This is a genomic window from Halomonas sp. AOP22-C1-8 (assembly GCF_052378905.1).
GTDB classification, from domain to species: Bacteria; Pseudomonadota; Gammaproteobacteria; order Pseudomonadales; family Halomonadaceae; genus Vreelandella; species Vreelandella citrativorans.
Genome location: NZ_JBQSYD010000025.1, coordinates 1 through 56,912, shown reverse-complemented (window position 1 = coordinate 56,912; position 56,912 = coordinate 1). Strand labels below are relative to the sequence as shown.

The window sequence follows — 56,912 nt, the reverse complement described above, 5'->3', positions numbered from 1 at the left end:
GCAAGCACTGCGTGGCCGTTGCGCTAGCGTTCCGCGCAGAGCAAGCCAAGCAAGCACAACGGGTAGAAGGCGACACTTCAGATCGCATTCACGCTTACGTTGAGTCGTTAGACAAACCCTCGCTGGTCGAGGCTCTGTTATCGCTTATTGAAAATGACCCTGTGCTGTACCAACAGTGGTCGTTGAAGGCGGATGCAGCACTTGGCGTGCTGGATCATAAAGCGCTGAAAAAACGCATCACCGCTGCGTTTCCCATCAATCGTGGGTTGTTCCGCTATTCTCAAGTGAGCCACTATTTCAGTAAGGCAGAAGCCGTTATTGAACAGTTGGCCGAACAAGTGCCGCAACTCCCCTCAGTAAAAAGCCTGGCACTGGTGGACTACGCACTCGCGCGCATGGATAAAGCGCTGGAAACCATTGATGACTCCGGCGGCTTCCGTTTCCACTGCGAACACCTCTTGCACACCTTGCATATTAAGACCGTAAAGCGGCTCGATTGGCCTGCCGACAAACTAGCAGACTACCTCTATGAAAAATCATTTGGCGGGGAAGAGGATCGCTACCCACCCATTCCTGATGCCTATTTGGATGTGCTGAACCAAGCGAGCCAAAATGCCTATCATGAGCGCCTGCAACAAGCCTTGGATGAACTGCCGAACCAAACAGCCACCATGGAATGGGATGATCGCTACCGATTGACTCGCCTGCGCGAGCCGTTACTCAAACGTGCGCAAGCCGCCGGTGACCTGCCCGCAATACTGGCGCTGTATCAGAAAACCATCAGCGATGAGAAGGACTGCCTAGAGGCTGCTGAGCTGTGTATAGCGTATGAAGCTTGGGACCAAGTGGCAGCGTGGCTAACGTATGCTGCTGAGTGCGAGGCAAAAAACAACCATCGCTGGCAGCTTGAACGCAACCGGCTTGAGATACGCCTAAAGCTGCATCGCGGCGAAGCAGACGCGGCGGCAGAGCAACAGTGGGGGATCTATCAGCATACCCAGCAGTTGGAAGATTACCGGCAGCTAGTAACGCTAATAGAAGCACATCAGCTAGCCACCGATTATCGCCAACAGGCCTGTGACTGGTTATTAAAATGCATCACCCAACCGTCGGAGAAGATGCCTTTCTACCAAGTACAACGGGCAAAAGACAGCTTATTGGAAATTTACTTGCACGAGGGTCGTTTGGACGATGCCCAAGCATTGTGCGCTGAGCATAAAGTATCAGCGCATTTGCTGTACCAATTAGCCAAAGCCCTGCCCTCTCCCGATGCCCAGATACCGCTCTACCTGCGGCTGGTACGGCTATATGTAGAACAAACCAATAAGCAGGGCTATCGCCAAGGCATCGCATTACTGAAAGAGCTGAAAAAGAGCCTGCAAACGCCAGCTCAATACAGCGCTTTCGCGCACATGCTGACACAGCTACATAGCGAATTTAAAGCCAAACGGAACTTTATTAAGTGGTTGAATGAAGCCTTTCCAGACATCCTCAAATAAGAGGTAGCCGTCAGCCAACTCAACCAGCGCGCCAAACAGACCCTTGAGCGAATAATATGGCTACAAGGTGTATCATGCTGTTTATTATTAATAAAAGGTAATAACAATGGCAGACCAACCCAAGCAGCTCTACTACAGCAATCCGGATAACATCACGGGGGCACGTGTTTCGCGCGATATGATGGTGATATTATGCAGTGCGTTGGGGGAAGCGCTTGACGATCCAGATACGCGTCATTTCATTCGCAATACACGTATTCCCAATGAGCGGGAACTCTACGGTACCTTTATCAAGGCGCTGCTCAGTGATGGCTTTAATAGCCAGATCGGCCACATTGCCACTGAAGTACAGGTATCTCGTCAGACAGATGACGCCAGCGGCAAAGGCCGAGTGGATATCATTTTCGACTATCGCAGCACCAGTTTCCTCGTCGAACTGAAAGTCATTCGTGCTTCTGTGAATGGTCGTCAACCTGGTGAAGAGTACACAACAACTACACAGCGACTCGTTCGCCCGTGGCAAAAAGCCGTCAATCAGCTCATCGAGCTTGATGAAACAAGCCTGGGAAAAGCACTAAAGAAGAAGGTTATCAAGCTCCCTATCGCCCTCTACCTGCATGTAGATAACAGACAGAAGGGCAACATGGAGCAATGGGAAGCACTCAGCGCTGCAACACACGAAAGGATCGTATCTCAGCTAGATACCGACGTGGATAGTGATGACCCCGCGAGCCACCACTTCAGCTACTTCCAGCCACTGACAGACCCAGTGACCACATCACGCCGAAGAGGCTGTCTCGTTGAAGGAACGCCAGACGTAAGGCTTTACGGCTTTTCTATTATTGCGGCATGCCAGTAACAATAACCGAATAATACAGGCTACTCCTTATGTGCCTCGCTCCAATACTGGATCGAGGCATTCGAGACGATGCCCTGCTCGGTACCAATGTGTATGACGGCTTGCTGAAGAGCCAGCGCCAGATCGCACTGGTGGCAAAGTGCCAAAGAACGAATCATCCGCGAGATGCGCAGGTGATTATGCCCACCCGCTTTGAGCCAAACATGATCACGGATATTGAGGCTCGGTTGGGCGGTAATGGTGAGCCCATCCCGCACTAAACCCAAAAAACGTAACATCACATCCAACGACACGCGCTGCTGCTCGCGTAACGCACTCTCGTCGTGAAATACTTCACGCTCGACATCAGTCAGTCGCGGGGCAAAACCGTTAAAACGACCAGCTTCAGGAATGGGAAAAAGCCATTGAATATAATCATGGCTGTGCTCCAACCAAAAGTGCGACAAGGCCCAAATGGCATTGATATAGCGCCCTTTATGATCTGGTGCCTCGCTACGGTAAAAAGCGATCAGCGGTGTAAGCTGGTGACTCATAGCATTTCCTCGTGATTCCCTCGGTAATACAATGATACCTTGAAGTAGCGACACCACTTTACTCGACTAGCCGTCAAGATTCCTGGGTTCCCTAAAGCAAGGGATAGCAATGAACGCACCAACGCCCACTGCACTCTCCGTCAGCCAACTCAACCAACGCGCCAAGCAAACCCTTGAACGCGATGTGGGCGAGGTGTGGGTGGAAGGTGAGCTTTCTAATGTTTCGCGCCCGGCGTCCGGGCATATCTACTTTACGCTTAAAGATGACCGCGCCCAGGTGCGCTGCGCGCTATTTCGTCAGCGGGCGCGTTTTGTATCGGCGCCGATGCGCGATGGTGACCAGGTAAAACTGCGCGGGCGGGTGTCGCTGTTTGAGCCACGCGGTGACTACCAACTGATTGCCGAAGCCGTGCAGGCGGCGGGGCTTGGCGAGCTACTGGCCGCCTTTGAGCGCCTCAAAGCCCAGTTGGATGCCGAAGGCGTGTTTGCCAATACGCGTCCCCTGCCCTTTCCGCCGCGCAAAATTCTGATTTTAAGCTCAGCTACCGGCGCGGCCATTCGCGATGTACTGGCCGTTTTAGCGGCGCGCTGGCCCTTGGCAGATGTAACGCTAATCCCGGTACCGGTGCAGGGTGTGGAAGCGGCACCGGCAATGATCGCAGCGCTTGGGCTACTCAACCGTCAGGCACGGTTAGACCCTGAGCGCGATGTGGTGTTAATCACCCGGGGCGGCGGCAGCCTGGAAGATTTGTGGGCGTTTAACAACGAGCACCTGGCACGGGCGATTTTTCATTCACGCCTGCCAGTGATGTCGGCGGTAGGCCATGAGGTGGATGTCACGCTTGCCGATTTTGCCGCCGATGTTCGCGCCCCGACCCCTTCCGCTGCCGCCGAGCGCCTGGTGCCGGACCAACACGCCTTGAAGCGCCAGCTAGTTGATCAACAACACCGCCTGCACCGCGCCATGCAGCGCCGGTTGGAGCGCGACAGCCAGCAGTTGGATAGCCTGCGCGCACGGCTTCGCCATCCCGGCGAGCAGCTAAACCGCCAGCGCCAGCACGTGGCGACCCTTGCCCAGCGTTTAAATCGCGCTATGCAGCAAACGCTTACTCAGCAGCAGGCAAGCGTAACGCAGTTGGGCAAGCGCTTGGCGAGCCAGGACATGGCGCGTTTGCACCGCGCAGAAAGCGAACGGGTGGGTCAATTGCACCGCCGTATGGAAAACGCCATGCAGCGCCAGCTTCAACGTCAGCAGGCGCGTTTAACCAGCGCCGCACGGGAGCTTAATGCGATTAGCCCGCTGGCCGTACTGGGCCGGGGCTATGCGATTGCCCAGGATGAAAAGGGCCAGGTCGTGCGCCGCGCCGAGGAGACTAAACCCGGCCAGAAGCTCTCGCTGCGCCTGGGTGAAGGCAGGCTGAGTGTCGAGGTAAAACGGCGCTTCAAGTAAACAGCTAGAAACCTTCGTTGGTTACGCGGAAGGTGGTGTTAGCGAAAACAGCCCTGGATTCAACCGCGCCTCTTCTTGAATACCCTCATCAATCGGCGTGTCGTAGGTCTTGAGCAAATACCCCAGCACCGAATAGAAGCCGACCATGGCCATCAGGTCGATCACGGCTTCACGCCCAATCGCCTCGGCCAATGTTTCTTCCTGATCGCTTGCCAGCATTCGCTTGTCGAGTAGCGCATCTACCGCGTTAACAATCAGGCCATCAACGCCGTTAATTGATTCAGGCACGCCACGAATAGCGTTTATTCTCGCATCAGAAAATCCTAGCGCCAGCGCACGGCTGACATGGTGGGCCCACTCATAGGCCGACCCCAGGCGGAAACCGGCGCGTAGAATCACCACTTCGGTTAACTCGGGCCCCAAGGCATTGTTCTTCACCACGTGCTGCCGCAACGGCGCCCAAGCGTTTAGCAGGGCCGGATGATGTGCCATGGTGCGGTAGACGTTCATCGCGCCTGCAAAACCTTCACGTAACTCTGTAAACGCTTCAGGCCAATCGGCGTCGCTCATCGGCGGGCAGGGGGACTGCTTCATGGTGTATTTCCTCTTGTGTTATTTGGCTCTCGCGCCCGTTATTCGGCTATTGCGGCGTCAATCGCTTGAGTGATCCGCTCAATGAGGAGATCAATCTCGTCTGCATTAATCGTATACGGCGGCGCGAGCAGCACGTGATCGCCATACACGCCATCAATCGTACCGCCCATGGGATAGCTGATCAGGCCCCGGGCCATGGCCTGGCGCTTGATCCTGGCGTGAATCTTTCGAGCGGGATCAAACGGCGTCTTTAGCTCGCGGTCGGCCACCAACTCGATGCCACGAAACAGCCCCCTTCCCCGAATATCGCCCACGTAAGGTGATGCGCCAAGCGCTGCTTCAAGGCCGCTTTGCAAGCGCGCGCCCATGGCGTTTACATTCGCCAGTGTTTCAGGCCGCGCGATGATCTCGACAACCTTGTTCGCCGCAGCCGCCGCGACCGGGTGACCAAGATACGTATGCCCATGCTGGAAAAGCCCAGAGCCGTTGGCGAAGCTCTCATAAATAGCGGAGGACAACAGCACGGCCCCAATCGGCTGGTAGCCGCCGCCCAGGCCTTTGGCCACGGTGAGAATATCGGGCGTTATACCGTCCTGTTCACAGGCAAACAGGGTGCCTGTGCGCCCCATGCCGCACATGACTTCATCGAGAATCAGCAGTACGCCATGCTGGTCGCAGATTTTACGCACTCGCTTGAAGTAATCGGCCTCAGCGGCCACCGCGCCAAGGGTCGCCCCCACCACCGGTTCGGCCACAAACGCCATGACGCTTTCAGGGCCCAGCTCAAGAATTTTGGCCTCAAGCTCATCGGCAAGCCTTGCGGCGTACGCCTCAAAAGATTCGTCGCTTGCCTTGTCACGGTAGGCGTAGCAGGGCGAAACGTGGTGCGTTTGAGGCAGAAGCGGCTGAAACTGCTGCCTACGCATGGCATTGCCGCCGGTGGCAAGCGCGCCCAGGGTATTGCCATGATAGCTCTGGCGCCGGGCAATAATGTGCCGCCGCTCTGGCCTACCGGTTTCAACAAAATACTGGCGGGCCATTTTTAACGCGGCCTCTACCGCCTCTGAACCACCGGATACCAGATAGACATAATCCAGCCCGTCTGGCGCCAGGTTCACCAGTTGCTCGGCCAGCTCCTCGGCAGCATCCGTGGTGAAAAATCCGGTATGGGCGTAGCAGAGGTTATCAATCTGGGCGCGCATGGCCTCCAGCACTTCCGGATGGCCGTGCCCCACACTCGTCACCGCCGCCCCACCCGAACCATCCAGGTAGCGGCGGCCTTCGGTATCAGTGATATAAACGCCCTGCGCTGACACCGCTTTCGGTAACGCCTGACCAATACTGCGGTGAAGAATACGCGTCATAGCCCTTTCCTCTTCAGATGACCATCAACCACCCTATTTAGAATAAGAGTGACACGACCGAGGGCGCCAATGCAACATGCCAATCTTTAATTGAATATTTAAAACAAATGGATCATTATTTTATCGAAAAGCGCCCTTACCCTCGTGCGCAATCATCTAAAGCCCTTGGGCGTATTCAAGAGGCAGCTCTGCTATGTCAAAAAGCCCTAAATCAAAAAGCTCTGTATCGCAGAGCGATCCGTTAAGAGAGCAGATCATTGCGCAGTTCGATGGTATGTCCGCCCAACTGCAACAGGCCGCGCGCTACCTACTTGAGCATCCGGAAGAAGTGGCCTTGGTGTCCATGCGCGAACTGGCGCGCTTGGCGGCGGTTCAACCGGCGACCATGACACGGCTTGCCAAGGTCCTGGGCTTTCAGGGCTATAACGAAATTCGCGCCCACTATGCACAAACAGTGCGTCAGCGAAACGATGGCTTTGCGGCCAAGGTGCGCCAACGTGATGGTCAGGCGGTAAGCGCGCCAGGCAGTGATATTGCGCATCACATGCTGCACGGGTTGAGCGCCCAGATAGCCGCGCTTTGCGAGCCTGAGCCACTGCAGCGCTTGACCGCCATGGCCGAAAGGCTCGCGGCAGCCAAAAAAATCTATGTGTTGGGGTTACGTTCAAGCCATGCGGTGGCCTGGCATTTTCATTACGTTATGTCGCTGTTGGGCGAGCGCTCGGTTCATCTTGATGGGCCTGCTGGCACAGGCGGCGATGCCCTGATTCGTGCAAAACCGGATGAGGTGCTGCTGACCATATCCATCAACCCCTACGCGCGCGATACACTAACGCTTGCGCAGCTAGCAAAAGACAAGGGCTTGGCGGTTCTCTCGATCACCGATAGCGAGGTATCACCGCTGGTGAGTATTTCCGAGCATACGGTTTACTGCGCCACTGAGAGCTACAGCTTCTTTCATACTCTGGCCCCAGCCCTAGCCGTTTCGGAAGTGCTCTGCACGCTGCTGGCCGAGCGTGACCGCCCTGCCACGCTAGAAGCACTGCAGGACGCCGATGACCACCTTGCGCATCTTAATACCTACTCGAATGCGCTCCCCCGGCGAGAGTGAACGCTACCGCTTTGGTTGGCTTCGGGCGCAACAAGCATTAATGCTGCCCATAAAAAAGTGCCCAGCCAAGGCCGGGCACTGCGCGACAAGATAAGAGCGTCTGCTTGCCTGATTAACGCCTGGGTGGCGTCAAGGTGTCGTTGCCTTGCGTATTACCGGAGGGCGCACTGGAGCCTGCAAGGCCGGGTTCGGTGACTCCCTTGGCCGTATTCGGCGTGGCGCCCGTGGTGCTTGCGCTAATGCTTGAAGCCGAACCATGGCCTGTGGGGCTGCTGCTTGATGACATGCCCGGCGTTGCATAAGACGCTGAAGGCTGGCCGGACGTTGAATGCGTGTGGTCAGAATGCGCGTCTTCTTTCATGTGCTCGGCTTTTTCATGAATCTTTTGCTGGGCTTTATCCACCTGCTCGTGGCCCGCTTCGGATGCCTTGTGCAAGGCGCGGTCACGGTATTCGCCCATGTATTCATCCTCTTTACGCGTCGTGGGGAACAGCCCCGCTAACGCAGCACCCAGCGCAAACCCTAGCGCACCGACAACCAGCGGGTGCTCCTGAATAAACTCAGAGGATTGACTGCCCGCGTGGCGAGCGCGATCCGACATGTTGTGCAGGTGATCCCGCGTGCCGTGCTGAAGGTGGGATGTGGTGTCTCGCATACTGCCTCCCATGTGCTGTGCCTTTTCGCCAAGATGATGTGCTTTGTCGCCAAGCTGGTGAGCAGTATCTCTGGCCTTTTGGCTAATATGATGAGCCTTGTCTTTCGCGCCCTCTTTCATGCTGCTCATACGGCCTTTGCTACTGCCATGCTGTGCTGGATTACCGGCAACGTAGCCTGGCGTACCGCTATAGATAGGCGTTCCATCATCGGTATGCGTGCCCTCATGAACCGGCACTCCCGGCGAGCCGTGAGAACCGCTCACCGCATGTTCATCGGCATAGCGGTGCGAAGATGCATGCTGATGGCGCCGTTCATGGTTCGGGTGACGCTGGGAAAGCATCAACCAACCAAGACCGGCAGTGGTCATCAAAAACGGTAGCGGGTGCTGCTTGATTGTTGCGCCCAGGTTGGATGCAAACTCGTTAGCACCGCCATGACGAATATAATCATAAGAGCTGTTTAACAGCTGTTGAGGAGAGAAGCGCTCCTCAATTTCATGCAGCGTGGCGTCAAGGCGTTCACGTGAGCGATGAATGTCCTTTTCAATCTCTTCAGTGCTGCGATGGTCATGGTGGTCGCGCTGGTTATGGATATCGCTGTGGCTGTCGTTATGGCTGTGATCGCTCATTTCAACTCCTCCTTGACGTTATGCCTATGCTCTTTGGCGAGCTCCCTGTCGGCCTGTAGGCTATGCAACGTACGATCAGGCACCAGGTTGCGCGCCTGAAGTTTGGCAAGCCCACTTTTAAGCATCACAATGCCAATTACCGATACCACCACGCCTACGATAATGGCAGAGAGCCAAGGCGTCATATCAGGAGGAAGCACCTCATTGAGCATAAAGACAAGGGCGGCAAGCAGCGTGAGAAAGCCGCCTAAAAGCACCGCGCCTGCGACCGCAATGGCCGCTAAGGTGATCATAGCCTGATGCGTTTTTTCCGACACCTCTGCCTTGGCAAGCTCGGTTTCGTTGCGCACTAACGACGTTATTTCCTGCATCACCGTCGATAAAAGCGAGCCGACCGACGCGCCTTGTGGGGGCGTATTGTGATCTGAATCCATTCATAACCTCTCTTGCCCTTGATTAAGGGCGTTCAACTCAATCTTTTAAACCTGGCGACAGGCTGATCCACAGCTGGCGGCTACACAGGCCAGCTACAGCCGACCGGAGCCACCGGGCTGATTGGTTGAACCTGGCCTAGCAGTAGTGGTATCAGCCGTGCCGCCGGGCGTTGCCGTAGGCGCTGAGCGTTGCTGTGTGGGGTCCGAGGCACGCGAAGATGCCCCACCCATCACGCCACCTTCCGGGTTCTCAGGCGTAGGAGACTCATGGCTTGAATAAGCACCCGATGACGGATGAGCATAACTACTTGGGCCGTTTGAATAACGGTTTGAACCGCCAGATGAGTGCGAATGCTTGCCTGAGCTACGCAAGAAGCGTGTCACCAAAAAACCAGCCGCAATTGCCCCGCCAAAGAACAAGGCAGGCTCACGCTCGCTGAAGCTTTTCGCTTCCTGGCAGATGCTGTTTAAGTCCTTGTTGCGTAGCTTGTCTGAAAAACGATCAGCTGTATCGGCAAACTTTCTCGCCTGTTGTGAGAAGTACGGCTGATCTTGATGATCAAACTCATCAGCCATCTTACGAAAAGCGCTGGTAAATTTTTGCGACTGCTCGGTGGCGGTATCACGCTGCTGATTGTAAAAGCTTTCAGCCTGATGCTGAGCCGCTTCACCTACGTCATGTGCCGCGTCGCGCCCTTGCTGTTTGAGCGAGTCGGTATTTGAAGAACCTGGGTCAGCCTGTTTTCCATAATCATTCATTTGTTACTTCCTCCTTGTCGTTTCACGCGTTAACGTACTTGTTAACCAGCACGTACTAACAAACACTTATTAACAAGCAGTTAACAAACAGTGGCTTGAAACAAAACGAACTGAACCGCTAATCAATTAAACACACGCACTAGATAACGAGCTCACCACCTAAATAGTCGTTTAATATAAATCGGCTTTTTTACTATAGTTACCCAATACTCCCTGTCAATTTATAACCTTGAGCACACCCTTACGGCACCACTATTTAACCAATATCAAAAAACATTTAATTAAAAGCAAAAACCAGCCTTTAACAAACATCAACCAATCCGCCTTGACCTCCCGCCACTGCTGCCTTTACTCACATCCAGCAGGGATAAATAGCGGCATCCTCTCAAGCTGATGACCTTTGTTCATCAGGGTCTAAAACACCTAATCCATCCTTTAAATATCTACTTAAATAAACATCAAACCTCAACAAACGCATTACATGGTTGATAAAAAAGATTAAAAGGACAAACAACTCATCTATACCAGCTCAAGCCTATAAAAACCCTTCATCCATTAACCTCGAACTTTATAATAATTCAATCTTTTATAAATCAAACGTTACGGTAATACTTGAATTGGCTCTTGATAAAACCTTGCGCTAGTGTAAGTAACGCAGGAATACGATTAGGCCACGGCTTTTCGTAGAGGAAGGATTAACGTCCCAACAAGGAGTCACTGCACATGAGCGATCAGAAACAGCCGCCTCAGCACCAGAATAAACAGCCCGGTGATGAGCATGAGATGCGTCCGGAACCTGAATTTATTCGTGATAGCTATAAAGGCACCGATAAGCTTGTTGATAAGGTAGCGATTATTACCGGCGGTGATAGCGGTATTGGGCGCGCGGTAGCGGTACATTACGCCCGTGAAGGCGCCGATAGCGTGATTGTTCACCTTAAAGAGCCTAAAGATGCCGAAGATACGCAAGCTCTGGTGGAAGCGGAAGGTCGCCGCTGCCTGGTATTACAGGGCGATGTAGCTGACCCCGCCTTTTGTCGTGACATCGTTAAAAAAACGCTAGACCACTTCGGCAAGCTTAATATTCTGGTCAACAATGCAGCCGAACAGTACGACTGGAGCGATCTGACCGAGATCCCCGATGATCAGATAACACGCACCTTTCAGACCAATCTGTTTAGCCATTTCTACCTTTCCAAGGCGGCGTTACCTCATCTGGAGGAAGGCGATACCATTATTGCCACCTCCTCCATTAATGCCTTTAAAGGCAACAACACGCTGATCGATTACAGCGCCACTAAAGGGGCCATCCAGGGGTTAATGCGCTCGCTTGCCATGTCGCTGGTCGGTCGCGGCATTCGGGTGAATGCTGTTGCCCCAGGCCCGGTATGGACACCGCTGATCCCCGCAAGCTTTGACGATGAGAAAGTCGCCGAGTTTGGCGGGCAAGTACCCATGAATCGCGCCGGGCAACCGAGCGAAATGGGGCCTGCCTATGTGTACCTGGCAAGTGAAGAGTCTTCGTACATGACGGGGCAGACGATCCACCTGAACGGTGGGGTTATTTTAAATACGTAAGCCCGGCATTTGAATTAAATGCCGGGGGAGAGCTGGGGCGGCTTCGCCGCCCTTTCGCGGGTGCCTCGCTTCGCTCGTTACCACGCGCTACTTTTATCCTGCACTCCTAACGCTTGGCTAGCCTGTTAGTGTCTTTACCAACACCTTGGATTTACGTGCGTGGTTATAAGCTTCGCGCCTCAAGGGCGGCAAATCATCCAGGCTGGCCGTTTGGAAGCCGTGCTCCACAAACCAGTGGGCCGTGTGGGTGGTTAATACAAATATTTCGCTAACACCGCGTTGGCGTGCGCGGCGCTCCAGCGCTTCCATTAAGCGCTCACCGCGTTCGCCCCCGCGGTAGTTACCGTGCACAGCCACGCAGGCCAACTCGGCAACCGTGGTGTTAGGGAACACGTGCAGCGCGGCGCAGCCAATCACCATGCCATCGCGCTCGATAACCATATAGTCATCAATTTCATGCTCCAAACGCTCACGCGAGCGCGCCACTAGCATGCCGCGGCGCTCCAGCGGTTCAAGCAACTCCAGAAGCCCTGCTATATCGTTGAGCTTAGCCGGGCGTAGTTGCTCATAGCGGTGCTGGGTAATCATGGTGCCCACGCCGTCGCGGGTAAAAAGCTCACCCAGCAGCGCATCGTGATTGCGCCACGACAACAGGTGGGTGCGGGCCACCCCCTCTCGTGCAGCGTTACACGCAGCTTGAAGGTGGCGGGCAAGCTCGCTGCCGGGCAGCGCGCTCTCAAGCCGGGGCTCAGCATCGGCAGGCGTTAGCTGGCGCAGTAAGGCGCCCCCTTCATCCTGTAAGCCTTCTGATTCGCCCAGCAGGATCAACTTGTCGGCCTTAAGCGCTACGGCGGCATGCTGGGCCACTTCCGCGGCGTCAAGGTCGAACACTTCGCCGGTGCTTGAGAAACCCAGCGGCGGCAGGAGCACCAGCGAGCCCTTGTCGAGCAGCCCTTCAATGGCGCCAGCCCGAACGCGGCGTACTTCGCCGCTATGATCAAAGTCCACCCCTTCCCGAACGCCCAAGGGCTTGGCGGTGACCAGGTTCCCGGAAATCACGCTAAGCTCTACACCGTGAAGCGGCGTGCTGGGCAGGCCAAGCGATAACCGTGCTTCAAGCCAAAGCCGCTGGTGGGCAGCGACCTGCTCTACATGGGTCATTACGGCGCGGTCGGCCACCCAGCGTCCGTTAATGCGCATGGGTTCAACACCGGCCTGGCCAAGCGCTTCCTGCACTTGCGGGCGGGTGCCAAATACCACCACCAAGCGCACGCCCAAGGTATGCAGCAGGGCTAAATCCTGGATCAATTGCTCCCCACGGCCAGACGCCATGGCTTCTCCTTCAATCAAGATGACGAAGGTTCGCCCCCGGTGCGCATTAATGTAGGGGGATGCGTTACGAAACCAATCAACAAAGGGGAAATGCTTATCCAAGGGCCGCTCTCCGGCAGCAGGTGAAAGAAAAAACGACGTTTACAACACTACTCGCGCTACTTTACCAGAGCGCAAAAAACAGCGGCACCTTCTATTGCAAATCGGCTAGCGCAAATCTGCATGAAGGTGCCGCTGATCTTGAGGCTTTTCGTGCGGGCGTGCGCCGGGTGGCGCCGCCTGTTACACCGTTAGCCGAACATGCCTTTAAACATAAAGAAGAACACAATCGCTAAGCCTGCACCGGCGGGCAGGGTAATCAACCACGAGACAACAATGGTGCCAATAACGCGCAGGTTAAGTGCCGCCATACCGCGCGCCAGCCCGACACCCAACACCGCGCCGACCAGCGTATGGGTCGTTGAAATTGGCAGGCCCGTGCCCGAGGCAACGACGACGGTACTCGCCGCGGCAAGCGTTGCGGCAAAGCCACGGCTAGGAGTGAGCTCGGTGATCCCGGTGCCCACGGTCGCAATTACTCGACGCCCATACGTCACCAGACCAACGACGATACCCGCGCCGCCCAATATCAGCACCCACCAGGGCACTAACGCCGCGCTATCAATCATACCTTCGCTGCGCACGACACTTATGACGGCGGCCAGCGGCCCCACCGCATTGGCGACATCGTTGGAACCGTGAGCAAAGGCCATGGCACACGCGGTAAAGATCATCAGCACGCCGAAAACACGCTCAACATTGGCATAGCCAAAGTGGTCATTGGCGTTCTTGGTGTACTTGATACGCCGCTGCATCACTATGCCAAGGCCCATGATCAGCACACCAATCAGAATCGAAAGCAGCAGGCTTTCGCTGAAGCTAAGATGCAGACCAACATGGGAAAGGCCTTTGGTCAGCGTCACCATGGCAACAATAAAGCCGACCAAAAATATATAGCCCGGCACATAGCGCTTGGCCGCCGCTAACGGATCTGAACTCTCGAAAATCAAGTGGTGTACCGACTTAAACAGCATATAGCCGATGGTACCGGCAATCAGCGGAGAAATAGCCCAACTAGAGGCAATCTGGCCGACCTTGTCCCAAGCCACCGCATCAACGCCTAACCCTACCGCCGCGAAACCGACGATGGCACCAACAATGGAGTGTGTGGTCGACACCGGCCAGCCACGGGCAGAAGCGACCATCAGCCAAATACCTGCCGCCAACAGCGCTGACAGCATGCCGTAAACCAAAAACTGTGGGTTGGCTTCAAGCAGGTTGGGATCAATGATGCCGCCACGAATGGTGGCGGTAACCTCACCACCGGCAAGCCAGGCACCTAAAAATTCGAAAATAACAGCAATGATGATGGCTTGCTTGATGGTGATCGCTTTCGACCCCACCGACGTTCCCATGGCGTTGGCAACATCGTTTGCGCCGACGCCCCACGCCATGAAAAAGCCAAATAAACAGGCCAGAATAATAAATATCTCGCCGTACTGGGCAATAATTTGCATTGGTTTCCCTTAGCGTGCGGTCAAAATCTGCAAGCGACTGCCTACGCGCTCAGCACGGTCAGACACTTCACCCACCCATTCGATAATCTTGTAAAGAAAGATCACATCGACGGGCGGTAGTTGGCTTTCAAGCTGAAACAGCTGGCGACGAATGGCCACCTGCTGACTATCTGCCTGGTGTTCAAGGTTATGCAGCTCACGGATCATGTTGCTCATAACATCCGCGACGTTACGCCCAAAGCCTGACTCTAAAAGCTCCATCAGCTCTTCAAGGGCCTGGCGCGCTTGGGCCACACATGCCACGCTAGTCGCCATATAATCGCGCATCGGATCAGCGAGCTCATCAGGCACGCGCATTTTACGGCCTAGCATAATGCCGGTAATGTCGCGCACCTTGTTGGCGATTTTGTCCTGGACGCTAATCAAATCCAGTAGATCAGACCGTGAAACCGGCAGAAACATGGTGCTGGGCAGGTTGAGCCGTAGATCCGTTTTCAGCACATCCGCTTCGTGTTCTAAACGGGTTACGTTTTCACGCAGCTCAGTGGCGGTATCCCAATCGCCAGCAAGCGATGCTTCAAAAAACGGTAACAGTTGGTCGGCGCATTCATTGGCCTTGACGATGTGGGCCAGCAGCGGCTGGAATGGCGAGCGGCCAAACATCGCGGAAAAAGGGTTGGAGGTAACCATAGAGCCTTTTAGCCTGTTTTCGGGGGAGCCTGGAAATGGCGACGCCAGTATAAAGAGTGCGCTCGCCGCCGTCATGAAAACTTCATATTGGTAGCAAAAATTTAACCAGTACTTCACGTTTAAGAGTGGCTATTGTCATGAAAAATGCAACACCAATCGAAGTAGAGATAAAACTTGCGCTTGCCCAAGCCAGTATTGAGGCGCTCAAGCACCACCCTTTGCTCGACACAAAAACACCGTTAATCCAGACCTTAGCCAATACCTACTTCGACACACCGACCCATGACCTGGCCAACGCACGAATCGCGGTGCGTCTTCGTCAAGTTGATGGCCGCGTGCTGCAAACGGTAAAAACGGCGGGCCAGGGGGGTGGCGGATTATCCAGCCGCCAGGAGTGGGAGTGGCCGGTCGCATGCGCTGAACTCGACCAGACAGGTCTCGCCGCACTGCCACCTTTCAGCGACGAGCCAGTCAATAATGGGCCTGCCCACAAAGTGCTCAGAGAACGACTAACGCATCTAGCCCCCATATTGCGCACCGACTTTACTCGATACAGCTGGCAGCTCGACTGGCAGGGCAGCCAGATTGAGCTGGTACTGGATGAAGGCGAAATTGAAAGTGGTGACTACCGCACGCCCATTTGTGAAGTAGAACTGGAGCTTAAAAACGGTGACCCGCAAGCGCTCTGGTCGCTGGCGATTGCGCTGGCAGAACAGGTTCCGCTTCGCCCATCTGATAGCAGCAAGGCATCGCGGGGTAACGCCTTGCGCGCCCAACAGTGGCCGCTTCCTAACGCAACGACACCTGCTGAATGGCTACACCGGGCAACGCTTGCCCTTGATGCCTACCACGACAACCAGCAGCGCCCGTTCCTAAACCTTACCCATGAGGCGCTGACCCGCTTAGCCGAACACGCATCACTGCCCGAGGACATGAAGGCCCAGGCGGCTCACCTATCCACAGCGCTAGATGACACTGGGCAACCCCGTATTGCCTATGGAGTAACGCTCCTGACGCTTTCCCATCGTTTAGCGCTGCAACGCGAGCTAAGCTAACCTTCACGTTGTTTTAGATAGATTCAAGCACGTTTGCCCATAGACCTAATCACTGTGATAAGTGATTGTTCATTTCATCAGGATCGCCATGAGTTTTAACCTGACCCCTGCCGCGGAAGGGCTTCGCACACAGCTGTTTCACGTTATTTTCGAGTCCGACACGCCCACTGCCAAGGGATTCGATATTGCGCTGATTGTGATGATTTTGGGCAGCGTCGCCGTCATTCTGCTCGGCAGTGTTCAGGAGGTTTCCCAGGAGTATGGCTGGCTTTTCTACTACCTGGAGTGGGGCTTTACGATTCTGTTCACCGTAGAGCTTGCGGTACGCATCTACTGCCTTGAACGTCCTACTATCTATCTGAAAAGCTTTTATGGCGTGGTCGATCTAATCTCCATCCTGCCAGCCTGGCTGGTACTGCTGATGCCCGGCTTTCATGCGCTGGTGATTATTCGCATACTCCGCGTGCTGCGCATTTTCCGTATCCTGCGCCTGATGGAATTTGTGGGCGAAGGACGACTGCTGATCGAAGCATTAAAGCGTAGCGTGCGCCAGGTACTGCTGTTTTTCTGCAGTATTTTTATGGTTGTCACCATGTTTGCCGCGCTGATGTATACCATCGAGTCGCCGGAAAGCGGCTTTACCAGTATTCCCATGTCGATCTACTGGGCGGTGGTCAGCGTTACCACGGTGGGGTATGGCGATATCGTACCGGGCACAGCGCTTGGCAAAGCGATTACTGTGCTTCTCATCCTGATTGGTTACTCGATTATCGCCGTGCCTACCGGCATTTTTTCAGCCCAGGTCATCCGCTCGATCCGTGAAGACCGCTACTCCGATGAAGCGTGCCCAAGATGCGGCCATGACCGTCACGAAAAAGACGCACTCTACTGCCTTCGTTGTGGCACCTGGCTGGATGAAACGACGGAAGACCCCAAAAAGGAAACGCCACCGCAAGAGCCTTAAAATCTACTGACTACTTATTAACCCCGCGTTGTGTCCTCCCCGGTTTGGGGCTGGCACAACGTGGAGAAAGGGTTGGCTTTCGAAGGGCTTAACTTTCGAAGGGAGCCGTGTCACCGCGTCCGGCACGGACAATTTTGGGCGGTAGCTCTCGCAGGTCGATGACGCTGGTGGGGTCCAGGTGGCAGGCGCCACCGTCAATAATCAGGTCCAAATGCGCTTCAAAGCGGTCACGAATTTCCTCTGGGTCGCTCATGGGAAGGTCTTCCCCCACCGGAATCAGCGTAACGCTCATTAGCGGTTCGCCAAGCGCTTGCAGTAGCGCATGAGCAATCCGGTGATCAGGTACGCGTACGCCAATGGAGCGACGTTTGGGGTGCAGCAGCAGGCGCGGGACTTCTGTCGTGGCATCCAGAATGTAGGTGTACGGTCCTGGTGTATGCGCTTTCAGCAGCCGAAACACCGCATTATCTACCTTGGCGTAGGTGCCAATTTCCGAAAGGTCCGAGCACATCAGCGTAAAGTTGTGCTTGTCATCCAGCGAGCGCAACCACTTGATCTTTTCAATAGCCTTCTTTTCGCCCAGATGACAGCCTAACGCGTAACCTGAGTCAGTGGGATAAGCCACCACACCGCCTTTGCGAATAATCTCGATCGCTTGATCAATCAGGCGCTTTTGTGGGTTTTCTGGATGAATCTGGAAATATTGGCTCATTGTCTGCTCCTGCCCGTGGGCGCGTTTCAGTCCATTAGGGTATTCGCTTTTATCAAACGCTTACTCATACCATAGCTGACGCAGCGGCTAATGGACCAGCGGGGGCATCGCGTAAATGCGCTAAGCGAGGGTGCTGCCAAATGGGCGGCGCGGCCGTGCGCGGCACCATGCTCATGCTGCCTGGTGCGGCGTGGCTGCCGGGAAAGTGGAAGTCGCTGCCTAACGAGGCATAAAGCCCACGCTCGACCATTTGACGGGCAAGGTCCCTTGTGACATCCGGATTCTGCTGGCCGCTGACCAATTCAACCGCGTCACCGCCTGCGGCCTGAAAGGTATCCATTAACTGCCCTCGCTTACGCCGGGTTAAGCCGTAGCGTAAAGGATGCGCAATCACCGCAACGCCACCAGAGGCCACCACCCACTCGACGACTTCGCTGATTTCTGGCCAGTGAGCTTTAACATCGCCTTTTTTACCGCTGCCCAGGTAGCGTTTAAACGCAGTGGCCCAATCGGCCACAACCCCCTCGGCCACTAACGCGCGGGCAAAATCAGGTCGACCTAACGGGCGGTCACTACCTGCCTGCTCACGGGCTTTTTCCAAAGCATTTTTAAGGCCCACTTTCTCTAACCGCTCGGCGATCACTTCAGCGCGCTGAATACGCGCCTGGCGCTGCTGTTCAAGCCCTTCAATCAGCAGGCCTTGCAGGCCACCGGGCATCAGCGCCACTACGTGGATGTTGATGCCTTGCCAGCGAGTGGATAACTCACAGCCGGGCACCAGGCATAGCCCGGCTTGTATCGCCGCCTTCCCGGCCTCGTCGATGCCGTCCATGGTGTCATGGTCCGTCAACGCCATGTGGGTAAGGCCGCGCGCTGCGCACAGCGACACTAACTCCGTGGGGGTTAACGCGCCATCCGACGCCGTTGAGTGCATATGCAGGTCAGCCGTGTAGCGCTGATCGGCATCAAACACCGCAGGAAGTAACGTTGCAGGAAGTAGAGGCATGGGCATGACGTCATGTGGCGAGTTTGTCAGAATAGGGATGTCTACCACGAACAGTCATAATGTGCTGTGTTCAAAAGACCTGGTGTTCACAGCGCTGCGCGTGGGACGATTTACAAACGCTCGCCATGGTGCGCGCTTATGTGGATGCGGTCAATGCTGCATAGGGCGCTTTACTGCATGCTTTTAAGGAGTTATCCCCATGCTCTACGCCATTATTAGTGAAGATGTATCGAATAGCCTTGAACGCCGCCTGGCGGCCCGCCCGGACCACTTGGCGCGCTTGGAAGCACTACGCGATGAAGGTCGCTTGGTGCTCGCAGGCCCGCACCCCGCTGCTGATACTGAAAACCCCGGCGACGCGGGTTTTAGCGGCAGCCTGGTGGTGGCTGAATTCGACAGTCTGGAAGCCGCTCAGGGCTGGGCTGACGCCGACCCATACATCATTGCAGGTGTCTATGCCAAGGTAATTGTTAAGCCGTTCAAGAAAGTTTTGCCTTGACCGATTAGGGCGAGTGTGGAGGGTCCGCCTGCTAATTCACAGAGCCTGTGGAAAACTCTGTGCAAACCCGGCGGACGCTTTTCGCTAAGCCAGAGATAGCGCCCTGATTAACAAATTGACTACTTTTTAACCACTTCTGTCATTACGGATATCTGCGTGCCTCAACGCCTTACTGATTTACCCCCTTTAACGGCGTTAAGCGCGCCATTGCTCACCTGGAGTGACACTTCACCGCACTCGGATGATTTTGATGACGTGTATTTTTCCCGTGAGGGCGGTCTTGAAGAAACCGAGCACGTTTTTTTAAATACCAACCGCTTGCCTGAGCGATTTGCCGCTTGGAAAAACACGCGCGCCTTTGTGATCGGGGAAACCGGCTTTGGCACGGGGCTTAATATGCTGTGCGCCTGGGCCTGTTTTGAGCAGCACGCGCCCGCCGGGGCACGGCTGCATTTTTTATCCACAGAAAAATATCCTCTGGATCAGGTATCGCTTGGGCGCGCCCTACGCGCCTGGCCGTCGCTTGCCGGTTATTCACAGCTGCTTTGCGAGCAGTGGCCCTCACCGGTTAGCGGCGTACACCGCCTGCACCTGAGCGACCGCGTGACGCTGGATCTGCATTATGGCGATACCACCGAGCGGCTGACGCTGTTAGATGGCCAGGTCGATGCCTGGTTTCTGGACGGCTTTGCGCCTTCTAAAAATCCACAAATGTGGCAGCCCGAGCTGTTTGAAGCCATGGCGGCGCGCTCTCGACCGGGGGCCACCTTTGCCACGTTCACCTGTGCGGGCATTGTTAAGCGGGGCTTGAAAGCGGCAGGCTTTAGCTGGAAAAAAGTCCCGGGCTGCGGGCGTAAGCGCGAAATACTGGCAGGCATGATTGACACACCGCCTACCGATAAGCGCCGTGAGGCAACGCCCTGGTTTACGCCGCCAGCGCCTCTCCCCACGCAGCAGGTGGCGGTTATCGGAGCAGGGATCGCCGGGTGCAGCGTGGCGGCAGCGCTTGCCAAGCGTGGCGTTAATGTGACGGTGATCGAACGCGAAGCACCCGGCGCAGGCGGCTCGGGTAATCGCCAAGGGGCGCTTTATGTGAAGCTTGCGGCCGACACCAACTACCAAAGCCGGTTTTATCTTTCCGGCCTTTTATACAGCCAGCGCTGGCTTAATCAGCTAAAGGTTCCGACGCTTTGGCAGCCCTGCGGCGTCGTGCAACTGGCCACCAACGCGAAAGAGGCCAAGCGCCAGCAGCGCTTTAGCGAGCAGCATTCGCTTCCCGAAAGCGTGGTGTCGCCGCTTACCCAAGGGTTGAGTGAGAAAGCCGGTGTGGCCATTGAAGCCAAACACGCCCTGTTTTACCCACATGCAGGCTGGGTGCGGCCCAAAGCGTTATGTGAGCACTTACTCCAAACGCCTAATATCACGCTGAGACAGGGCGATGTTACGTCCCTTAAGCGTGAAGACAAGAGCTGGCAGCTCGCACTTTCTGATGGAAATACGATAAGTGCAGACCAGGTGGTGATTGCAAGCGCTCACTACGCCAATATGTATGCTCAGACGGCCAATCTGCCGCTCCAACAGGTGCGCGGCCAGGTCAGTGAGGTGAGGCTTCCCGCCGGCGTAAAAGGCCCGGAGCGGGTGGTATGCGCCGGTGGCTATGTGTCGCCCGCCATTGAAGGGGTGCTTACGTTTGGGGCAAGCTTCGTGCCCAACAATGCTTCTACCGAAGTGACCGATTCCGACCACCAGCGCAATATTGACGAGCTTCGCCAAACGCTTCCAGCGCTGGTGGCAGAACTTGAAAGCGCAGGCACCTACCTGACTCCACAGGCGCTTGAAGGGCGTGCGGCGGTACGTGCAGCCAGCCCTGATAAAACGCCCTATGCAGGCCCAGTCCCCAATGCCTCGGTCTGGCAGTCAGACTATGCCGTGCTGGCAAAAGATGCCTCGCGGGTGCCAAATGCCCCCGGGGAGCACTACCCAGGGTTGTGGATATCTACCGCCCACGGCTCTCGCGGGCTTTCCAGTGCGCCGTTATGCGCCGAGCTTATTGCCTCCCGGCTGCTTGACGACCCCATGCCGCTTGAGGCTCAGTTGGTCGACCATCTTCATCCTGGGCGACGTATTATCAGCGCGATTATTCGCGGTCAGTAGTCACCCTCTTCCTCATCATCTGCCAGATCACGACCGAAGGAACGCCACTGCGCCAGGGTCATTACTTCGGTCATTTCAAGCTTGAGGTCATGGGCAATAATCAGCTCACTGCGCGCCAACTGCTGTTTAAGCTCGTCGACCCACCCTTTCATCCCCGTGCCGGTATCGGTGGTGTCATAACCCTGCCGGGTAACAAACGCCTCCAGCAACGCATCGAGGGTTTCCGGCGGCAACATGCGGGCGGGTACTTCGATGAAACGGCTCATTCGCTCTGCTCCCACTGCGCAAGGCGTTCAATAAAGGTGGCTTCATCCACAACCTCTACGCCCAGCTGTTCCGCTTTGGTTAACTTACTACCGGCCGCTTCACCGGCGACCAGCGCCGTGGTCTTTTTCGAAACGCTACCCGCTACTTTGGCGCCAAGCGCCTGTAGCCGAGCCTTGCCCTCGTCACGGGTCATGCTTTCCATGGCGCCCGTCAGTACCCAGGTTTGACCTTCTAGCGGTCTAGGGCCTTGGGTAACGTCGGCTTCCTGCCAGGTGACGCCTGCCTCAATCAAGGCAGCCAGGGTCTCCTGGTTATGGGGCTGGCGGAAAAAGGTATGCACGTGGGCCGCCACAATGGGGCCAACATCGTTGACCGCCTCAAGCGCTGCCTGTTCGGCTGCTTGAAGCGCTTGCAACGTTCCAAAATGGCTCGCCAAGTTGGCAGCGGTGGCCTCCCCCACTTCACGAATGCCCAACGCGTAGATAAACCGAGCGAGCGTCGTATGACGAGCTTTATCCAGCGCGTTGACCAGATTAATGGACGATTTTTCGCCCATACGCGGCAAGCTCTGCCATTGCTCAACCGTCAGGTGAAACAGGTCGGCAGGTGTTTTCACCCAATCCAGCTCTACCAGTTGGTCGATCAGTTTGACGCCTAGGCCATCTACATCCAGGGCCTTGCGGCTGGAGAAGTGTTTGAGCGCTTCTTTACGCTGGGCAGCGCAGAAAAGCCCACCCGAGCAGCGCGCTACCGCTTCGCCTGCCACGCGTTCGATATCCGAACCGCACACCGGGCAGTGCTCGGGGAACACAATCGGCTGCGCGTCTATTGGACGTTTTTCCTTATCGACCCGGACCACTTGGGGAATCACATCGCCTGCGCGGCGAATAGCTACTGTATCGCCAATCATGACATCCAGGCGGGTGATTTCATCAGCGTTGTGCAGCGTCGCGTTGGATACGGTAACGCCTGCGACGCTAACGGGCTCAAGCCTTGCCACTGGCGTGATGGCACCCGTACGGCCTACCTGAAACTCAACGTCGTTAAGCGTGGTGATCTCTTCCTGAGCGGGGTACTTAAACGCCGTTGCCCAGCGGGGAGCGCGAGCCACAAACCCAAGTTCACGCTGATAGCGCAGTGCATTCACCTTGATCACCACGCCGTCGATGTCGTAGCCCAACTGGTCGCGCTTCTCACCCAACTGCTCGCAATACTCAACGACCGCCTGCGGGCCAGTCAACACCTTTAGCTCCGCGCTGGCGCGAAAGCCCAGCGTTACCAGTCGATCCATTAGTGCGCTATGCGTGGTGTCGCCCATGTCCGGTTCCAGACGCGCCGCCTGATAGGCATGAAACTCCAACGGGCGGGTAGCAGTAATCTCGGGGTTCAACTGACGTAAACTACCGGCAGCGGCGTTACGCGGGTTGGCAAATACCTTACTGCCCTCCTCGCGTGCACGCTCGTTAAGCGCTTCAAACCCCTGGTGGCGCATGATGACTTCACCGCGCACTTCCAAAAGCTCAGGGATCTGCTTGCCCATTAGCTTTAAAGGCACCGAGCGCAGCGTACGCAGGTTAGAGGTAATGCCTTCCCCAGTGCGGCCATCGCCACGGGTGGCGCCACTCACCAGCACGCCCTGCTCATACACCAGCGATACCGCAGCGCCATCAAGCTTCGGTTCACAGGTAAACTCAACGTCATCTGCTGCGCACTCCAAGCGCTCTGCGACGCGCTCAGCAAAGGCCACGATGTCGCCGCCGCTAAACGCGTTATCCAGCGAGAGCATGGGGATGGCGTGGGCGACCGAAGGAAACCCATCAGCAGGGGCCGCACCCACGCGCTGAGTCGGTGAATCCGGAGAGACGAGCGTTGGGTTTTCAGCTTCCAGCTGCTTTAAGCGTTGCAGTCTCCGGTCGTAGTCAGCGTCTGATAACGTTGGCTCATCCAATACGTAGTAACGGTAGTTGGCTTCATCAAGCTCGGCGCGCAGCTGGGTGACTGCTTCCAGCACTTGGGGGTCAGGCTGACTCATTAACGTTGGTTTCCATCGTACGGGCTAAAATCAATCACAAAAAGACACATCCTGGAACAAAAACACCCGCCTTCTGCAAGAAGGCGGGTGTTTAACAGCAAGCGCTACTTAGTGGGCTTGCATGTGGCGATGCAGGCGGTGGCGGCGTTCAAACTCATGCACCCGCTGGCGGGCAAACTCAATGGTTTGAGCCGTCATGACGCTACGATTCTCATCCTTCAGCTCGCCACTCATATGGCGAACCACGACCATAGCGGTTTCCACCATGGCTTCAAAGGCTGCAGAGCTGTCGACCGCTCCTGGCAAGGGCATCAGAAAGGTGATCCCTGGCGTTACAAACTCACCCATCTCTTCAATAGGGAATGTGCCGGGTTTAACAACGTTAATCATTGAGAACTGAAGTTCGCTGTCGTCACTTTCTGTTTCAAAGCGGTGGAACACACCCATGGCACGGCTGTAGCGTAGGCCGCACGCCATAATGAGATCCAGCAACTTGCTGCCATCGAAGCCTTCCGGGTCCCGGGAGAGCACGCTGATAACCACCACCTCATCGGCGTTGGTCAATGTTTCTTTGGCATGTTCACCCGGCACATCATGACGCAACGCTTTTTCAAGCGTTGGGTGAGCACGTACGACATTATCACGCGAGCCACGCACCGGCGCTTCATCGTAGGCTTCATAGTCATCGTACTGATCCGCTGATGTTTCATGCGCATAAGCAGGTTCAGACTCGTCATGGCGTGCAGCGGCCCGTTGCGCTTCCGCAGCAATTTCGGCGGCTTCGCGGGCTTCGGCCTGTTCCTGGGCAATGCGGGCTTTTTCTGCCTCGGCAGCTTCTTTTGCTTCACGGCGCTGCTCGGCTTCAAGCGCTTTGCGCTCTGCTTTCAGCTTGGCGGCGGCTTCAGCACGCTTGGCCTTTTCAGCTTTCTTACGGGCTTTTTCCTGACGACGCTGTATCAGGCGACGTTTAAGCGAGCGGCCCATACCCTCAAAATCGACCAGTCGATACTCATCAACGGCATCATCATCCAGCTCGTCATACTCGCCGGCCGTATCTTCACGCAGTTGACGACGCTTGGGCGCCCTGGCCGAAGCGGCATCTTCTGGCTCTGCACGCAACACAGGATCGGCGTCTGTTTCAACAGCGAGGACCGGCTCAGCGGGGCTCTCCTTATTCACCGCGACGGATTCATTCACCGCGACAGGCTCTTCTTTCGCAGCAACGGACTCTTCGTTGGCAGTAGATAGGGAGATAGACGGCTCTCCAGTGTGTGGCTTGCTTTGGGTTGGCACTTGCTCGGCAATAGGCGCATGCGCTTCTGACGCTGTTTTGTCTACCGGCTGAGTGTTAACAGGATTGGCTTGTGCCGTTGGCTGGGGTTCAACCTGGCTCACGTCAGCTGGAGCGTCGCTATTCGGGAAGATGCTTGGCTCTCGACGATCAATGTCAGCCGGGCGTGCTTTAGGCGCAGCGGCCTGGCGCTGAGGCTGTGCAGATGCTGCTGTATCCACTGGCGGAGCAGTCGCTTTACGCTTAGGGACCGCATTGGCAAAGGAGCGCCTAAATTCGGATAGCACTCTGGAAGGCCCTGGATGGTCTTGACGTTCCAACTTGGGTTTCGCGCCGACCCCACTATAGTCCGCAGGTTTAACGACACGTGCGCCACCGTTCGGAAGCTCCCAGCTAATTTCGGCTTCTTTAGCCTCATCATCCAGCTCGGTTAGCTTCGCCTCGGGAAGGTCCTTAACCGCCTGGTCCAGACGAGGGACGCGCCGCTGGCGTTGGAGTCGTCGCACACCGTCGACTACGATGAGCGACACCAACGCCAGTCCTAAAATGATTAACCATTCTCTTAGTTCCATGTCGAACATTCCATGGGTCATTTAACCGGTTACTAAAGCGCCATACCTGAGTGAAAACCTTTCAGGTGGTAAATAAATACCACTAGCATAGCGCGGTTACTATAAATAGAGCCATTTTTTAGCGATTTCTACGTTATGGCACAGTTCCTAAGCACAGTTCCTAAGTACAGTTCCTGACGTTTTCTAAGCAATATTGACGTTCATCGTGATCAGACTCAGTTGCTATTATTCAGGTCGTGAATCTGCTCTTTAATCCTGGTGTATATGTACTGCATCTATCTTACTTAATGTTTACTTAATTCTTAAAGCGAAGCGAGCTTAACAACCAACCTGCCACTACTGTATATAAAAACAGCAAAAGGCTTTAATCCAGCTCAGCCACACTAGTTCAAGGTAAATCTACCATAGCATTAACCACAATTTTATAATGATCAATATAGATAAGTTGAGCGTTTTTACACATTTTTTTATTATTTCTACTCAATTTGTTAACAGTTGTAGCAGTTATTTGCTTAACCGTTGGACAGCTTTTGCCAGAATGCGTTCGCAAAGTGGCTGGCTAATACACGTGGTCGGGTCAGATGTATTTCTAACGGTATATCCCACGAATCATCCAATGCACGCACTAACCGACCATCGCTAATCTCTTGTTCTGAAAGGCTTTTAGGTATCCATGCCAAGCCTTTATTTTCCAATACCATGGACATCAACACCGCGGCCAAGTGGCTGGTAAAGCGAGGCGCACTTATAAGAGAGGTGGCATTTTCATTAAGCCAGTGGTTAACAACACGGCCTAATCCCGAAGCATCGGTATATCCCAGGTAAGGCAACACTTCCAGGCACTGAGAACTGCTTAATTCTTTTCCCACCAGTGGAATCAGCGAATCCTCGCCCACCTTTATACTCTCAAACTGGTCAGGCGATAACCGTGAGGGAACAGCGCAATGCCGATGGCTTAACAAGAACTGGCAGTCACCTTGTAACAACAACTGCTCACACGTGGACATTGTATCCGAGTGAAGGCGCACGGCCTCCATGGGCGCTCCCTGCTCCAGGGCTCTTATCCAACGGGGGAAGAACGTAAATGACAGCGAGTGCGTCGCTGCAAATTGCAACGTTCGGGTCGCTTCCCCGGCAATTTGCTGTGCTTCAGCCCGCAAGCGGTACAGTCGGCCAATCGCGTCAAACGCGCTGGCCTGTATGTGCTTACCGGCGTCGGTGAGCGTGGTGCCCTGTGGGGTGCGAATAAACAGGCTAACGCCCATCCACTGTTCAAACGCGCGGATCCGTCGGCTGAACGCGGGCTGGGTAATATGTCGGGCGTTTGCAGCACGTACAAAACTGCCGTGCTCGGCAAGGGCGGTAAAGTCTTCTAACCAGACGAGTTCCATGGGGCAATGCCGTTTCAGCATGGGAGCACCTAGTAATAGCATTGGGCAGCCCTCCTTGTCACGCATAGGGTTAAGCACTTAACCACCAAGGAGCTTGCCATGCGTATTGTGGATATTCGCGAGAAAACCGTTTCGATTGCCTCCCCGATTGCCAACGCTTATATCGATTTTTCCAAAATGACCTGTTCGGTCGTGGCCGTCATCACTGATGTGATACGCGACGGTAAACCCGTGATTGGCTACGGTTTTAACTCCAACGGGCGCTATGGCCAGGGAGCGCTCATGCGTGACCGCTTTCTGGATAGAATCACCGAGGCCAACCCCGACACGCTCATTGATCACGCCCGCGACAACCTGGACCCGTTTGCTATCTGGGACACCCTGATGAAGAACGAAAAGCCCGGCGGGCATGGCGAGCGCTCGGTCGCGGTAGGCACGATCGACATGGCAATTTGGGATGCAGTCGCCAAAATTGAGGGCAAACCGCTCTACCAGCTGCTTGCCGAGCGTTATCGAAACGGCCAAGCCGACGATAAGGTCTGGGTGTATGCGGCTGGCGGCTACTACTACCCTGGTAAAGACCACACCAGGCTGCAGGACGAAATGCGCAGCTACCTGGCGCGTGGCTACAACGTGGTAAAAATGAAGATTGGCGGCGCATCGCTTGAGGAAGATATTCGGCGTATCGAAGCCGTGCTTGAAGTTGTTGGCGATGGCAGCCGCCTGGCGGTAGATGCTAACGGGCGCTTTGACCTGAAAACGGCAATCGCTTACGCCGAAGCGCTGAAGCCTTATAACCTCTTCTGGTACGAAGAAGCCGGTGACCCGCTGGATTACGCGCTTCAGGCGGAGCTTGCCAACCACTATGAATTACCCATGGCGACCGGCGAAAACCTGTTCTCGCACCAGGACGCCCGCAACCTGCTACGCCATGGCGGCATGCGTGCCGACCGCGATTTCGTGCAGTTCGACTGCGCCCTCTCCTACGGGCTGGTGGAGTACATGCGCACGCTGAACGTGATGGATGAGTTTGGCTGGTCATCACGCCGCGTCGTACCCCACGGTGGTCACCAAATGTCACTGAATATCGCCGCTGGCTTACACCTGGGCGGCAACGAATCCTATCCGGATGTCTTCCAGCCGTTTGGTGGCTTCGCTGACGGCATTCAGGTTGAAAATGGCTACGTCGGCCTGCCCGATATTCCGGGCGTAGGCTTTGAAGCCAAATCCAGGCTGTATGCAGTGATGCGCGAGCTGGGCGAAGGCTAAGAAAATTCTGCCTTAATTCGCCTAGTCCACCAGCGCTGCGGCTTCATCAATCCCCACCGATACCAGGCGCGACACGCCGGGTTCCTGCATGGTCACCCCCATCAGGCGCTCGGCGGCTTCCATGGCAATCTTGTTGTGGGTGATATAGATGAACTGAACGTTTTCCGACATCTCTTTTACGAGCTTGGCGTATCGCCCCACGTTGGCATCATCCAGCGGCGCGTCAACTTCATCGAGCATACAGAACGGCGCAGGGTTGAGCTGGAAGATCGAGAACACCAACGAAAGCGCAGTCAGCGCTTTTTCCCCACCGGAGAGCAGATGAATCGTGCTGTTCTTCTTGCCCGGTGGACGCGCCATGATCGCCACCCCGGTTTCCAGAAGATCATCACCGGTAAGCGTTAGCCAGGCCGCCCCACCGCCAAACACGCGGGGAAAGAGCTCCTGCAAACCGCTATTCACTTGATCAAACGTTTCCTTGAAACGTACCCGCGTTTCCTGGTCGATACGCTTGATCGCTCGCTCCAGGGTTTCCAGCGCTTCGGTCAGTTCGGCGTGCTGGGCTTCCAAATAGTTGCGTCGCTCGGCCTGCTGGTCGTACTCCTCAATCGCTGCCAGATTAATGGCGCCCAGGCGGCGTATCTTCTCGCCAGTGCTTTCCAAACGCTCCTGCCAAACCTGCTCACTGGCATCGCTTGGCAGGTTCTCGGCCAGGGCATCGGCGTCATGCCCCAGTTCGGCCAGTTGCTCATCTTGCGTGGCCGCTTTTAGCGCCAGCGCCTGAACATCCATACGCCGCTGCTGAAGCTGCTCGCGGCTCTGTTCAAGATTGCGTTCGTGCTGCTGGCGGGCCAGCTCATCATTGCGCAGCTGTTCTGTCAGCGACTGGGCCTGCTGGCGCGTTTCGTTAAGGCGGCGCTCCTGCTGCTCACGCTGATGTAGTAGCTCTTCAAGCTCTTCACCGGCCAACTCGTCCGGCTCAAGTAGCGTTTCCCGTGACTCTTCTAGCTCTGCTATGCGTAGCGTCAAGCGCTCTTCGCTTTCGCTGGAGCGCGTCTGCTGGGCGCGCAAACTACTCCGCTCAGCGGTTAACCGTTCACGCTCTAATGCCAACGTCTGCTGCTGTGCTTTTAACGGGCCGTGTTGCTGAGTCAGTTGGTCGCGCTGTTCGCGCTGGCGGCCACGCTGCTCGCTGGCCTCTTCGCGTGCTTGTGCAGTGGTTTCCAGCGTTTCCATCGCCACGTGCCAGCGGGCACGCTGCTCCTCCAGGGTAAGCGTTAACGCCGCTTCATCCTCTTGCAGTTGCCCAAGCTCCGCATCAAGCTCGGTGGCCCGGCTCTCCAAATGCTCCAGCTTTTGGGCAGCGCTACGCTCTTTAATGGCCAACTGCTGAACGCTTGCAGCATGGCCACGCTCCTGCTCAGCCTGCTGTTCACGGGAAAGCTCCAGGGCTTCAATAGTCTCACTGGTCGTTTCGCACTGTTCTTCAGCCAGCGCCAGCGCTTCTTCATCCTGCTCGCGCAGGGCGTCCAGCTCCTTGAAACGGCGCCGCGTTACCAGTAAGGCATCAACGCCTTCGCCATTGGCCTGCTGATGCAGCCAGCCGCGCCCCCGCCAAACGCCGTCACGGCTAACAACGCTTTCTCCCGCTGCAAGGCCGGGCGCAAGCTGCTCAGCCTCGGCGCCGGACTCAACGTAGTGAATACTTGCTAACCATGCACCTATCGCACCAGCGCCGCTTACCAGTGAATCCAGCCGCTGGCCCTGGGTTGAAGCGGCGGGCGCTTGCTCATCAATCAAACACCAGTCGGTAGCCAGCGCCTGCGGCAGTGCGGCAAGCTGGTGGCTTGCGACCAGGCGAGCATTCAACCAGGGCGCCAACAGCCAGGAAATGACCGTCTCCCAACCGGGTGTCACGCTGAGGGTTTCACCCAGGCGGGGGGCATTACTTAGCCCGTGGGTTGCCAGGGTTGCTTCCATGTCCGGGTCATGGTCGGCCAGCGCGGCATCCATCAAGGTTTGCAGCGAGGCCAGCTCACCCTGGCGCTGGCTCAATTCAGCGCGTTTATCATCACGGGTAAGCGTTGCCTGTTGATAACGCTGTTTGGCATCGCTGTACTGCTGCTGCCACTGTTCACGCGTTTGGGTGAAGGCTTCGGAACGCTCTTCAGCTTCTTCCAACTGTGCCTGGAACTGAGCGTGCTCTTCGCGTAGCGCGCTCAAGTCCGCCAAATCGCCGCGCTGCTGGCGCCGCCGCTGGCTCTCTGCCTGTAAGCGTTGAATACGCTGCTCTAAATCGCGTAGCTGGTCCTGGCTGCGGTCGGCTTCGCGGCTGGCATCGCGCCAGCGGTTTTCGGCGTCCGACCACTGCTGCTCGGCGGCTTCCATGGCGGGGGTAGCATCGGCCAAGGCCTGTTCCAGGGCGTCCAGCTGCTCTTCCAGCACTTCGTGTTCGGGCGCCAGATCCTCAAAGCGTTCGTCGATGGCGGCAAGACGCTCTCGGTCGCCTTCGCTCACCAGGCGTTGCTCATCCAGCTCGCGCCGTGCAGTGGCAATATCGTTGGCTAGCTGGGACTCACGGCTACGCCGGTGAGCCTGGTCCTGCTCTAGCCGTGCAATGCGCGTGGTGGTTTCAAAAAACTGCTGCTGATGGCGTTCCAACACCTCGGCCAGCTCATCGTGCTGCTCGCGGGCTTGCTCCAGGCGGGTTTCGCACTGGCGTACGCCAAACACATCTTTTTCAACTGAGATTTCCAGCTCGCGAACCCGGCTCTCCTGCTGCGACTGCTCTGCCCGCAAGGTGCGCCCGCGTAGCAGTGCCAGCTCGCCTTTAAGCCGGTACTCCTGCTGCTTTAACTCCTGATAGCGTTTGGCCGCTTCGGCCTGGCGCTTTAAGCGCTCAAGCTGTTTATCCAGCTCCTCGCGAATATCGTCCAAACGCTCAAGGTTTTCCTGGGTGCGCCGCATACGATTTTCGGTTTCGCGGCGGCGCTCCTTGTATTTGGAAATGCCCGCGGCTTCTTCAAGCGTTGAACGCAAATCATCGGGGCGAGCTTCAATCAATCGCGAGATCATGCCCTGGCCTATAATCGCATAGGAGCGCGGGCCAAGCCCGGTGCCCATAAACAGGTCGGCGATATCCCGTCGACGGCACTTTTGGCCATTGAAGAAGTAGTTGGACTGGCCGTCGCGGGTCACTAACCGTTTGACCACGATTTCCGCGTATTGGGCATACACGCCACCCATGGTGCCGTCGCGATTGTCGAACTTGAGCTCAATAGACGCCTGGCTCACCGGTTTGCGCCCGGTCGAACCATTAAAGATAACGTCGGCCATGGACTCGCCACGCAGGGTTTTAGCGGAGGACTCGCCCATCACCCAGCGCACGGCGTCGATAATATTGGACTTGCCACAGCCATTGGGGCCGACAATCGCGGTCATATTACCGTCGAAGGGCACCGTGACCGGATCGACAAACGACTTGAATCCAACAAGGCGGATAGAGGTTAAGCGCATGCCAATCCTACAAAAAATTATTTATAAACATGAGACGTATTCAAAATACATGATTCATAACGACTTCGGCAGCGGTGATTGGCTCAAGGCTCATCAGCCGCCGCTGTTTCGGATGTATCGGCCAGGCGTTCCTGGGCCGCGCGGATACCTTCGCGTAGCGAGTCGGCCGTGTTCGGATCGTTGACCGTTGCCAGCGCGCGCCGCCAGTGCTCCATTGCGCCCTCGTAATCGCCGTTATCAAACGCGTGAATGCCTAACAGGCCGAGCACCGTTGGTTGGCGTGGGTCCTGAGCCAGCGTTTCATTCACCAAACGCTGCACATCCGGGGTCAGCTCACGCCCTGCCCTAAAGAAGCGAATTTGCGCAAGCTGGGCGAGCAGTGCAGGAAGCCGGCCTTCCAGCGCGATGAGCCGTTCCAGCGCATCGATGGCGTTATCTTCCTGGCCGGTATCGCGATACAGCGGAAACAGCGAGGCCCACACGTTGGCATTGCCCGGCTGAAGCGCGGCCTGCTCTTCCATACGACGAATATACGTGTCTGGAGTAGCGCCGGGGTCGTTGAGTAATTCCTGCTGAACGCCATACAGGGCAAGATCACCCTCGGCCCCCTCTTCCAGGTACCAAAAAAGACTGATGGCCACCACACTCAAGGCAATCAACGGCACAGCTAAACGCCCGGCAAGGGGCGATTGTAGCGGTCGTACGGCCAGCGTGGCAGTATCTTCCAGAAGGCTACGCTCAAGTTCCAGCGTTCCTTCTTCAAGCTGCGCGGCACCAACATCGCCACGCGCATGAGCCGCCTCTACCGAGGCAAGCCGACGCTGAAAAATGGCCACGTTCTGCTCGGCCGAAGTGTCGTTGGCTTCATATGCACGTTGCTGGTCATAAAGCGCATGCGCCTTACGCAGCGGGGAAAGTAGCAAGACAATCGCTGGCAACATAACAATCGCCATGGCGACCCATAAAAGCGTCATGAGGATCTCCTGCGCTGAATCAGCGCATCCAGCCGAGCGCGCTCTTCAGCACTTAGCGCCTTGGCAGACGCATGGCGCCGTGCGCGTACAATCAGCAGCACGATCAAAACACCCCCGACGCCTAACCCGATGGGCAGCCCCCACAGAAGATAGGTACGGCTCTCCAGGCGTGGATTATAGAGAACATAGTCGCCAAAGCGCTCTACCATGTGATTGATCACTTCGCTATCGGAGCGCCCATCCTGCAGCATTTGATACACCCGTTCGCGCATATCGGCGGAGATAGGCGAGTTCGAATCATTGATGGCCTGGTTTTCACACAGCGGGCAGCGCATGGACGCGGTTAATGCGTGATAACGCTGCGCCAGCACCGGGTCGTCAAACTCACGCAGCTCGATTCCCTCCGCCACAACGCTTGTCGACAACAGCAGCAGGAAGAGCACGGCCAGGGTACGTATTAACGCCATTTGGCTACCTCCGGCAAAATACGCTCGGCCATATCCTGAGGCGAGATATCGCCTTTATGGTGATAGCGAATTATCCCTTCGGCATCGACCAGAAACGTTTCCGGCGCGCCATAAACGCCGAGATCAAAGCCCAGGCTGCCGTCAGGGTCAAAGATATTCACTTCAAACGGGTCGCCAAACTCGTTTAAAAAGTGCATTCCCTTCTCGCGGGTATCGCGATAGTTCACCCCGACCATACGAACCCCCTGGTCGGCCAATGCCAAAAGCTGGGGCATTTCCTGCTTGCAGGCCGGGCACCATTCGCCCCACACGTTAACCAGTGAGACCTCCCCCTGGAGCAGCGTTTGATCGACCAGGCGGCCTTCATCACGCAACGTGGTGGCCTCAAATGACGGAAACGCACGCGCCATCAGCGCAGAGTCCCGCGCTGACGGGTCATGCTGCAAACGCTGATATAAAAACAGCGCTACCAGAAGAAAACCCAGCGGTAGCAGTAACAGCCATAGTCGACGGCTCATAGCGCGGCTTCCTGCGTTTTGGGCGAGCGGGCCACGTCGGCACGGTCGGCCGTTCTGGTTCGGCGATAGCGCTTATCCACTATTGCCAGTATGCCGCCTAACGCCATCAACAAACCGCCCAACCAAAGCCAGCGTACAAAAGGCTTATATTGAATACGCATGGCCCAACTGCCATCCTCCAAATCTTCACCCATGGCAACGTAAAGATCCCGAAACAAGCCGGGGCGTAGCGCGACTTGGGTCATGGGCATACCCGTTGCCAGATAAAAGCGCTTCTCAGGGCGCATAATAAAACCATGCCCTGATTCGATATTGCGCACCTGAATGACGGCCGTATCGGCCATAAAGTTGGCGCCTCGGCGGCTTTTAAGCTCCGTCAACGTGAACTGATAGCCCGCGACGTCAAGCTCGGTGCCCGGCGCCATACGCACCGTGCGCTCAGTGGCATAGTTGGACACCACGGCCACACCAATAATCGTCACTGCAATTCCCACATGCCCGAGCACCATGCCCCAATACGCCAGGGAAAGCTTGCGCAAACCCGCCAGGCGGCTGGAGCCGTGGCGGGTTTTATCCCACATATCCTTCCCAATCGGCAGCACGATCCACAGCGCAGCCACAATACCCAATGAGGCCCACAGGTTCCATTCACCGGTGTATATCAGCGGCAATACCATACCCAGCACCAGCGCAGCGACGCCAGCAAGCCACAACTTACGGCGCAGTTCACTGGCTGGCATGCTCTTCCAGCGAGCGACCGGACCAAGCCCCATAAAGAGACACATCACAACCGTCAGCGGTACAAAAAGCGCATTAAAGTACGGTGGGCCCACGCTGATTTTACCCAGCTTGAGCGAGTCTAAAATCAGCGGATAGAGCGTGCCCAGCAAAATAGTCACGGTCATGATGACCAATAGAATATTGTTGATAAGCAGCAGCGAATCTCGTGATAGCCAGTTGAAGCTCGCATGATGGCTCACGCGGGGCGCGCGCAGCGCAAATATCAGTAGAGAAAGCGTCACGGTGATCGTCAGCAGCACCAGAATAAACAAGCCGCGTGAGGGGTCATTGGCAAACGCGTGCACAGAGGTAAGCACACCAGAACGCACCAGAAAGGTACCCAGCAGCGATAGCGAAAAGGTAAAAATGGCCAGCAGTACGGTCCAGCTTTTAAACGACCCGCGCTTTTCGGTGACAGCCAACGAATGGATCAGCGCGGTGCCGGTTAGCCAGGGCAGCAGCGAGGCGTTTTCCACCGGGTCCCAGAACCACCAGCCTCCCCAGCCAAGTTCGTAGTAGGCCCACCAACTGCCCAATGCAATACCCACCGTCAAAAAGGCCCAGGCAATATTGGTCCAGGGGCGCGCCCAGCGCGTCCAGGCCGCATCCAACCGCCCACCCAGCAGCGCGGCAATGGCGAAGGCAAACACGACGGAAAACCCGACATAGCCCATGTAGAGCATCGGCGGGTGAACAATCAAGCCAATATCCTGAAGCAGCGGATTAAGGTCCGCGCCATCGTGAGGCACGTTGGGCAAAAGCCGCTCGAAGGGATTGGACGTCAGCAGGATAAACAGTAAAAAACCCACGCTAATCAAGCCCATCACACCCTGTACCCGCGCTACCATGTCGCGAGGCAGGCCGCCTGAGAAGCGCGAAGCGGCATACCCCCAGCCCGCCAGCATCAGGCTCCACAACAGCACCGACCCTTCATGGTTGCCCCACACCGCACTGAGCTTGTAGTACCAGGGCAACAGCGAGTTGGAGTTGTTGGCGACGTTCGCCACGCTGAAGTCATCCAGCGCGTAGCTGGCGGTTAGGCACACATAAGCCGCTGCGATAAACAGAAACTGCCCCGTGGCCATGGGATGACCATATGCCATCCAAAGCGGCTTGCGCGTGGCGGCTCCAGCTAACGGCATTACGCCCTGCAATACCGCCATTAGCAGGGCAATAATTAACGCGAAGTGCCCAAGCTCAGGGATCAGTTTTACCAACATCGGCGCTCCAGCATGACACGGACTCTAGGGTATAGGACATTGGCTCAACCTATTCACGCTTGGCTGCTTCAACCGGTTGGTCCTGATAATCAGCAGGCGAGTAGCCTGCCTCTTCTAACGCTTGCGACACTTCGGGCGGCATGTAGTTTTCATCGTGGCGAGCAAGCACCTTGTCAGCGATAAACCGCCCGTCTGTAGACAGTTTTCCTACCACTACCACGCCCTGCCCTTCGCGAAACAGATCCGGCAGGATGCCGTTATAGGCCACCGCAAGCTCATCCACGTAGTCGGTTACCAGGAACTCGACGTTCAGGCTTTGCGGGTCACGGACCACCGAGCCCTCCTTTACCATGCCGCCTGCACGGATTGTCCGCTCGATGGGCGCGTCACCCTGGGCAATCTGCACCGGACTGTAGAACAGGTTGATATTAGCGCGCAGGGCGTAGAGCGTGAGGCCTACTGCCACGGCGGCTAGCGCCAGCGCGCCGAGAATGATCACTAGCTTCTGGCGGCGTTTAGGTGTCATCAGCATGTCTCGCTTGATGGGGTGGATGACGGTCACCACGCCGGGCACGGCGTTTTACAGCACTGGCCAGTTGGCGGTGCTCAAAACGAGCATGAATGATGCAGGCAACCATCAACAGTGCCGTGACGCCCCAGGCCGCCCACACGTAAGGGCCGTGTCCGCCCATGGCCAAGAACGCGCCAAACGATGTAAATGCCATTACCGCGCCTCCCTGATCAAATCCCTGACCCAGCGCTTATCAATTTCCCGACGCAGGATTTCACTCCGCGTACGCATCAGTGTAAGAGCGATAAAAAAACAGTAGAAGCCCAGCACCATGATCAGTAACGGCAGCCACATTTCCGTGGGCATGAGGGGCCGCGACGTCAATGTAAAGGTCGCCGACTGGTGGAGCGTAAACCACCAGTCCACCGAGTACTTGATAATCGGAATATTGATGACCCCAACCATGGCCAATACCGAAGCCGCTTTTGATCCCCCCTCACGACGGGCAAAAGCGCTGCGCAGGGCGATCACCCCTAGAAACAGGAACAACAGAATCAGCATGGAGGTCAGTCGGGCGTCCCACATCCACCAGGTGCCCCAGGTGGGCACACCCCACACCGCCCCGGAAAAAAGCGCTACAAACGTCATCACCGCTCCAAACGGCGCCATGACTGTCGCGGCCATATCCGCCACCTTGATCTTCCATACCATGAAGACCAGGCCCGCTGCCGCCATCGAAACAAACACCGACTGGGCAAGAAAGGCGGCGGGCACGTGGACATAAATGATCCTGAAGCTATCGCCCTGCCCCTGATTCACCTCGGTGGGTGCAAAGGCTAACCCCCATACCGTACCGGTCGCAATGAGTACCAGGGAGACTGCCCAGCACCAGGGCTGCACCTTTGCACTCATTGCATAAAACGATTTGGGCGAGCCCCATTTATGAATAAAGGTCCACATGGCGTGTTCTGTCCTCAACCGTTGATACTGATGCGTAGCGAGGCGGCAATCGCACAGGGAGCCAACAGTAGCGACGCGGCCAGCAGGGCCCCGAGCATGGCCAGGTGCGCCGCGACACCTTCACCGATGACAGCAGCCTGCACCGCCCCGACCCCAAAAATAAGCACCGGTATATACAGCGGCAGTATAAGCAGCGACAGCAGTACACCGCCTCGCGCGATACCGACGGTCAACGCCGCACCAATCGCGCCAAGCAGGCTCAAACTGGCGCTGCCCAGCAAAAGCGAAAGCGCAAGCACCACATAGCTGCCCGGAGGCAGGGCCAGCGTCACACCCAGAAGCGGCGCAACCAGCGCCAGCGGCAGCCCGGTCAACAACCAGTGGGCAAGTACCTTGGCCAGGCTAAGCGCGGCTAGCGGCTGAGGCGCGAGCAGCATCTGCTCAAGGCTGCCGTCGTCATAATCGGTGCGAAACAGGCTATCCAGCGACAAAAGCGCCGCCAGAAGCGCCGCTACCCACAAAAGACCTGGCGCGATCAGCGCAAGCACGGCGCGGTCGGGTGAAATGCCGATTGGGAACAGCGTTATCACCAGCGCGAAGAAGACCAACGGATTGAACAGCTCGCCGCGGCGTCTGAACATCAGTGTTACATCACGCTTCAGGGTAGCGGTAAAGGCGATCCACAGCCCGTCCGGCACCGGCGTTTCAAGTAGTGTAGTGGTCGCCTTCTGCCCCTGCGTCATTGTCTATCCCAGTTGAATACAGCGAGCGGCGGGCGAAGCATCCAGCGCATGGTGAGTGGTTACCAGAATGCTCCCCCCGACTTGAGCATGAGCTAAAAGCTGCGCTTCAAGCGCGGCTACGCCTTGGTGGTCAATGGCGGAAAACGGCTCGTCAAGCACCCAGAGTGGACGGCGCGTCAGCGTTAACCGGGCCAACGCCACACGGCGCTGCTGACCCGCCGAAAGCTGGCCGGCCAATACGTCCTCAAAACCGCCAAGCCCTACTTGCTCCAAAGCGCTCAGGCGCTGCGATTCATTACCCCGCTCGCCGCTTAGCGCCTGGTACCAGGCCAGGTTTTCAAGCGGTGAAAGCCCAGCCTTGATGCCTGGCGAATGCCCCAGATACAGCAGGTTGGCCAGATAATGTTCACGCACCTTGCGAAGTGGCGCGCCGTTCCAGAAAAGCTCGCCTTGGTAATCACTCAGTTGACCTGCCAGCAGCTTTAACAGCGTGGTCTTGCCGCTGCCATTGGGGCCTTCAATTCGAACGATGTCACCGCTGCGAATCGTGAGATCGAGCCCTTCAAATAGCCAGCGCCCATCACGCTCGCAGGCTAGTTGTCGTGCTTGCAGGCACAGGCTCAAAGGTGTCTCCCAACAGGTTGATAGTTAGCCAAAACTCTACACGGAAAGCCAGGTTATCTCCAGCCAATAGCAGCGGCCGTGAGAATGCACCAAGCGTGCTGACGGAACCAGCTTTTTGAATAGCAAAAGGCGCTGGATAAAAACAGCACTACCACTGTATGCAAAAACAGCTGTATACTAAAACACTGTATGAAAAGACATGCCAACAACCTGCTGGCTTGCCACTACTAAACGCCTAGGGAAAGGGCGCTGCATTGGAGAATTTCCTATGAATATATCGATGTCAGCACCAACTCACGCCGGTTCTACCGTATTGAGCAGCGCGTCCTGCGCACCTAAAGGCATTCAATCGGCACGCGCCTTTAAAACAGCACCACGCAGAACGCGCCACAATACCTACGCCCTCAAAATACGTGGCAACCGAATGCGTGATTGCAACTTGTTTGATGGAGATGTCATTATTATTCGGCGTTTTCAATGCGATACCCACGAAGAAACCGCCGTCGCTCACATCAATCAGCAACCTGTTGCGTTGAAGCAGCTCTCGATCAGTCGCTTTGGCGTACATTTATGGCCTGCCGATACCCAAGCGCCGGATCTCTTTTTGCACAATCGCGATATTCAAGTGTTAGGAATGGTAATGGGTGTGGCGCAGGATAGTGCCAACGACCTTGTTGCCAATTCTTATGGCCTTATGGAGCACTGATTGCGTTATCAAGTTCCTGATTTAGCTGCCTCGCAGTGGCATACCGCCGAGATAGAGGTCGAAAAAAGCCAGTTTCTGGCGTGGCTATGCCATGCACCGGATGTAGCTGCTTTTAGTGCACTTCTTGAAGCGGCAAGAGCCGCTCACCCCAATGCCAGCCATCACTGTACGGCTTATATTGCTGGGCCGCCCGGGGAGCAAACGCTGATTGGTTTTTCCGATGATGGCGAGCCTGGCGGCACGGCCGGTCGGCCAATGTACCAGGTACTTCAAGGCCGCCAAATGGGTGAAATCGGCGGTGTCGTGACGCGCTACTTTGGCGGCACCAAGCTAGGCACCGGCGGGCTGGCACGGGCTTACGCTCAAGCCATCAGCCATGCGTTGGAAACCTTACCGACGCGTGAAGTGATTGAGCGAGACGCCTACACGCTACGCCTTACCTTTGCCAGCGAGGCTATCGCCCGCGCCTGGTGCGACGAAAAGGCCATCCCCATTGAACACGTCAACTACGATGGCGAAGGTGTTCAGCTCACCATTGGCTGGCCCCGCGACCATACGTTCGACCTTTCCCCCTTGGAAAATCGCCTAAAGTGCACGCTGGACGTTACCCCGGTAAACGCCCCCGCCCCCTGAACCAAAAACGGCTTACGGTGTAAACCGTAAGCCGTGCATGGGGCACTTCTGCTTCCCCGTCAATCCTGTCTATTTATCCCAAATATTTAATCATTACCCCGGCAGCCACGGCAGAACCAATTACCCCTGCCACGTTTGGGCCCATCGCATGCATCAACAAGAAGTTATGCGGATTGGATTCCAGACCGACCTTATTAGCTACACGCGCCGCCATAGGCACAGCGGATACCCCGGCAGCACCTATCAGCGGATTAATCGGCATACGGCTCATTAGGTTCATCAGCTTGGCCATTAACACGCCGGCGGCGGTACCAATTCCGAAGGCCACAATACCCAGCCCCAGAATCCCGAGGGTTTCCACCGTCAAGAAGCTTTCCGCCATCAGCTTTGAGCCAACAGAAAGCCCTAGAACGATCGTCACGATGTTGATCAGCGCGTTCTGGGCGGTATCCGAAAGCCGCTCTACCACGCCGCATTCGCGCATCAAATTACCAAAGCAGAACATCCCCAGAAGCGGTGCTGCGTCGGGTAGAAACAGCGCGACCAGGATCAACAGCATGAGAGGAAAGATCACTTTTTCCAGCCTGGAGACGGGGCGCAGCTGCGTCATTTTTATCTGACGCTCTTTTTCAGTGGTTAACAGCCGCATAATAGGTGGCTGGATTAACGGCACCAGCGCCATGTACGCGTAGGCCGCCACCGCGATAGCACCCAATAGCTCTGGCGCAAGCACGCTGGACACATAGATAGACGTTGGCCCATCGGCGCCGCCGATAATCCCGATCGCTGCCGCCTGGTTCAGCGAGAAGTCCATGATGCCCATGGAGGTCAGCACAACGGCACCAAACAGCGTGGCGAAAATACCAAACTGGGCCGCAGCACCTAGAAACAGCGTACGAGGGTTGGCAAGCAGCGGGCCAAAGTCAGTCATGGCGCCCACGCCCATAAAGATCAACAGCGGCGCGATACCCGATGCAATGGCCACTGAATAGAAGTTATACAGCATGCCATTGCTGTAACCGACGCTTGTCGCAATATCCTTAGCGGCACGCAGCTGCTCTGGCGCTACCTCACCATGGGCAACCACTTTGAGCGTTTCACGCCACGCATCAATACCCGCCAAAGGATCCAGCATTACGCCCAGCGCGGCCCCAACCTGCTGAAGCACGGCAGGCTTGCCAACCTCAATGGCCTGGTCCAGCGCTGAAATCGCAAGGCCAGCTTCGGGAATATTGGCAAGAATCCCCCCAAAACCAATCGGCACCAACAGCAGCGGCTCAAATTTCTTATGGATCGCCAAATAGAGCAGCAGCAGCCCGACCCCGATCATGACCACTTGGCCAAGCTCAAGGTTATAAAGCCCCGAGCCCTCCCATAACGTGACTAGCTTATCCATTCCCGAGGCCCTTAAAGCTCAATCAGTACGTCGCCAACAGCTACGCTGTCGCCTTCACTAACATTGACTTTCGATACCGTGCCGGCACTGCTGGCGCGAATTTCGGTTTCCATTTTCATAGCTTCAAGAATGATGACCACTTCCCCATCCGCTACCTGGTCGCCAGGGCGCACATTCACCTTGAAGATATTGCCAGCAAGCGGTGCTTCTATGGTTTCACCACTGCTGGCCGCCGGGGCGGGGCTCGCCGCTGGCGCAGGCGACTGCTCTTGCACCTGGCCAATATCGCCGCCTTCAGAAACTTCCACTACAAACGCTTTGCCATTGAGCTTTACGGTATAGGTTTCAGGGCCACGTGCCGCTTCTGGCACACTGCCTTGAGTAACCACCGGAGGCTTGGCAGGCTCGCTACCAGCCGCCTGGGGCGCGGGTTCGAAAGCGTCCGCGTTATCACGATTTTTAAGAAACTTCAGACCGATTTGTGGGAACAAGGCGTAGGTGAGGACATCATCTATTTCACAGTCGCCCTCTGCCAGGCGTACCTGCTCGGCGCCGGCTTTCTCTTTAAGCTCTGCCGCCAGCTTTTGCATTTCAGGTGCAAGGTTATCCGCCGGGCGACAGGTAATCGGCTGACCGCCTTCCAGCACGCGGGCTTGAAGCTCGGTGTTAAAGGGGGCGGGTGCCGCGCCGTATTCGCCTTTCAGCAGCGCCTGCACCTCTTTGGAAATGGACTTGTAACGCTCGCCCATCATCACGTTCATTACCGCTTGGGTACCGACAATTTGCGACGTGGGCGTCACCAGCGGAATAAATCCCAGGTCTTCACGCACACGAGGAATTTCGCCAAGCACATCGTCCAGCTTGTCGCCCGCGCCCTGTTCTTTCAGCTGACTTTCCATATTGGTCAGCATGCCGCCTGGCACCTGGGCCACCAGAATGCGCGAATCGATGCCGCGTAACGAACCTTCAAAAGCAGCGTACTTTTTACGTACTTCACGGAAATAGCCCGCGATGTCTTCCAACAGTTCAAGGTCCAGCCCGGTATCACGGTCGGTGTCCTTGAGCATCGCAACAACGGACTCTGTGGGGCTATGTCCATACGTCATCGACATGGACGAAATCGCGGTATCGACGTTATCGATACCGGCCTCGACTGCCTTAAGAATGGTGGAAGTGGAAAGTCCTGTCGTGGCATGGCAGTGCAGGTGAACAGGAATAGACAGATTTTTCTTCAGCCGCGTTACCAGCTCAAATGCGGTGTAAGGCGTTAACAGCCCCGCCATATCCTTGATAGCCAGCGAGTCTGCGCCCATTTCGGCAATATTGGTCGCTAGATCGACCCAGCTATCCAGGGTATGTACCGGGCTTACCGTGTAGGAAATAGTACCCTGCGCATGCCCACCCACCTGACGAACCGCTTTAATCGCGCGCTCCAGGTTGCGCGGGTCATTCATGGCATCAAACACACGGAACACATCAACGCCGTTGGTTTTGGCCCGTTCGACAAACTTATCGACTACGTCATCCGCATAGTGGCGATAGCCCAACAGGTTTTGACCACGCAGTAGCATGGCTTGAGGCGTATTGGGCATCGCCTCTTTTAATGCCCGGATGCGCTCCCATGGGTCTTCGCCTAAATAACGAATGCATGCATCAAAGGTGGCGCCACCCCAGGTCTCTAGCGACCAGTAGCCAACACGATCCAGCTTTTCAGCGATGGGCAGCATGTCGTCCAGACGCAAGCGGGTCGCAAACAGTGATTGATGGGCATCACGCAGTACCACATCGGTAATTCCCAGCGGGCGTTTTGTCTCATTCATAGCAGTAGCTCACACGTTAAAATTATTGATATGTAGTAAAACTAACAAAATAAAGGCAAATAAGGGGATAGGCTGACTAAAAAATTACCGATTAGTGACGCTTTAATGAGCGGTAACGATGCACCGCAGCACTGATAACTGCAGTCACTTCCTCGTCCTCGCCACTCAACGCGGGAGCAGACGAAGGCTTTGTACCTGCTAACGTCGACACAGGCGTCGGCTGAAAACGTCCTAACAGTTTTGACATCAACGTAACGCTAATGACTAAAATAGTAAGAAAAACAAAAACAAAGCCCATCCCAAGCCCCATAATTGCGAGCCCCTCCTGGAGTAGTTCTGCATTCTGCATAATGTCTCTCTTGTTGTAGAGCATAAATTAACGCTTAAAGGGTTCTAAAAGCCCCTTGGCGCCGTCAAAGTAATACACTAACCTGCCACACCCAGCATAAAACGCAATCGCGCCATAGTGGAAGTCATGGTTGTTAATTTACTACAAAACGGCAAAATTGGCCTCGCCCCGATGGAGGGCGTTATCGACGCCCTCACCCGCGACTTATTAACGCGTGAGGCAGGCTTTGATTGGACCGTTACCGAATTTGTCCGCGTGGTCGACACGCGCCTCCCGCCCCGAGTGTTTTACAAGCACTGCCCTGAGCTTACCAACCGTCCTGTTGCGACCGCCAGCGGCATTCCCGTGCATTTGCAACTGCTTGGCTCTGACCCCAAGGCGCTGGCTGAAAACGCTCGCCAGGCGCTAGCGCTGGGTGCTGTCAGCGTGGACTTGAATTTCGGCTGCCCGGCCAAGCTGGTTAATCGGCATGATGGAGGCGCCTCGTTACTGCGCCGCCCTGAACGCGTCTACCAGGCAGTGAAGGCCGTCTCCGAAGCACTTGAGGGTCAAATTCCGGTCACCGCTAAAATCCGCCTGGGCTTTTCAGACCGGCGCTTAGCCGTCGCCTGCGCCCAGGCGACCCAGGCAGGCGGTGCCGCTCGCCTGGTTGTTCACGGCCGCACACGTGATGAAGGCTATCGCCCTCCGGCTCACTGGGAGTGGATCGGCCGAGTGCGCCAGCAGGTATCGATACCCGTGGTTGCCAATGGCGATATATGGACGCTGGAGGCGTACTGGAAAGCGCGCACCCTGTCAGGCTGCAGAGACGTGATGTTAGGCCGTAGCGCGCTAGCAGACCCCTGGCTTGCGCCACGTATCCGGCACTGGCAGCGAACCGGTGAACGACTGCCTGAAACCACATGGCCAATGCGTGCCAGCGTGATCAAGGAGTACGCGCATCTTCAGCGGCAGCATCTACCCGATCGGGTTGTGGTCTCGCTGGTAAAGCAGTGGCTCGCACAGATGCGTCAGGGCAACGAAGAAGCCAACCAGCACTTTCAGCGCGTTAAACGCCTAACGGACCTTGATACCCTGCTTAAAAACCTGGTCATCGACACAGCGCACCCTGAGGCGGCTGTCAGCTGCCACTAAGCAAGGCATTGACCAAAAAAAAGCGCCCTCGCAATGCGGGGCGCTTAAAACGATCCAAAACCAAAGCGCGAGCCGCCCTGGTCAGGCTAGAAAGCAGAAAACCCGCTCTCATAAAAGAGAACGGGTTTAGAATCTGGCGCGCCCGGGAGGATTCGAACCTCCGACCCCCTGATTCGTAGTCAGGTACTCTATCCAGCTGAGCTACGGGCGCTTTAGTGATGTAAATACTCATTACTAAACATGATGAAGTGCTTATGCTTAAATACTTGTAATGAAATACTTATAGGCTTCCGCCTTACATCAGGTTAGAAGATGGCGCGCCCGGGAGGATTCGAACCTCCGACCCCCTGATTCGTAGTCAGGTACTCTATCCAGCTGAGCTACGGGCGCATCTTCTAATGTGCGGCTGGCGGAGAGAGAGGGATTCGAACCCTCGATAGGGCTATAAACCCTATACTCCCTTAGCAGGGGAGCGCCTTCAGCCACTCGGCCACCTCTCCTCAACAGCACGGCGCGAATGTTACCGATTTCAGCGACTGCTGTCTAGTCCTATGCCGATTTTTTTCGCGCCAGCTTCATCTTACCGTTGATACGCCCTGTATTGGGCGCGATAAAAGCGACCATTTATTCTGCTTCGCTTTCTTCACTGCTACGCTCGCGCTGGATGCGCTGATAGATCTCTTCACGGTGTACAGCCACGTCTTTCGGCGCATTGACGCCGATACGCACTTGATTACCTTTCACACCTAACACTGTGACGGTGATTTCATCACCTATCATCAATGTTTCGCCAACTCGGCGGGTTAGGATGAGCATGGCTGATCTCCTTCTCAGACGTTTTATACAACGGGTTGTGTCCACCAGAGGCGCCACTAAGCCATTATGCGGCATAGCGGCGCGCTAACCAATGCCTCTGACTCCATGACACCCAAACCTCCCGTTGAAAGAAAGCTCACCACCAGCAAGTAGCGAGTGCCTTTTCAGCGTAGAAGGTTTAAGGCAGAAATGTTATTCAGATTCTATATCTGACTTATCCAGGCCAAATGCCTTGTGTAACGCGTTAACGGCAAGTTCCATATGCTTTTCATCAATCACCACTGAGATTTTAATTTCAGAGGTGGAAACCATACGGATATTGACGTTTTCATCAGCCAAAACGCGGAACATCTTCGAGGCAACACCGGCGTGAGAGCGCATGCCAACACCGACCAGGGATACCTTGGCGATATTGTCATCGCCACGCAGCTCACCGCCGCCCAGGTCAGGAATGACCGTTTCTTCAAGCAGCTTCTTGGTGGTCTTGTAGTCGCCCTTCGCCACGGTGAAGGTAAAGTCGGTGTAGTCACCCGCCGGTGCTACGTTCTGCACGATCATATCGACTTCAATGTTGGCATCAGCGATAGGGCCAAGAATGCGCGACGCAACACCTGGTACATCGGGCGTGTGCAGCAGTGTCAGCTTGGCTTCATTTTTGGTAAACGCGATACCGGAAATCAGCGGTTCTTCCATGGAGTCCTCGTCTTGGTCAGCATCTGCAATAATTAGGGTACCGGGGCCATCTTCAAAGCTCGACAGTACCCGTAGGGGAACGTTGTACTTGCCCGCAAACTCTACCGCACGAATTTGCAGCACTTTGGAGCCCAGGCTTGCAAGCTCCAGCATTTCTTCCACCGTAATGCACTCCAGGCGCTGTGCCTTGGTGCATACGCGGGGGTCAGTGGTGTAAACCCCATCAACGTCAGTATAGATCTGGCACTCATCGGCGCCGAGTGCCGCAGCAAGCGCTACCCCGGTAGTGTCCGAGCCACCACGTCCTAGCGTAGTGATATTGCCGTCTTCATCAACGCCCTGAAAACCAGCCACAACCACGACCTTGCCTGCGTCGAGGTCAGCCTTAAGGTCTTCGGTTTCAATGCGCTGAATACGCGCTTTGGTGTAAGCATTGTCAGTATGAATACCGACCTGGGCACCGGTGTGTGAAGTGGCCGCAACGCCAACCTGCTGGAGCGCCATGGCGAGCAATGAAATCGTTACCTGCTCACCGGTCGAGAGCAGCATATCCATTTCACGCGGGGCGGGGTCATCATTAAGCGCATTGGCCATATCGGTCAACCGGTTGGTCTCTCCGCTCATGGCGGAGACCACGACCACGACCTGGTGGCCCTGGTCACGAAAGCCCTTGACCTTTTCCGCCACGGCTTTGATACGGTCAACAGAACCTACCGAGGTGCCACCGAACTTCTGTACGTATAGTGCCATATGCCGTTTTTTCCTATTCGTCCGGGAATGGGGGATGAAAGTAGTTATATTAAGTTAGCAAAAGGCCGGTTGCAGATAATTGCCACCGGCCTTTGTGATTAGCTAAGTATGTTTTCCAGCCACGCGGGGACGCTACTTAACGCGCCAGCCAGCGCTTCTGGCTGACTGCCACCCGCCTGCGCCATATCAGCACGACCACCGCCTTTACCGCCAACTTGCGAGGCGACATGGTTAACCAGCTCACCGGCTTTAACGCGCTCGGTCAGGTCTTGAGTCACGCCTGCAATCAGGCTGACCTTGCCCGCCGCCTCATCGGCAACGCCCAGGATAATAACGCCAGAGCCAATCTTGTTTTTAAGTTGGTCAAGCACGCCACGCAGTTCCTTACCGGATACTCCCTCCAACTGAGTCGCCAGCAGCTTAACGCCGCCGATCTCCTGCGCCTGGCTCAGCATGTCGCTACCCGCAGCGCTTGCAAGCTTAGCCTTCAACTGCTCAAGCTCTTTTTCCAGGCTGCGATTACGCTCGACCAATGACTCGACGCGGGCTTCCACCTGCTCGGGCTTGGTTTTCAGGCGATCACCCAACCGCTGCACGCGCGCTTCCTGCTCGCGGAAATAGGCCAGCGCATTCTCGCCGGTAATGGCTTCAATGCGCCGCACGCCAGAGGCAATACCTACTTCACTGACGATATGGCAGCAGCCGATATCACCACTTCGTGCAACGTGAGTACCGCCACACAGTTCAATCGAAAAGCCGTCAGCACCGATCGTCAATACGCGAACATTTTCCGCATACTTGGCTTCAAACAACGCCGCAGCCCCTTTGGCCTTGGCTTGCTCCAGGCTCATCTGCTCAACGTACGTCGGCGCATTAGCAAGAATCTGCTCGTTAACCAGACGCTCCACCTCTGCCAACTGATCAGCACTCAGAGGCTCGAAGTGGCTGAAATCGAAGCGCAGACGTTCTGCATTTACCAATGAGCCTTTCTGCTGCACGTGATCGCCCAACACCATGCGCAAGGCTTTGTGCAGCAAGTGAGTGGCCGAGTGGTTGCGAATGGTCGCAGAGCGCAAGCTGGCATCAACCTCGCCACGAACGCTGGCCCCCACGTTCAACGTGCCTTCTATCATCACGCCCTGATGCAGATGATGACCGTTCTGCTTTTGTGTATCGGTAACTTCGAAGCGGCCCCCCTCTACGTATAAGTAGCCGGTATCACCCACCTGGCCGCCCGATTCACCATAAAACGCGGTACGGTCTAATACGACAGTGCCTTTCTGGCCTGCTTCCAGCGCGACAAGGGCGTTGCCTTCGCTATCCACAATAGCAGTTACCGTGGACTGATCTTCAAGCTGGTCATACCCCGTAAACTGGGTTTCGCCATCCAGTTCAATAGAGGCGCTGTAGTCGGCGCCAAACTGGCTGGCCGCACGGGCACGCTCGCGCTGAGCGTCAAGCTCGCGCTGGAAACCAACTTCATCCAACGTCACACCGCGCTCACGGCAAACATCCGCCGTAAGGTCAAACGGGAAACCGTACGTGTCATACAGCTTGAACACGGTTTCACCCGACAGCACGTTGCCATCAAGCTCCTCAAGCGCGGTATTCAATAAGCCCATGCCGTGGTCCAGCGTGCGCGCAAACTGCTCCTCTTCTTTCAGCAAAATACGGGCAATTTGGGCGCTTGCCTCACGCAGTTCTGGATAGGCATCGCCCATCTCGGCATCCAGTGCATCCACCAGCGTATAGAAGAACGGCTTGGTGGCACCCAGCTTGTGACCATGACGAACCGCTCGGCGGATAATGCGCCGCAGCACATAACCACGGCCTTCATTTGAAGGCAGCACGCCGTCGGCGATTAAAAATGCACACGAACGAATATGGTCCGCAATAACGCGTAGCGAAGGCGTTGCCATATCGGCATGCCCGGTCGCCTTGGCGGCCGCCTGGAGCAAATTCTGGAACAGATCGATTTCGTAGTTGGAGTGCACGCCCTGCATAACGGCCGCTACCCGTTCAAGCCCCATGCCGGTATCAATAGAGGGCTTGGGCAGCGGGTTCAGCGTGCCCTGGGCATCGCGATCAAACTGCATAAAGACCAGGTTCCAGATCTCAATGTAGCGGTCGCCATCTTCGTCAGCGCTGCCGGGAGGACCACCCCATACGTCAGGGCCGTGATCAAAGAAAACTTCTGAGCTGGGGCCGCAGGGGCCGGTATCGCCCATTTGCCAGAAGTTATCTTCATCCAGCTTGGAGAAGCGCTCCGGGTCGATGCCGATTTCATCTTTCCAGATGCGCTCGGCCTCGTCATCGCTAATATGCACGGTGACCCACAGCTTCTCTTTAGGCAGGCCTAGCGTTTCGGTTAAAAACGTCCACGCAAATCGGATAGCGTCCCGCTTGAAGTAATCACCAAAGCTGAAGTTACCCAGCATCTCAAAAAACGTATGGTGGCGTGCGGTATAGCCAACGTTATCCAGGTCGTTATGCTTACCACCGGCACGCACGCAGCGCTGAGATGAGGTGGCACGCACATAAGGGCGTGGGTCACGGCCAAGAAACACATCTTTGAACGGCACCATGCCCGCGTTGGTAAACAGCAATGTCGGGTCGTTACCTGGCACCAGAGAGCTTGTGGGCACAATGGTATGCCCTTGCTCTTCGAAAAAGGATAAAAAGGCCTGTCTAATCTCTGCGCTTCTCATAGGGTATCCGTAACAATAAAGCATGATGCCCCAGGGCGCTGTCGCCGCTACCCGCTGGGGTCGCAAAAGCGCCATTATAGCGCAGTTGTCTAACGACTAAAGCGGCAGTTAATGGCTAAGAGCTAAAGACGTCAGAAAACGATAACCCACAATAGTGATGAAAGAAGGCTTTACAGGCAAGAGAGCGCGTAACGAATTTGTTCAAAATCGAAGCCTCGTGACGCTAGAAAGCGCTCTCGTTTGGCCCGCTCTTTGGGGGATTCACCGGGGGAGGAAAAGCGTCGCGATAAGGTATCACTGGCCAGTTCAAACCAATCGACACCTTCATTCTCTTCTACGGTGGCGAGGGTTTCTGCCACTATTTCCTGACTGATGCCGCGCTGACGCAGCTCGCCTTTAATCCGTATCACGCCCTGACCGCGCATAATGCGTGAACGGATAAAGCTTTCAGCAAAGCGGACGTCTGACTGAAGCCCCTGCTCTTCAAGGGTGTCCAGGCACGCCTCAATGTCAGCGGTATCAACGGCTTTTTGTTTTAGCTTTTGCGCTATCTCAGCGCGAGAGTACTCGCGCCGAGATAGCAGCTGTAGTGCGATGTCGCGTGGGGTGGCATCACGTGACGAAGCAAACATAAGCGTTACAGCAGGTCGTCGTCAGCATCGGCGGGAACATCAGCAGCCGATGCCTCTTCTTTCTTGGGGTCAGGCTTGGCAAGCAACTGTTCGCGGATCTGGCTTTCGATCTCTTCCATAATGGCCGGATGCTCTTCAAGGTACTGAGCCGCGTTTGCCTTGCCCTGACCGATTTTGCTGCCTTTATAGCTATACCAGGCACCCGCCTTGTCGACCAGGTTGCACTGTACGCCCAAGTCGACCACCTCACCGGCATGGTAGATACCCTTGCCGTAAAGAATCTGGAACTCGGCCTGACGGAACGGCGGTGCTACCTTGTTTTTAACTACTTTAACGCGCGTTTCGTTACCGGTGACTTCATCGCCCGATTTCACCGAGCCGGTGCGGCGAATATCCAACCGAACACTGGAGTAGAATTTCAGTGCGTTACCGCCTGTGGTGGTTTCCGGGCTACCAAACATAACGCCGATTTTCATGCGAATCTGGTTGATAAAGACCACTAAACAGTTGGCGTTTTTAATATTACCGGTGATTTTACGCAGCGCCTGAGACATCAAACGTGCTTGCAGGCCTACGTGGGTATCCCCCATTTCCCCTTCGATCTCCGCACGCGGAGTAAGCGCTGCCACGGAGTCGATAATAATCACGTCAACGCCGCCTGAGCGCACCAGCATATCGGTGATTTCAAGCGCCTGTTCACCCGTGTCTGGCTGGGAAACCAGCAGATCATCGAGGTTAACACCCAGTTTTTCCGCATAGCTTGGATCAAGCGCATGCTCGGCATCGACAAACGCACACACCTTGCCCTGCTTCTGTGCTTGAGCAATCACGGAAAGCGTCAGGGTGGTTTTACCGGAGGATTCAGGGCCAAAGATTTCGACTACTCGGCCAAAGGGTAATCCTCCAATGCCAAGCGCAATATCCAGCCCCAGCGAGCCAGTGGAGACTGACGGCATCACAACGCGAGGCGCGTCACCCAAGCGCATTACCGTGCCTTTTCCGAACTGACGATCAATTTGGCTAAGTGCGGCGTTTAGCGCTTTCGTACGGTTGTCATCCTGAGCCATGCAAACACCCTCATCACAGACTGTATAATTAACCAGTATTATGCCAAAAATTCGTCGCTAAACAAATCCTCAACGTGGTTTTTAACGATTATTTCTCTTCCTGACCCTCAGCCAGCATATCCAGACGCGCCACCAGCCCTGCCAACGCCTCGCGAACGGCCTGCTCGCGTACCGCTTGGCGATCACCGGGAAAATGAAAACATTTGGCGTCCTGGTGATTAACATCGCCCCAAGCCAACCACACCGTACCCACCGGCTTTTCATCGCTGCCGCCCCCGGGGCCTGCCACACCACTGACCGCCACGCCCAACTGCGCGCCGCTATCACGGCAGGCACCGGCCACCATGGCATTCACCACCGCTTCACTGACAGCACCATGGGTGTGTAGTGTAACGTCTGAGACGCCAATCAGCCGCGTTTTAGCCGCATTAGCATACGTCACGTAACCCGTTGTGAAGTAGGCCGAGCTACCTGCAGCTGAGGTGATCGCACTGGCAATGCCGCCACCGGTACACGACTCTGCTGTGGTTACTTCTATATCCAGCTGCTGGCAAAGCTTTCCAAGCCGCTGCGCCAGCAGGGACAAATCCAGATTTTTTAGGCTCGTTATGCTGGGCGTCATGGTCGCTCCTTCATGTAAGATATCAGTCAGCGTAGAATACTGCGTTTAGCTTTCTCAACGAAATCGCTCAAAGAACGTATTTAACGCTTTTATTTAATGAACATGCCGTAAGCGAGATGCGCTTACGCCACGCTCAATCAGGACGCCCATGTCACAGGCCATCCCCCCCAATACGCCCATGATCACGCAGTATTTGAAGATCAAACGCGAACACCCTGACGTCCTTCTGTTCTACCGGATGGGGGACTTCTACGAGCTGTTTTTTGATGATGCCAAGCGCGCGGCTGCGCTGTTGGATATCACGCTTACCCAGCGTGGCCAATCCGGTGGCAAACCCATTCCGATGGCGGGCGTTCCTTATCATAGCGCCGAAGGCTACCTGGCCCGCTTGGTGGCTACCGGTGAATCCGTGGCCATTTGCGAGCAAATTGGTGACCCGGCAACCAGCAAGGGTCCGGTTGAACGGCAAGTCGTGCGCATCGTAACACCCGGCACACTGCATGATGAGGCGCTCCTGGATGCTCGGCGCGACAACGTGCTGGTCGCGTTGGCACCCGGCAGTGACCGCTGGGGGCTTGCGTGGCTTGAGCTATCCAGCGGGCGTTTTAGCGTGCTGGAAGTCGAAAGTGAAGCCGAAACGCTTGCCGAGCTGACCCGCCTTTCACCCGCCGAACTACTGGTTCCTGAGAGCCTGACGCTGCCCGACATGTGGTCGCAGAAGCGCAGCTTGCGTCGCCAGGGCGAGTGGCTGTTTGATTTGGAAAGCGCCAATCGCAGCCTGTGCGACCAATTTGAAGTTCAGGACCTGCGTGGGTTTGGCTGCGCCCACCTTACCACCGCTTTGGTGGCCGCCGGGGTACTGATTGACTATGCCCGAGATACCCAGCGCTCGCGCTTGCCCCACGTAACGGCACTCAGCGTTGAAAACCGTGATGATGCGGTGGTCATTGATGCTGCCAGCCGACGTAATTTAGAGATCGATATCAACCTTGGCGGTAGCACGGACAACACGCTTGCCAGCGTACTGGACACCTGCACCACCGCCATGGGGTCGCGGCTTTTAAAGCGCTGGTTGAATCGCCCCCTACGCCAGCGTGAAACCGTGCAGGGCCGCCAGGCGGGGGTGGCACTTTTAAGTCTCGATGCTGCATACATGACGCTACGCGACACACTCAATGATGTGGGTGATGTAGAGCGTATTTTGGCCCGCGTCGCGCTCTATAGCGCCCGCCCACGCGACCTGGCCCGCTTAAGAGACGCCCTTAATACGTTGCCAGCACTTGAGCAGCAGTTAGGTGGCGTAGAAAGCGGCAGTACGCTGGATAATTTGCGTCCGCATATTCGCCCCTATCCGGATATCGCCGACCAGCTGAGCCGGGCGTTGATCGAGAACCCACCAGTGGTGATCCGCGATGGCGGTGTGATTGCCGATGGCTATGATGCCGAGCTTGACGAACATCGCGGCATGGCCGAAAACGCTGGCAGCTACCTGGTTCAACTGGAGCTACGTGAGCGTGAGCGTACTGGCCTTGCCAACCTCAAGGTGGGTTACAACCGGGTGCACGGCTACTTTATAGAGCTACCCCGCTCCCAGGCCCAACAGGCACCGGCTGATTACATCCGCCGCCAAACGTTGAAAAATGCTGAGCGGTTTATTATCCCCGAGCTCAAGGAGTTTGAGGACAAGGCGCTTTCCGCCAAGTCTCGCGCACTGACCCGTGAAAAGTGGCTGTATGAACGCCTGCTAAGCGAACTCAACGAACATCTCATGGCGCTACAAAGCACTTCCCGGGCGCTTGCCGAACTTGATGTACTGTGTGCATTTGCCGAACGTGCCGATGCGCTTAACTGGGTGCACCCGACCCTGAGCGACGCGACCGGCATTAGCATTACCGCTGGCCGCCACCCAGTGGTAGAACAAGTCAGCGACAAGCCGTTTGTACCCAATGACGTTGTGCTGTCGCCTGATCGTCACATGCTGATTATTACCGGCCCCAATATGGGCGGTAAATCGACCTATATGCGCCAGACCGCCTTAATCGCGCTGCTAGCCCATAGCGGTAGCTTTGTGCCTGCCGATGCGGCTGAGATTGGTCCTGTCGACCGGATATTCACCCGCATAGGCTCCTCGGATGACCTTGCCGGTGGGCGCTCCACCTTTATGGTCGAGATGACCGAAACGGCTAATATTTTGCACAATGCCACAGAGCATAGCCTGGTGCTGATGGATGAAATCGGCCGGGGCACCAGTACTTTCGACGGACTTTCCCTGGCCTGGGCAAGCGCTGAGCACTTGGCGCAGGCGCAGGCACTGACGCTCTTTGCTACACACTACTTTGAAATGACCGCCCTTCCCGAGCAGGCCGAAGGCGTGGAAAACATTCATTTAACCGCTACAGAGCATGGCGATAGCATTGTGTTTATGCATCGCATTGAGGCAGGCCCGGCCAGCCAAAGCTACGGCTTACAGGTCGCCCAACTAGCCGGTGTTCCAAGCCACGTTATCAAGCGCGCCCGTGAAAAGTTGATTGCCCTGGAACAGCGCGATGTAGACACTCATCAGGCGCGCCCAGGCCCGGCACAACACGCCCCTGCCAATAGCCCGTCACCCCAGCAAAACGATCTCTTTGCCAGTGCGCCACATCCGGTTTTAGAAGCACTGGAGCGTGCCGACATTGATGATTTATCGCCCCGCGAGGCACTGGCGTTGGTCTATCAATGGCGAGATTTGTTGTAACCGGTACAAGAGAAGATAGCCAAGTGCTTGCCGTGAGGTATGGGCGCCACTAGAATGTCGCCCATACTTTTTAGCTTATAAGAAACAGCCGTTTTATAACCATTCATGATTGACCTATGACCGGGACCTCCCCCGGTCCCGCAAGAGGGATAGCGCGATGACGTTTGTCGTTACCGAAAACTGCATCCAATGCAAATACACCGACTGTGTAGAGGTTTGCCCGGTCGATTGCTTTTATGAAGGCCCCAACTTCCTGGTGATTCACCCGGATGAGTGCATTGACTGTGCGCTATGCGAGCCTGAGTGCCCGGCCGAAGCCATCTTCTCAGAGGATGAGCTGCCGGATGGGCAAGAACCGTTTATCGAGATCAACGCTGAGCTGGCTGAAGTGTGGCCCAACATCGCTGAAAAGAAAGATGCCTTGCCAGATGCCGAAGAGTGGGATGGCAAGAGCGGCAAGATCGACAAGCTGGAGCGATAACACAGCACGCTTTTAGTACCGTGTCGTTAGCCATCGGCTTAAAAACCAGCGTCCGCGCTGGTTTTTTTATGTCTGCTTGTCCCTCCTCTTCAAGGATAACGCACGCGACAAACGCAAAAAGCCACCCGAAAGGCGGCTTTTTGTAGCTTGCTTAACTTACCGGTTGGATTACGCTGCTTTCGGCTCGTCCAACTGGTCATCGTTGGAAGCAAAAATAGCCGCGTCGTGCTGCTTGAGCAAACGACTGGTCACCGTACCCGCCGTCATTGAACCATTGACGTTGATGGCGGTGCGGCCCATATCAATCAACGGCTCAATCGAGATGAGAAGCCCCGCCAAAGCAATCGGTAGATCAAGCGTTGAGAGCACGATGATCGCGGCAAAGGTTGCCCCGCCGCCAACACCGGCAATGCCGAAAGAGGCCAGCGTCACGACCAGTACCAGCGTTGCCAGAAACTCCAGTGAAAACGGATCAATCCCCACCGTGGGCGCAATCATCATGGCCAGCATGGCCGGATAAAGCCCCGCGCAGCCGTTTTGGCCGATGGTCGCTCCGAAGGAGGCTGAAAAGTTGGCAATCGCAGGGGGTACGCCAATGCGGTCTACCTGCGCCTCGATATTCAAAGGAATCGTGGCCGCGCTTGAACGTGAGGTAAAGGCAAAGGTGAGTACCGGCCAGACCTTCTGAAAATAGCGTTTGGGGTTAACCCCAACGCCCATCAAAAATAGCGCATGCATGACCAGAATAAGTGCCAAGCCAACGTAGGAGGCAACGACGAATCCGAGCAGATTAAAGATATCGTTGAGATTCGACGTAGAAACCACTTTGGCCATTAACGCCAGTACCCCGTAGGGCGTAAGGCGGATCACCATGCGCACCAAACGCATGATCCACTTCTGCACAATATCGATGCCTTCGATAAGCTTGTCGCCAATCACTGCATTTTCACGCTTGATGCCCAGAGCGGCCAAGCCGAGAAACGTCGCAAAGATCACCACACTGATAATGGAGGTGGGTCGTGCGCCCGCTAAATCCTGAAACGGATTGCTGGGAATAAACGAGAGCAGAAGCTGTGGGATGGTCAGGTCTGCCACCTGAACACTGCGCTCGACAATCGCCTGGCCGCGCTCCAGCTCGCGAGCGCCTTGTACCAGCCCCTCGGCAGACAATCCAAACAGCTGAGTCATACTAATGCCGATAACGGCAGAAATCGCCGTTGTCAGCATGAGCATGCCAAGTACCCCCAGGCTAATCTTGCCCAGCGCACTGGCATCATGTAAGCGCGTAACAGCAGATAAAATGGTCACCAGCACCAACGGCATAATGATCATTTTTAACAGTTGGACATAGCCACCGCCCACCAGGTTTACCCAGTCGATGGTGCCCTCAAGCACCTCTGAACCGGCGTATCCCCATTGCAATAGCGCGCCAAGCACTACCCCAATGACCAAGCCTGCAAGCACTACGCGAGACAGGCTGGCACCACGCCGCTGCCAACGCGCCAGCAGTGCAATCGCCAGTATAAAGACCAACACGTTGATCGCAATCAACCCATGCATGTAACGCACCTCCTGAATAACAAAAAACGGCACATCAACGATGTACCGTGTGACAAGCGCAGCAGCAGAAGCATAGCCTGCTAATTCTGCGGGCCATGGTAAGTAATAGCGAAGAAGAATAAAAATGGATTTTACTTATAACCTAGGAATCATTTGGCTGGTTGCGTCGGCCGGTTGCAAGAAACACCGGGAACAACCCTCTTGCCAGGTATTCAGCGTAAGCAGGTATAAAACGTAAG

The 56,912-nt window shown here is 55.9% G+C and carries 51 protein-coding genes and 3 tRNA genes (1 of these 54 running past the window's edge); 16 read left to right on the top strand and 38 right to left on the bottom strand.

Annotated features, from left to right (window positions below):
- Together ACT3TY_RS13665 and ACT3TY_RS13660 are read left to right on the top strand one after the other, a co-directional pair.
- Positions 1-1,499, top strand: partial view of an SWIM zinc finger family protein gene (locus tag ACT3TY_RS13665; RefSeq protein ID WP_444622344.1) — the 3' portion only. The gene continues 232 nt to the left of window position 1, outside the view; only the last 1,499 of its 1,731 coding nucleotides appear in the window; the start codon falls outside the window, past its left edge; it ends in the stop codon at positions 1,497-1,499.
- 106 nt (positions 1,500-1,605) lie between these two features.
- Positions 1,606-2,358 carry a hypothetical protein gene (locus tag ACT3TY_RS13660; RefSeq protein ID WP_172118174.1) on the top strand — a complete coding sequence of 251 codons (753 nt, stop codon included), beginning with the start codon at positions 1,606-1,608 and terminating at the stop codon, positions 2,356-2,358.
- A gap of 20 nt (positions 2,359-2,378) precedes the next feature.
- Here the strand turns inward: ACT3TY_RS13660 and ACT3TY_RS13655 are convergent, their stop codons facing one another.
- Positions 2,379-2,891, bottom strand: a complete 513-nt coding sequence (locus tag ACT3TY_RS13655; RefSeq protein ID WP_444622343.1) for an opioid growth factor receptor-related protein — start codon at positions 2,889-2,891, stop codon at positions 2,379-2,381.
- A 109-nt stretch (positions 2,892-3,000) separates the two neighbouring features.
- Here ACT3TY_RS13655 and xseA point away from each other — a divergent pair, with 109 nt between their 5' ends.
- Positions 3,001-4,341, top strand: coding sequence for an exodeoxyribonuclease VII large subunit (gene xseA, locus ACT3TY_RS13650; RefSeq protein WP_172118175.1), 1,341 nt, complete (start codon positions 3,001-3,003; stop codon positions 4,339-4,341).
- Positions 4,342-4,362: 21 nt separating this feature from the next.
- Here the strand turns inward: xseA and ACT3TY_RS13645 are convergent, their stop codons facing one another.
- Together ACT3TY_RS13645 and ACT3TY_RS13640 are read right to left on the bottom strand one after the other, a co-directional pair.
- Entirely contained in the window at positions 4,363-4,935 is a 573-nt protein-coding gene (locus tag ACT3TY_RS13645) for a carboxymuconolactone decarboxylase family protein (RefSeq protein WP_172118176.1), read from the bottom strand.
- Between the two features lie 38 nt (positions 4,936-4,973).
- Positions 4,974-6,299, bottom strand: a complete 1,326-nt coding sequence (locus ACT3TY_RS13640; RefSeq protein WP_444628595.1) for an aspartate aminotransferase family protein — start codon at positions 6,297-6,299, stop codon at positions 4,974-4,976.
- Positions 6,300-6,492: 193 nt separating this feature from the next.
- On the opposite strand from ACT3TY_RS13640, the gene ACT3TY_RS13635 reads away from it, so the two are divergent.
- Positions 6,493-7,410, top strand: a complete 918-nt coding sequence (locus tag ACT3TY_RS13635; RefSeq protein ID WP_444628593.1) for a MurR/RpiR family transcriptional regulator — start codon at positions 6,493-6,495, stop codon at positions 7,408-7,410.
- Between the two features lie 112 nt (positions 7,411-7,522).
- Here the strand turns inward: ACT3TY_RS13635 and ACT3TY_RS13630 are convergent, their stop codons facing one another.
- The 3 genes from ACT3TY_RS13630 to ACT3TY_RS13620 form a co-directional block, all read right to left on the bottom strand.
- Complete coding sequence (locus tag ACT3TY_RS13630; RefSeq protein ID WP_444628591.1) at positions 7,523-8,695, bottom strand: DUF3618 domain-containing protein; 1,173 nt, start codon at positions 8,693-8,695, stop codon at positions 7,523-7,525.
- Positions 8,692-9,129, bottom strand: a complete 438-nt coding sequence (locus ACT3TY_RS13625) for a phage holin family protein (RefSeq protein WP_444628590.1) — start codon at positions 9,127-9,129, stop codon at positions 8,692-8,694. The genes ACT3TY_RS13630 and ACT3TY_RS13625 overlap by 4 nt, the downstream gene beginning before the upstream one ends.
- Positions 9,130-9,222: 93 nt before the next feature.
- Complete coding sequence (locus ACT3TY_RS13620; protein WP_444628588.1) at positions 9,223-9,888, bottom strand: hypothetical protein; 666 nt, start codon at positions 9,886-9,888, stop codon at positions 9,223-9,225.
- A gap of 723 nt (positions 9,889-10,611) precedes the next feature.
- Here ACT3TY_RS13620 and ACT3TY_RS13615 point away from each other — a divergent pair.
- On the top strand, positions 10,612-11,466 hold the full coding sequence (locus ACT3TY_RS13615) for an SDR family oxidoreductase (protein ID WP_444628586.1): 855 nt from the start codon (positions 10,612-10,614) through the stop codon (positions 11,464-11,466).
- A 117-nt stretch (positions 11,467-11,583) separates the two neighbouring features.
- Here the strand turns inward: ACT3TY_RS13615 and argA are convergent, their stop codons facing one another.
- Entirely contained in the window at positions 11,584-12,900 is a 1,317-nt protein-coding gene (argA, locus tag ACT3TY_RS13610; protein ID WP_172118182.1) for an amino-acid N-acetyltransferase, read from the bottom strand.
- On the opposite strand from argA, the gene ACT3TY_RS13605 reads away from it, so the two are divergent.
- The gene (locus tag ACT3TY_RS13605; RefSeq protein WP_442353539.1) at positions 12,858-13,133 is read left to right on the top strand and encodes a hypothetical protein; all 276 of its coding nucleotides are present in this window, start codon (positions 12,858-12,860) and stop codon (positions 13,131-13,133) included. The two genes, argA and ACT3TY_RS13605, sit on opposite strands and share 43 nt — an antisense overlap.
- Here ACT3TY_RS13605 and ACT3TY_RS13600 read toward each other — a convergent pair.
- On the bottom strand, positions 13,089-14,354 hold the full coding sequence (locus ACT3TY_RS13600) for an inorganic phosphate transporter (RefSeq protein WP_172118183.1): 1,266 nt from the start codon (positions 14,352-14,354) through the stop codon (positions 13,089-13,091). The genes ACT3TY_RS13605 and ACT3TY_RS13600 overlap by 45 nt on opposite strands.
- A 9-nt stretch (positions 14,355-14,363) precedes the next feature.
- A complete protein-coding gene (locus ACT3TY_RS13595; protein WP_193055358.1) occupies positions 14,364-15,044 on the bottom strand; it encodes a TIGR00153 family protein in 681 nt (226 codons plus the stop codon).
- Between the two features lie 137 nt (positions 15,045-15,181).
- Here ACT3TY_RS13595 and ACT3TY_RS13590 point away from each other — a divergent pair, with 137 nt between their 5' ends.
- Together ACT3TY_RS13590 and ACT3TY_RS13585 are read left to right on the top strand one after the other, a co-directional pair.
- On the top strand, positions 15,182-16,099 hold the full coding sequence (locus ACT3TY_RS13590; RefSeq protein WP_442353080.1) for a CYTH domain-containing protein: 918 nt from the start codon (positions 15,182-15,184) through the stop codon (positions 16,097-16,099).
- 88 nt (positions 16,100-16,187) lie between these two features.
- Positions 16,188-17,063 carry an ion transporter gene (locus tag ACT3TY_RS13585; RefSeq protein WP_444628585.1) on the top strand — a complete coding sequence of 292 codons (876 nt, stop codon included), beginning with the start codon at positions 16,188-16,190 and terminating at the stop codon, positions 17,061-17,063.
- 88 nt (positions 17,064-17,151) lie between these two features.
- On the opposite strand, the gene ACT3TY_RS13580 is transcribed toward ACT3TY_RS13585, so the two are convergent.
- Together ACT3TY_RS13580 and ACT3TY_RS13575 are read right to left on the bottom strand one after the other, a co-directional pair.
- A complete protein-coding gene (locus ACT3TY_RS13580; protein WP_442353078.1) occupies positions 17,152-17,775 on the bottom strand; it encodes an L-threonylcarbamoyladenylate synthase in 624 nt (207 codons plus the stop codon).
- Between the two features lie 64 nt (positions 17,776-17,839).
- A complete protein-coding gene (locus tag ACT3TY_RS13575; protein ID WP_444622335.1) occupies positions 17,840-18,781 on the bottom strand; it encodes a PHP domain-containing protein in 942 nt (313 codons plus the stop codon).
- 199 nt (positions 18,782-18,980) lie between these two features.
- Here ACT3TY_RS13575 and ACT3TY_RS13570 point away from each other — a divergent pair, with 199 nt between their 5' ends.
- Together ACT3TY_RS13570 and mnmC are read left to right on the top strand one after the other, a co-directional pair.
- Positions 18,981-19,280: a YciI family protein gene (locus tag ACT3TY_RS13570; protein WP_442353076.1), complete on the top strand. Its 300-nt coding sequence runs from the start codon at positions 18,981-18,983 to the stop codon at positions 19,278-19,280.
- Between the two features lie 156 nt (positions 19,281-19,436).
- Complete coding sequence (gene mnmC, locus ACT3TY_RS13565; RefSeq protein ID WP_442353075.1) at positions 19,437-21,434, top strand: bifunctional tRNA (5-methylaminomethyl-2-thiouridine)(34)-methyltransferase MnmD/FAD-dependent 5-carboxymethylaminomethyl-2-thiouridine(34) oxidoreductase MnmC; 1,998 nt, start codon at positions 19,437-19,439, stop codon at positions 21,432-21,434.
- On the opposite strand, the gene ACT3TY_RS13560 is transcribed toward mnmC, so the two are convergent.
- The 4 genes from ACT3TY_RS13560 to ACT3TY_RS13545 form a co-directional block, all read right to left on the bottom strand.
- Positions 21,428-21,700, bottom strand: coding sequence for a YheU family protein (locus tag ACT3TY_RS13560; RefSeq protein WP_172118191.1), 273 nt, complete (start codon positions 21,698-21,700; stop codon positions 21,428-21,430). The genes mnmC and ACT3TY_RS13560 overlap by 7 nt on opposite strands.
- Positions 21,697-23,733: an NAD-dependent DNA ligase LigA gene (gene ligA, locus ACT3TY_RS13555; RefSeq protein ID WP_442353074.1), complete on the bottom strand. Its 2,037-nt coding sequence runs from the start codon at positions 23,731-23,733 to the stop codon at positions 21,697-21,699. Before ligA ends, ACT3TY_RS13560 begins: the two co-directional genes overlap by 4 nt.
- A gap of 108 nt (positions 23,734-23,841) precedes the next feature.
- On the bottom strand, positions 23,842-25,596 hold the full coding sequence (gene zipA / locus ACT3TY_RS13550) for a cell division protein ZipA (protein WP_442353073.1): 1,755 nt from the start codon (positions 25,594-25,596) through the stop codon (positions 23,842-23,844).
- 512 nt (positions 25,597-26,108) lie between these two features.
- Positions 26,109-27,029, bottom strand: a complete 921-nt coding sequence (locus ACT3TY_RS13545; RefSeq protein ID WP_441678008.1) for a LysR family transcriptional regulator — start codon at positions 27,027-27,029, stop codon at positions 26,109-26,111.
- Between the two features lie 57 nt (positions 27,030-27,086).
- On the opposite strand from ACT3TY_RS13545, the gene ACT3TY_RS13540 reads away from it, so the two are divergent.
- Positions 27,087-28,256 (top strand): mandelate racemase/muconate lactonizing enzyme family protein, encoded by a 1,170-nt coding sequence (locus ACT3TY_RS13540; protein ID WP_444628583.1) that lies wholly within the window; start codon positions 27,087-27,089, stop codon positions 28,254-28,256.
- Positions 28,257-28,277: 21 nt separating this feature from the next.
- Here ACT3TY_RS13540 and smc read toward each other — a convergent pair whose 3' ends face one another.
- The 10 genes from smc to ccmA form a co-directional block, all read right to left on the bottom strand.
- The gene (gene smc / locus ACT3TY_RS13535; RefSeq protein WP_444628581.1) at positions 28,278-31,772 is read right to left on the bottom strand and encodes a chromosome segregation protein SMC; all 3,495 of its coding nucleotides are present in this window, start codon (positions 31,770-31,772) and stop codon (positions 28,278-28,280) included.
- Positions 31,773-31,855: 83 nt separating this feature from the next.
- Entirely contained in the window at positions 31,856-32,746 is an 891-nt protein-coding gene (gene ccmI / locus ACT3TY_RS13530) for a c-type cytochrome biogenesis protein CcmI (RefSeq protein WP_444628579.1), read from the bottom strand.
- The gene (locus ACT3TY_RS13525; RefSeq protein ID WP_444628578.1) at positions 32,743-33,213 is read right to left on the bottom strand and encodes a cytochrome c-type biogenesis protein; all 471 of its coding nucleotides are present in this window, start codon (positions 33,211-33,213) and stop codon (positions 32,743-32,745) included. Before ACT3TY_RS13525 ends, ccmI begins: the two co-directional genes overlap by 4 nt.
- Positions 33,204-33,731 (bottom strand): DsbE family thiol:disulfide interchange protein, encoded by a 528-nt coding sequence (locus ACT3TY_RS13520; protein WP_444628577.1) that lies wholly within the window; start codon positions 33,729-33,731, stop codon positions 33,204-33,206. The genes ACT3TY_RS13525 and ACT3TY_RS13520 overlap by 10 nt, the downstream gene beginning before the upstream one ends.
- Positions 33,728-35,731, bottom strand: a complete 2,004-nt coding sequence (locus ACT3TY_RS13515) for a heme lyase CcmF/NrfE family subunit (RefSeq protein ID WP_444628575.1) — start codon at positions 35,729-35,731, stop codon at positions 33,728-33,730. Before ACT3TY_RS13515 ends, ACT3TY_RS13520 begins: the two co-directional genes overlap by 4 nt.
- Before the next feature lie 49 nt (positions 35,732-35,780).
- Positions 35,781-36,257 (bottom strand): cytochrome c maturation protein CcmE, encoded by a 477-nt coding sequence (gene ccmE / locus ACT3TY_RS13510; RefSeq protein WP_193055344.1) that lies wholly within the window; start codon positions 36,255-36,257, stop codon positions 35,781-35,783.
- Entirely contained in the window at positions 36,247-36,456 is a 210-nt protein-coding gene (ccmD, locus tag ACT3TY_RS13505) for a heme exporter protein CcmD (RefSeq protein WP_444628574.1), read from the bottom strand. The genes ccmE and ccmD overlap by 11 nt, the downstream gene beginning before the upstream one ends.
- A complete protein-coding gene (locus ACT3TY_RS13500; protein WP_444628573.1) occupies positions 36,456-37,202 on the bottom strand; it encodes a heme ABC transporter permease in 747 nt (248 codons plus the stop codon). Before ACT3TY_RS13500 ends, ccmD begins: the two co-directional genes overlap by 1 nt.
- A gap of 14 nt (positions 37,203-37,216) precedes the next feature.
- A complete protein-coding gene (gene ccmB / locus ACT3TY_RS13495; protein WP_444628571.1) occupies positions 37,217-37,945 on the bottom strand; it encodes a heme exporter protein CcmB in 729 nt (242 codons plus the stop codon).
- A 3-nt stretch (positions 37,946-37,948) separates the two neighbouring features.
- Positions 37,949-38,569, bottom strand: coding sequence for a cytochrome c biogenesis heme-transporting ATPase CcmA (ccmA, locus tag ACT3TY_RS13490; RefSeq protein WP_444628569.1), 621 nt, complete (start codon positions 38,567-38,569; stop codon positions 37,949-37,951).
- A 280-nt stretch (positions 38,570-38,849) separates the two neighbouring features.
- On the opposite strand from ccmA, the gene ACT3TY_RS13485 reads away from it, so the two are divergent.
- Together ACT3TY_RS13485 and ACT3TY_RS13480 are read left to right on the top strand one after the other, a co-directional pair.
- Positions 38,850-39,275 (top strand): LexA family protein, encoded by a 426-nt coding sequence (locus ACT3TY_RS13485; RefSeq protein ID WP_444628568.1) that lies wholly within the window; start codon positions 38,850-38,852, stop codon positions 39,273-39,275.
- Positions 39,276-39,908 (top strand): IMPACT family protein, encoded by a 633-nt coding sequence (locus tag ACT3TY_RS13480; protein ID WP_444628567.1) that lies wholly within the window; start codon positions 39,276-39,278, stop codon positions 39,906-39,908.
- A 73-nt stretch (positions 39,909-39,981) separates the two neighbouring features.
- Here the strand turns inward: ACT3TY_RS13480 and ACT3TY_RS13475 are convergent, their stop codons facing one another.
- From ACT3TY_RS13475 to ACT3TY_RS13465, 3 genes are all read right to left on the bottom strand, one after another.
- Complete coding sequence (locus tag ACT3TY_RS13475) at positions 39,982-41,304, bottom strand: sodium ion-translocating decarboxylase subunit beta (RefSeq protein WP_087107962.1); 1,323 nt, start codon at positions 41,302-41,304, stop codon at positions 39,982-39,984.
- Positions 41,305-41,315: 11 nt separating this feature from the next.
- Entirely contained in the window at positions 41,316-43,124 is a 1,809-nt protein-coding gene (oadA, locus tag ACT3TY_RS13470; protein ID WP_444628565.1) for a sodium-extruding oxaloacetate decarboxylase subunit alpha, read from the bottom strand.
- A 91-nt stretch (positions 43,125-43,215) separates the two neighbouring features.
- Positions 43,216-43,473, bottom strand: coding sequence for an OadG family protein (locus ACT3TY_RS13465; protein ID WP_444628563.1), 258 nt, complete (start codon positions 43,471-43,473; stop codon positions 43,216-43,218).
- Between the two features lie 126 nt (positions 43,474-43,599).
- Here ACT3TY_RS13465 and ACT3TY_RS13460 point away from each other — a divergent pair, with 126 nt between their 5' ends.
- Positions 43,600-44,607 (top strand): tRNA dihydrouridine synthase, encoded by a 1,008-nt coding sequence (locus ACT3TY_RS13460; RefSeq protein ID WP_253927059.1) that lies wholly within the window; start codon positions 43,600-43,602, stop codon positions 44,605-44,607.
- A gap of 134 nt (positions 44,608-44,741) precedes the next feature.
- On the opposite strand, the gene ACT3TY_RS13455 is transcribed toward ACT3TY_RS13460, so the two are convergent.
- The 9 genes from ACT3TY_RS13455 to ACT3TY_RS13415 form a co-directional block, all read right to left on the bottom strand.
- A tRNA-Arg gene (locus tag ACT3TY_RS13455) sits at positions 44,742-44,818 on the bottom strand.
- A 102-nt stretch (positions 44,819-44,920) separates the two neighbouring features.
- Positions 44,921-44,997, bottom strand: a tRNA-Arg gene (locus ACT3TY_RS13450).
- Between the two features lie 17 nt (positions 44,998-45,014).
- Positions 45,015-45,107, bottom strand: a tRNA-Ser gene (locus tag ACT3TY_RS13445).
- 124 nt (positions 45,108-45,231) lie between these two features.
- Entirely contained in the window at positions 45,232-45,423 is a 192-nt protein-coding gene (gene csrA / locus ACT3TY_RS13440) for a carbon storage regulator CsrA (RefSeq protein WP_087107955.1), read from the bottom strand.
- A gap of 192 nt (positions 45,424-45,615) precedes the next feature.
- Positions 45,616-46,866: an aspartate kinase gene (locus ACT3TY_RS13435; protein ID WP_087107953.1), complete on the bottom strand. Its 1,251-nt coding sequence runs from the start codon at positions 46,864-46,866 to the stop codon at positions 45,616-45,618.
- Positions 46,867-46,964: 98 nt separating this feature from the next.
- Positions 46,965-49,574, bottom strand: coding sequence for an alanine--tRNA ligase (gene alaS, locus ACT3TY_RS13430; protein WP_444628561.1), 2,610 nt, complete (start codon positions 49,572-49,574; stop codon positions 46,965-46,967).
- Positions 49,575-49,744: 170 nt separating this feature from the next.
- A complete protein-coding gene (locus ACT3TY_RS13425) occupies positions 49,745-50,206 on the bottom strand; it encodes a regulatory protein RecX (protein ID WP_172118675.1) in 462 nt (153 codons plus the stop codon).
- Positions 50,207-50,211: 5 nt separating this feature from the next.
- Complete coding sequence (gene recA, locus ACT3TY_RS13420; protein WP_444628559.1) at positions 50,212-51,273, bottom strand: recombinase RecA; 1,062 nt, start codon at positions 51,271-51,273, stop codon at positions 50,212-50,214.
- 88 nt (positions 51,274-51,361) lie between these two features.
- Entirely contained in the window at positions 51,362-51,895 is a 534-nt protein-coding gene (locus tag ACT3TY_RS13415; protein ID WP_193056489.1) for a CinA family protein, read from the bottom strand.
- 148 nt (positions 51,896-52,043) lie between these two features.
- Here ACT3TY_RS13415 and mutS point away from each other — a divergent pair, with 148 nt between their 5' ends.
- Together mutS and fdxA are read left to right on the top strand one after the other, a co-directional pair.
- Positions 52,044-54,632 (top strand): DNA mismatch repair protein MutS, encoded by a 2,589-nt coding sequence (gene mutS, locus ACT3TY_RS13410; RefSeq protein WP_444628557.1) that lies wholly within the window; start codon positions 52,044-52,046, stop codon positions 54,630-54,632.
- A 157-nt stretch (positions 54,633-54,789) separates the two neighbouring features.
- The gene (gene fdxA, locus ACT3TY_RS13405; RefSeq protein WP_087107940.1) at positions 54,790-55,113 is read left to right on the top strand and encodes a ferredoxin FdxA; all 324 of its coding nucleotides are present in this window, start codon (positions 54,790-54,792) and stop codon (positions 55,111-55,113) included.
- Positions 55,114-55,281: 168 nt separating this feature from the next.
- Here the strand turns inward: fdxA and ACT3TY_RS13400 are convergent, their stop codons facing one another.
- The gene (locus tag ACT3TY_RS13400) at positions 55,282-56,673 is read right to left on the bottom strand and encodes an L-cystine transporter (RefSeq protein WP_444628555.1); all 1,392 of its coding nucleotides are present in this window, start codon (positions 56,671-56,673) and stop codon (positions 55,282-55,284) included.
- Positions 56,674-56,912 lie beyond the last annotated feature (239 nt).

What these genes read in the sequence shown, in the direction of transcription:
- ACT3TY_RS13585 (WP_444628585.1), top strand. Translation starts at nt 16,188, where the DNA reads ATGAGTTTTAACCTGACCCCTGCCGCGGAAGGGCTTCGCACACAGCTG.
- fdxA (WP_087107940.1), top strand. Translation starts at nt 54,790, where the DNA reads ATGACGTTTGTCGTTACCGAAAACTGCATCCAATGCAAATACACCGAC.
- ACT3TY_RS13625 (WP_444628590.1), bottom strand. Translation starts at nt 9,129, where the DNA reads ATGGATTCAGATCACAATACGCCCCCACAAGGCGCGTCGGTCGGCTCG.
- ACT3TY_RS13660 (WP_172118174.1), top strand. Translation starts at nt 1,606, where the DNA reads ATGGCAGACCAACCCAAGCAGCTCTACTACAGCAATCCGGATAACATC.
- recA (WP_444628559.1), bottom strand. Translation starts at nt 51,273, where the DNA reads ATGGCTCAGGATGACAACCGTACGAAAGCGCTAAACGCCGCACTTAGC.
- ACT3TY_RS13520 (WP_444628577.1), bottom strand. Translation starts at nt 33,731, where the DNA reads ATGAGCCGTCGACTATGGCTGTTACTGCTACCGCTGGGTTTTCTTCTG.
- ACT3TY_RS13425 (WP_172118675.1), bottom strand. Translation starts at nt 50,206, where the DNA reads ATGTTTGCTTCGTCACGTGATGCCACCCCACGCGACATCGCACTACAG.
- alaS (WP_444628561.1), bottom strand. Translation starts at nt 49,574, where the DNA reads ATGAGAAGCGCAGAGATTAGACAGGCCTTTTTATCCTTTTTCGAAGAG.
- ACT3TY_RS13485 (WP_444628568.1), top strand. Translation starts at nt 38,850, where the DNA reads ATGTCAGCACCAACTCACGCCGGTTCTACCGTATTGAGCAGCGCGTCC.
- mutS (WP_444628557.1), top strand. Translation starts at nt 52,044, where the DNA reads ATGTCACAGGCCATCCCCCCCAATACGCCCATGATCACGCAGTATTTG.
- ccmE (WP_193055344.1), bottom strand. Translation starts at nt 36,257, where the DNA reads ATGACACCTAAACGCCGCCAGAAGCTAGTGATCATTCTCGGCGCGCTG.
- oadA (WP_444628565.1), bottom strand. Translation starts at nt 43,124, where the DNA reads ATGAATGAGACAAAACGCCCGCTGGGAATTACCGATGTGGTACTGCGT.
- ACT3TY_RS13525 (WP_444628578.1), bottom strand. Translation starts at nt 33,213, where the DNA reads ATGGCGTTAATACGTACCCTGGCCGTGCTCTTCCTGCTGCTGTTGTCG.
- ACT3TY_RS13570 (WP_442353076.1), top strand. Translation starts at nt 18,981, where the DNA reads ATGCTCTACGCCATTATTAGTGAAGATGTATCGAATAGCCTTGAACGC.
- ACT3TY_RS13435 (WP_087107953.1), bottom strand. Translation starts at nt 46,866, where the DNA reads ATGGCACTATACGTACAGAAGTTCGGTGGCACCTCGGTAGGTTCTGTT.
- ACT3TY_RS13600 (WP_172118183.1), bottom strand. Translation starts at nt 14,354, where the DNA reads ATGCAAATTATTGCCCAGTACGGCGAGATATTTATTATTCTGGCCTGT.
- ACT3TY_RS13615 (WP_444628586.1), top strand. Translation starts at nt 10,612, where the DNA reads ATGAGCGATCAGAAACAGCCGCCTCAGCACCAGAATAAACAGCCCGGT.
- ACT3TY_RS13595 (WP_193055358.1), bottom strand. Translation starts at nt 15,044, where the DNA reads ATGGTTACCTCCAACCCTTTTTCCGCGATGTTTGGCCGCTCGCCATTC.
- ccmI (WP_444628579.1), bottom strand. Translation starts at nt 32,746, where the DNA reads ATGACGCTTTTATGGGTCGCCATGGCGATTGTTATGTTGCCAGCGATT.
- ccmD (WP_444628574.1), bottom strand. Translation starts at nt 36,456, where the DNA reads ATGGCATTTACATCGTTTGGCGCGTTCTTGGCCATGGGCGGACACGGC.
- ACT3TY_RS13640 (WP_444628595.1), bottom strand. Translation starts at nt 6,299, where the DNA reads ATGACGCGTATTCTTCACCGCAGTATTGGTCAGGCGTTACCGAAAGCG.
- zipA (WP_442353073.1), bottom strand. Translation starts at nt 25,596, where the DNA reads ATGGAACTAAGAGAATGGTTAATCATTTTAGGACTGGCGTTGGTGTCG.
- smc (WP_444628581.1), bottom strand. Translation starts at nt 31,772, where the DNA reads ATGCGCTTAACCTCTATCCGCCTTGTTGGATTCAAGTCGTTTGTCGAT.
- ACT3TY_RS13465 (WP_444628563.1), bottom strand. Translation starts at nt 43,473, where the DNA reads ATGCAGAATGCAGAACTACTCCAGGAGGGGCTCGCAATTATGGGGCTT.
- ACT3TY_RS13620 (WP_444628588.1), bottom strand. Translation starts at nt 9,888, where the DNA reads ATGAATGATTATGGAAAACAGGCTGACCCAGGTTCTTCAAATACCGAC.
- ACT3TY_RS13400 (WP_444628555.1), bottom strand. Translation starts at nt 56,673, where the DNA reads ATGCATGGGTTGATTGCGATCAACGTGTTGGTCTTTATACTGGCGATT.
- csrA (WP_087107955.1), bottom strand. Translation starts at nt 45,423, where the DNA reads ATGCTCATCCTAACCCGCCGAGTTGGCGAAACATTGATGATAGGTGAT.
- ACT3TY_RS13500 (WP_444628573.1), bottom strand. Translation starts at nt 37,202, where the DNA reads ATGTGGACCTTTATTCATAAATGGGGCTCGCCCAAATCGTTTTATGCA.
- ccmB (WP_444628571.1), bottom strand. Translation starts at nt 37,945, where the DNA reads ATGACGCAGGGGCAGAAGGCGACCACTACACTACTTGAAACGCCGGTG.
- ACT3TY_RS13540 (WP_444628583.1), top strand. Translation starts at nt 27,087, where the DNA reads ATGCGTATTGTGGATATTCGCGAGAAAACCGTTTCGATTGCCTCCCCG.
- ACT3TY_RS13580 (WP_442353078.1), bottom strand. Translation starts at nt 17,775, where the DNA reads ATGAGCCAATATTTCCAGATTCATCCAGAAAACCCACAAAAGCGCCTG.
- ligA (WP_442353074.1), bottom strand. Translation starts at nt 23,733, where the DNA reads ATGAGTCAGCCTGACCCCCAAGTGCTGGAAGCAGTCACCCAGCTGCGC.
- xseA (WP_172118175.1), top strand. Translation starts at nt 3,001, where the DNA reads ATGAACGCACCAACGCCCACTGCACTCTCCGTCAGCCAACTCAACCAA.
- ACT3TY_RS13475 (WP_087107962.1), bottom strand. Translation starts at nt 41,304, where the DNA reads ATGGATAAGCTAGTCACGTTATGGGAGGGCTCGGGGCTTTATAACCTT.
- ACT3TY_RS13655 (WP_444622343.1), bottom strand. Translation starts at nt 2,891, where the DNA reads ATGAGTCACCAGCTTACACCGCTGATCGCTTTTTACCGTAGCGAGGCA.
- ACT3TY_RS13635 (WP_444628593.1), top strand. Translation starts at nt 6,493, where the DNA reads ATGTCAAAAAGCCCTAAATCAAAAAGCTCTGTATCGCAGAGCGATCCG.
- ACT3TY_RS13415 (WP_193056489.1), bottom strand. Translation starts at nt 51,895, where the DNA reads ATGACGCCCAGCATAACGAGCCTAAAAAATCTGGATTTGTCCCTGCTG.
- ACT3TY_RS13545 (WP_441678008.1), bottom strand. Translation starts at nt 27,029, where the DNA reads ATGCTATTACTAGGTGCTCCCATGCTGAAACGGCATTGCCCCATGGAA.
- ACT3TY_RS13575 (WP_444622335.1), bottom strand. Translation starts at nt 18,781, where the DNA reads ATGCCTCTACTTCCTGCAACGTTACTTCCTGCGGTGTTTGATGCCGAT.
- ACT3TY_RS13630 (WP_444628591.1), bottom strand. Translation starts at nt 8,695, where the DNA reads ATGAGCGATCACAGCCATAACGACAGCCACAGCGATATCCATAACCAG.
- ACT3TY_RS13515 (WP_444628575.1), bottom strand. Translation starts at nt 35,731, where the DNA reads ATGTTGGTAAAACTGATCCCTGAGCTTGGGCACTTCGCGTTAATTATT.
- ACT3TY_RS13645 (WP_172118176.1), bottom strand. Translation starts at nt 4,935, where the DNA reads ATGAAGCAGTCCCCCTGCCCGCCGATGAGCGACGCCGATTGGCCTGAA.
- ACT3TY_RS13460 (WP_253927059.1), top strand. Translation starts at nt 43,600, where the DNA reads ATGGTTGTTAATTTACTACAAAACGGCAAAATTGGCCTCGCCCCGATG.
- ACT3TY_RS13590 (WP_442353080.1), top strand. Translation starts at nt 15,182, where the DNA reads ATGAAAAATGCAACACCAATCGAAGTAGAGATAAAACTTGCGCTTGCC.
- ACT3TY_RS13560 (WP_172118191.1), bottom strand. Translation starts at nt 21,700, where the DNA reads ATGAGCCGTTTCATCGAAGTACCCGCCCGCATGTTGCCGCCGGAAACC.
- ACT3TY_RS13605 (WP_442353539.1), top strand. Translation starts at nt 12,858, where the DNA reads ATGCGTTACGAAACCAATCAACAAAGGGGAAATGCTTATCCAAGGGCC.